Annotated in this window: 55 protein-coding genes and 1 other RNA gene (1 of these 56 running past the window's edge); 29 read left to right on the forward strand and 27 right to left on the reverse strand. The window is 65.6% G+C overall.

Annotated elements, in window-relative coordinates; all coding sequences use genetic code 11:
• Positions 1-14: 14 nt before the first annotated feature.
• The 3 genes from pip to WGH93_RS00585 all read left to right on the forward strand — a co-directional run bounded on the left by pip (position 15) and on the right by WGH93_RS00585 (position 3,684).
• On the forward strand, positions 15-998 hold the full coding sequence (pip, locus tag WGH93_RS00575; RefSeq protein WP_374762895.1) for a prolyl aminopeptidase: 984 nt from the start codon (positions 15-17) through the stop codon (positions 996-998).
• A 62-nt stretch (positions 999-1,060) separates the two neighbouring features.
• Complete coding sequence (locus tag WGH93_RS00580) at positions 1,061-3,187, forward strand: alpha/beta hydrolase domain-containing protein (protein WP_374762896.1); 2,127 nt, start codon at positions 1,061-1,063, stop codon at positions 3,185-3,187.
• A gap of 32 nt (positions 3,188-3,219) precedes the next feature.
• On the forward strand, positions 3,220-3,684 hold the full coding sequence (locus WGH93_RS00585; RefSeq protein ID WP_374762897.1) for a copper chaperone PCu(A)C: 465 nt from the start codon (positions 3,220-3,222) through the stop codon (positions 3,682-3,684).
• Between the two features lie 9 nt (positions 3,685-3,693).
• Here the strand turns inward: WGH93_RS00585 and WGH93_RS00590 are convergent, their stop codons facing one another.
• The 3 genes from WGH93_RS00590 to WGH93_RS00600 form a co-directional block, all read right to left on the reverse strand.
• Positions 3,694-4,041 (reverse strand): hypothetical protein, encoded by a 348-nt coding sequence (locus WGH93_RS00590; RefSeq protein WP_374762898.1) that lies wholly within the window; start codon positions 4,039-4,041, stop codon positions 3,694-3,696.
• Positions 4,042-4,101: 60 nt separating this feature from the next.
• The gene (gene hemH, locus WGH93_RS00595; RefSeq protein WP_374762899.1) at positions 4,102-5,166 is read right to left on the reverse strand and encodes a ferrochelatase; all 1,065 of its coding nucleotides are present in this window, start codon (positions 5,164-5,166) and stop codon (positions 4,102-4,104) included.
• Positions 5,167-5,283: 117 nt separating this feature from the next.
• Entirely contained in the window at positions 5,284-6,444 is a 1,161-nt protein-coding gene (locus WGH93_RS00600) for a succinylglutamate desuccinylase/aspartoacylase family protein (protein ID WP_374762900.1), read from the reverse strand.
• 123 nt (positions 6,445-6,567) lie between these two features.
• Here WGH93_RS00600 and WGH93_RS00605 point away from each other — a divergent pair, with 123 nt between their 5' ends.
• Genes WGH93_RS00605 through WGH93_RS00630 form a run of 6 tightly spaced genes read left to right on the forward strand, consistent with a single transcriptional unit; the run spans position 6,568 to position 12,714 of the window.
• Positions 6,568-7,224 carry a cation efflux transmembrane domain-containing protein gene (locus tag WGH93_RS00605; RefSeq protein WP_374762901.1) on the forward strand — a complete coding sequence of 219 codons (657 nt, stop codon included), beginning with the start codon at positions 6,568-6,570 and terminating at the stop codon, positions 7,222-7,224.
• Between the two features lie 22 nt (positions 7,225-7,246).
• Positions 7,247-8,554 (forward strand): MFS transporter, encoded by a 1,308-nt coding sequence (locus WGH93_RS00610; protein WP_374762902.1) that lies wholly within the window; start codon positions 7,247-7,249, stop codon positions 8,552-8,554.
• Between the two features lie 55 nt (positions 8,555-8,609).
• Complete coding sequence (locus WGH93_RS00615) at positions 8,610-10,019, forward strand: NAD(P)/FAD-dependent oxidoreductase (protein WP_374762903.1); 1,410 nt, start codon at positions 8,610-8,612, stop codon at positions 10,017-10,019.
• Positions 10,016-10,915 carry a DUF1365 domain-containing protein gene (locus tag WGH93_RS00620; protein WP_374762904.1) on the forward strand — a complete coding sequence of 300 codons (900 nt, stop codon included), beginning with the start codon at positions 10,016-10,018 and terminating at the stop codon, positions 10,913-10,915. The genes WGH93_RS00615 and WGH93_RS00620 overlap by 4 nt, the downstream gene beginning before the upstream one ends.
• Positions 10,912-12,150 carry a class I SAM-dependent methyltransferase gene (locus WGH93_RS00625; RefSeq protein ID WP_374762905.1) on the forward strand — a complete coding sequence of 413 codons (1,239 nt, stop codon included), beginning with the start codon at positions 10,912-10,914 and terminating at the stop codon, positions 12,148-12,150. Before WGH93_RS00620 ends, WGH93_RS00625 begins: the two co-directional genes overlap by 4 nt.
• A 12-nt stretch (positions 12,151-12,162) precedes the next feature.
• Positions 12,163-12,714: a DUF3833 domain-containing protein gene (locus WGH93_RS00630; protein ID WP_374762906.1), complete on the forward strand. Its 552-nt coding sequence runs from the start codon at positions 12,163-12,165 to the stop codon at positions 12,712-12,714.
• A gap of 325 nt (positions 12,715-13,039) precedes the next feature.
• Here WGH93_RS00630 and WGH93_RS00635 read toward each other — a convergent pair whose 3' ends face one another.
• Positions 13,040-13,801, reverse strand: coding sequence for an SDR family NAD(P)-dependent oxidoreductase (locus WGH93_RS00635; RefSeq protein ID WP_374762907.1), 762 nt, complete (start codon positions 13,799-13,801; stop codon positions 13,040-13,042).
• Positions 13,801-14,658, reverse strand: coding sequence for a DUF6134 family protein (locus WGH93_RS00640; RefSeq protein ID WP_374762908.1), 858 nt, complete (start codon positions 14,656-14,658; stop codon positions 13,801-13,803). Before WGH93_RS00640 ends, WGH93_RS00635 begins: the two co-directional genes overlap by 1 nt.
• A gap of 82 nt (positions 14,659-14,740) precedes the next feature.
• Here WGH93_RS00640 and WGH93_RS00645 point away from each other — a divergent pair, with 82 nt between their 5' ends.
• Both WGH93_RS00645 and argB read left to right on the forward strand, forming a co-directional pair.
• Positions 14,741-15,463, forward strand: a complete 723-nt coding sequence (locus tag WGH93_RS00645) for a lysoplasmalogenase family protein (RefSeq protein WP_374762909.1) — start codon at positions 14,741-14,743, stop codon at positions 15,461-15,463.
• Between the two features lie 92 nt (positions 15,464-15,555).
• A complete protein-coding gene (argB, locus tag WGH93_RS00650; RefSeq protein WP_374762910.1) occupies positions 15,556-16,458 on the forward strand; it encodes an acetylglutamate kinase in 903 nt (300 codons plus the stop codon).
• Between the two features lie 322 nt (positions 16,459-16,780).
• On the opposite strand, the gene WGH93_RS00655 is transcribed toward argB, so the two are convergent.
• Together WGH93_RS00655 and WGH93_RS00660 are read right to left on the reverse strand one after the other, a co-directional pair.
• The gene (locus tag WGH93_RS00655; RefSeq protein WP_374762911.1) at positions 16,781-18,097 is read right to left on the reverse strand and encodes a DUF2336 domain-containing protein; all 1,317 of its coding nucleotides are present in this window, start codon (positions 18,095-18,097) and stop codon (positions 16,781-16,783) included.
• 22 nt (positions 18,098-18,119) lie between these two features.
• Positions 18,120-19,961, reverse strand: a complete 1,842-nt coding sequence (locus tag WGH93_RS00660; protein WP_374762912.1) for a sensor domain-containing diguanylate cyclase — start codon at positions 19,959-19,961, stop codon at positions 18,120-18,122.
• A 329-nt stretch (positions 19,962-20,290) separates the two neighbouring features.
• Between WGH93_RS00660 and WGH93_RS00665 the strand changes: the two genes are divergently transcribed.
• From WGH93_RS00665 to dapE, 3 genes are all read left to right on the forward strand, one after another.
• Positions 20,291-20,983 (forward strand): pyrimidine 5'-nucleotidase, encoded by a 693-nt coding sequence (locus WGH93_RS00665; RefSeq protein WP_374762913.1) that lies wholly within the window; start codon positions 20,291-20,293, stop codon positions 20,981-20,983.
• A gap of 120 nt (positions 20,984-21,103) precedes the next feature.
• On the forward strand, positions 21,104-21,946 hold the full coding sequence (gene dapD, locus WGH93_RS00670) for a 2,3,4,5-tetrahydropyridine-2,6-dicarboxylate N-succinyltransferase (RefSeq protein ID WP_374762914.1): 843 nt from the start codon (positions 21,104-21,106) through the stop codon (positions 21,944-21,946).
• Positions 21,947-21,965: 19 nt separating this feature from the next.
• Positions 21,966-23,117: a succinyl-diaminopimelate desuccinylase gene (dapE, locus tag WGH93_RS00675; protein ID WP_374762915.1), complete on the forward strand. Its 1,152-nt coding sequence runs from the start codon at positions 21,966-21,968 to the stop codon at positions 23,115-23,117.
• Positions 23,118-23,143: 26 nt separating this feature from the next.
• On the opposite strand, the gene recR is transcribed toward dapE, so the two are convergent.
• From recR to ffs, 4 genes are all read right to left on the reverse strand, one after another.
• Entirely contained in the window at positions 23,144-23,758 is a 615-nt protein-coding gene (recR, locus tag WGH93_RS00680) for a recombination mediator RecR (protein WP_374762916.1), read from the reverse strand.
• Between the two features lie 10 nt (positions 23,759-23,768).
• Positions 23,769-24,092, reverse strand: coding sequence for a YbaB/EbfC family nucleoid-associated protein (locus WGH93_RS00685; RefSeq protein WP_374762917.1), 324 nt, complete (start codon positions 24,090-24,092; stop codon positions 23,769-23,771).
• A gap of 48 nt (positions 24,093-24,140) precedes the next feature.
• Positions 24,141-25,931, reverse strand: coding sequence for a DNA polymerase III subunit gamma/tau (locus tag WGH93_RS00690; protein ID WP_374762918.1), 1,791 nt, complete (start codon positions 25,929-25,931; stop codon positions 24,141-24,143).
• Between the two features lie 154 nt (positions 25,932-26,085).
• An RNA gene (gene ffs / locus WGH93_RS00695) (signal recognition particle sRNA small type) lies at positions 26,086-26,182 on the reverse strand.
• Positions 26,183-26,407: 225 nt separating this feature from the next.
• On the opposite strand from ffs, the gene WGH93_RS00700 reads away from it, so the two are divergent.
• Both WGH93_RS00700 and nudC read left to right on the forward strand, forming a co-directional pair.
• Complete coding sequence (locus WGH93_RS00700) at positions 26,408-28,810, forward strand: hybrid sensor histidine kinase/response regulator (protein WP_374762919.1); 2,403 nt, start codon at positions 26,408-26,410, stop codon at positions 28,808-28,810.
• Between the two features lie 108 nt (positions 28,811-28,918).
• Positions 28,919-29,965 (forward strand): NAD(+) diphosphatase, encoded by a 1,047-nt coding sequence (gene nudC, locus WGH93_RS00705; RefSeq protein WP_374762920.1) that lies wholly within the window; start codon positions 28,919-28,921, stop codon positions 29,963-29,965.
• 158 nt (positions 29,966-30,123) lie between these two features.
• Here nudC and WGH93_RS00710 read toward each other — a convergent pair whose 3' ends face one another.
• Entirely contained in the window at positions 30,124-30,426 is a 303-nt protein-coding gene (locus tag WGH93_RS00710; protein ID WP_374762921.1) for a 4a-hydroxytetrahydrobiopterin dehydratase, read from the reverse strand.
• 67 nt (positions 30,427-30,493) lie between these two features.
• Positions 30,494-31,204 carry an NAD-dependent deacylase gene (locus tag WGH93_RS00715; RefSeq protein WP_374762922.1) on the reverse strand — a complete coding sequence of 237 codons (711 nt, stop codon included), beginning with the start codon at positions 31,202-31,204 and terminating at the stop codon, positions 30,494-30,496.
• 162 nt (positions 31,205-31,366) lie between these two features.
• Between WGH93_RS00715 and WGH93_RS00720 the strand changes: the two genes are divergently transcribed.
• From WGH93_RS00720 to WGH93_RS00730, 3 genes are all read left to right on the forward strand, one after another.
• Positions 31,367-31,864, forward strand: coding sequence for a low molecular weight protein-tyrosine-phosphatase (locus WGH93_RS00720; RefSeq protein ID WP_374763211.1), 498 nt, complete (start codon positions 31,367-31,369; stop codon positions 31,862-31,864).
• Positions 31,861-32,847 carry an alpha/beta fold hydrolase gene (locus WGH93_RS00725; RefSeq protein WP_374762923.1) on the forward strand — a complete coding sequence of 329 codons (987 nt, stop codon included), beginning with the start codon at positions 31,861-31,863 and terminating at the stop codon, positions 32,845-32,847. Before WGH93_RS00720 ends, WGH93_RS00725 begins: the two co-directional genes overlap by 4 nt.
• A gap of 83 nt (positions 32,848-32,930) precedes the next feature.
• Positions 32,931-33,818: a fructosamine kinase family protein gene (locus tag WGH93_RS00730; protein ID WP_374762924.1), complete on the forward strand. Its 888-nt coding sequence runs from the start codon at positions 32,931-32,933 to the stop codon at positions 33,816-33,818.
• Positions 33,819-33,827: 9 nt separating this feature from the next.
• Here the strand turns inward: WGH93_RS00730 and thpR are convergent, their stop codons facing one another.
• Together thpR and WGH93_RS00740 are read right to left on the reverse strand one after the other, a co-directional pair.
• Entirely contained in the window at positions 33,828-34,433 is a 606-nt protein-coding gene (thpR, locus tag WGH93_RS00735; protein WP_374762925.1) for an RNA 2',3'-cyclic phosphodiesterase, read from the reverse strand.
• Between the two features lie 32 nt (positions 34,434-34,465).
• On the reverse strand, positions 34,466-35,101 hold the full coding sequence (locus WGH93_RS00740; protein WP_374762926.1) for an arylesterase: 636 nt from the start codon (positions 35,099-35,101) through the stop codon (positions 34,466-34,468).
• 199 nt (positions 35,102-35,300) lie between these two features.
• On the opposite strand from WGH93_RS00740, the gene WGH93_RS00745 reads away from it, so the two are divergent.
• From WGH93_RS00745 to WGH93_RS00765, 5 genes are all read left to right on the forward strand, one after another.
• The gene (locus WGH93_RS00745; protein WP_374762927.1) at positions 35,301-36,056 is read left to right on the forward strand and encodes an ABC transporter ATP-binding protein; all 756 of its coding nucleotides are present in this window, start codon (positions 35,301-35,303) and stop codon (positions 36,054-36,056) included.
• On the forward strand, positions 36,053-38,587 hold the full coding sequence (locus WGH93_RS00750) for an ABC transporter permease (protein WP_374762928.1): 2,535 nt from the start codon (positions 36,053-36,055) through the stop codon (positions 38,585-38,587). The genes WGH93_RS00745 and WGH93_RS00750 overlap by 4 nt, the downstream gene beginning before the upstream one ends.
• A gap of 100 nt (positions 38,588-38,687) precedes the next feature.
• Positions 38,688-39,419 (forward strand): Bax inhibitor-1/YccA family protein, encoded by a 732-nt coding sequence (locus WGH93_RS00755; protein WP_374762929.1) that lies wholly within the window; start codon positions 38,688-38,690, stop codon positions 39,417-39,419.
• Positions 39,420-39,575: 156 nt separating this feature from the next.
• The gene (locus WGH93_RS00760; protein ID WP_374762930.1) at positions 39,576-39,989 is read left to right on the forward strand and encodes a hypothetical protein; all 414 of its coding nucleotides are present in this window, start codon (positions 39,576-39,578) and stop codon (positions 39,987-39,989) included.
• Positions 39,990-40,011: 22 nt separating this feature from the next.
• Positions 40,012-40,752: a COG3650 family protein gene (locus WGH93_RS00765; RefSeq protein WP_374762931.1), complete on the forward strand. Its 741-nt coding sequence runs from the start codon at positions 40,012-40,014 to the stop codon at positions 40,750-40,752.
• A 12-nt stretch (positions 40,753-40,764) separates the two neighbouring features.
• On the opposite strand, the gene WGH93_RS00770 is transcribed toward WGH93_RS00765, so the two are convergent.
• Together WGH93_RS00770 and bioB are read right to left on the reverse strand one after the other, a co-directional pair.
• Positions 40,765-42,060: an adenosylmethionine--8-amino-7-oxononanoate transaminase gene (locus WGH93_RS00770; RefSeq protein WP_374762932.1), complete on the reverse strand. Its 1,296-nt coding sequence runs from the start codon at positions 42,058-42,060 to the stop codon at positions 40,765-40,767.
• A gap of 85 nt (positions 42,061-42,145) precedes the next feature.
• Entirely contained in the window at positions 42,146-43,156 is a 1,011-nt protein-coding gene (gene bioB, locus WGH93_RS00775) for a biotin synthase BioB (RefSeq protein ID WP_374762933.1), read from the reverse strand.
• A 144-nt stretch (positions 43,157-43,300) separates the two neighbouring features.
• On the opposite strand from bioB, the gene WGH93_RS00780 reads away from it, so the two are divergent.
• The 3 genes from WGH93_RS00780 (at position 43,301) to WGH93_RS00790 (ending at position 45,837) form a co-directional block, all read left to right on the forward strand.
• Positions 43,301-44,488 carry an aminotransferase class I/II-fold pyridoxal phosphate-dependent enzyme gene (locus WGH93_RS00780; RefSeq protein ID WP_374762934.1) on the forward strand — a complete coding sequence of 396 codons (1,188 nt, stop codon included), beginning with the start codon at positions 43,301-43,303 and terminating at the stop codon, positions 44,486-44,488.
• Entirely contained in the window at positions 44,485-45,147 is a 663-nt protein-coding gene (bioD, locus tag WGH93_RS00785; protein ID WP_374762935.1) for a dethiobiotin synthase, read from the forward strand. The genes WGH93_RS00780 and bioD overlap by 4 nt, the downstream gene beginning before the upstream one ends.
• A gap of 444 nt (positions 45,148-45,591) precedes the next feature.
• Positions 45,592-45,837 (forward strand): hypothetical protein, encoded by a 246-nt coding sequence (locus WGH93_RS00790; RefSeq protein WP_374762936.1) that lies wholly within the window; start codon positions 45,592-45,594, stop codon positions 45,835-45,837.
• Positions 45,838-46,015: 178 nt separating this feature from the next.
• Here WGH93_RS00790 and WGH93_RS00795 read toward each other — a convergent pair whose 3' ends face one another.
• Positions 46,016-46,891, reverse strand: a complete 876-nt coding sequence (locus tag WGH93_RS00795; protein WP_374762937.1) for an SDR family oxidoreductase — start codon at positions 46,889-46,891, stop codon at positions 46,016-46,018.
• Between the two features lie 198 nt (positions 46,892-47,089).
• On the opposite strand from WGH93_RS00795, the gene WGH93_RS00800 reads away from it, so the two are divergent.
• Positions 47,090-47,338 (forward strand): sulfurtransferase TusA family protein, encoded by a 249-nt coding sequence (locus WGH93_RS00800; RefSeq protein ID WP_374762938.1) that lies wholly within the window; start codon positions 47,090-47,092, stop codon positions 47,336-47,338.
• 21 nt (positions 47,339-47,359) lie between these two features.
• Here the strand turns inward: WGH93_RS00800 and WGH93_RS00805 are convergent, their stop codons facing one another.
• Positions 47,360-48,136, reverse strand: a complete 777-nt coding sequence (locus WGH93_RS00805) for a TIGR02186 family protein (protein ID WP_374762939.1) — start codon at positions 48,134-48,136, stop codon at positions 47,360-47,362.
• On the reverse strand, positions 48,136-49,089 hold the full coding sequence (locus WGH93_RS00810) for a sulfite exporter TauE/SafE family protein (protein WP_374762940.1): 954 nt from the start codon (positions 49,087-49,089) through the stop codon (positions 48,136-48,138). The genes WGH93_RS00805 and WGH93_RS00810 overlap by 1 nt, the downstream gene beginning before the upstream one ends.
• 270 nt (positions 49,090-49,359) lie before the next feature.
• On the opposite strand from WGH93_RS00810, the gene WGH93_RS00815 reads away from it, so the two are divergent.
• Positions 49,360-49,845: a hypothetical protein gene (locus WGH93_RS00815; RefSeq protein ID WP_374762941.1), complete on the forward strand. Its 486-nt coding sequence runs from the start codon at positions 49,360-49,362 to the stop codon at positions 49,843-49,845.
• 308 nt (positions 49,846-50,153) lie between these two features.
• Here WGH93_RS00815 and trhA read toward each other — a convergent pair whose 3' ends face one another.
• From trhA to WGH93_RS00850, 7 genes are all read right to left on the reverse strand, one after another.
• A complete protein-coding gene (gene trhA / locus WGH93_RS00820) occupies positions 50,154-50,864 on the reverse strand; it encodes a PAQR family membrane homeostasis protein TrhA (RefSeq protein ID WP_374762942.1) in 711 nt (236 codons plus the stop codon).
• A gap of 80 nt (positions 50,865-50,944) precedes the next feature.
• Complete coding sequence (locus WGH93_RS00825) at positions 50,945-51,349, reverse strand: energy transducer TonB (RefSeq protein ID WP_374762943.1); 405 nt, start codon at positions 51,347-51,349, stop codon at positions 50,945-50,947.
• Between the two features lie 119 nt (positions 51,350-51,468).
• The gene (locus WGH93_RS00830) at positions 51,469-51,792 is read right to left on the reverse strand and encodes a hypothetical protein (RefSeq protein WP_374762944.1); all 324 of its coding nucleotides are present in this window, start codon (positions 51,790-51,792) and stop codon (positions 51,469-51,471) included.
• A gap of 79 nt (positions 51,793-51,871) precedes the next feature.
• Positions 51,872-53,584 carry a tetratricopeptide repeat protein gene (locus WGH93_RS00835; RefSeq protein ID WP_374762945.1) on the reverse strand — a complete coding sequence of 571 codons (1,713 nt, stop codon included), beginning with the start codon at positions 53,582-53,584 and terminating at the stop codon, positions 51,872-51,874.
• 50 nt (positions 53,585-53,634) lie between these two features.
• A complete protein-coding gene (locus WGH93_RS00840) occupies positions 53,635-54,927 on the reverse strand; it encodes a M24 family metallopeptidase (protein ID WP_374762946.1) in 1,293 nt (430 codons plus the stop codon).
• Positions 54,920-55,492: a hypothetical protein gene (locus WGH93_RS00845; protein ID WP_374762947.1), complete on the reverse strand. Its 573-nt coding sequence runs from the start codon at positions 55,490-55,492 to the stop codon at positions 54,920-54,922. Before WGH93_RS00845 ends, WGH93_RS00840 begins: the two co-directional genes overlap by 8 nt.
• A gap of 16 nt (positions 55,493-55,508) precedes the next feature.
• Positions 55,509-55,709: the 3' portion of an OPT family oligopeptide transporter gene (locus WGH93_RS00850; protein ID WP_374762948.1), read on the reverse strand. 1,533 nt of this gene lie beyond the right edge of the window; only the last 201 of its 1,734 coding nucleotides appear in the window; its start codon lies off the right edge, out of view — the gene reads right to left on this strand; the stop codon is at positions 55,509-55,511.

A 55,709-nucleotide genomic window follows, 5' to 3' on the forward strand; every position in this document is an offset into this window, starting at 1 on the left:
GAGAAGGTATTTCCGTGCGCGCCGATACAGACCGTCAGGAGCAGGTTCTCTACCCACCCATTGAGCCTTTCGACAGCTTCCGGCTGCCGGTGGGGGATGGGCATGTGATCCATGTGGAACGCTGCGGCAACCCGGACGGCCTGCCGGTGCTGTTCGTCCATGGTGGGCCCGGCGGCGGCATCACGCCGATCCAGCGCCGCTTTTTCGACCCGGCGCGCTGCCACATCATCCTGTTCGACCAGCGGGGCTGCGGCCAGTCCCGCCCCTTTGCCGGGCTCGCCGCCAATACGAGCTGGGATCTGGTCGCCGACATGGAAGCCATCCGCCTTCATCTGGGCATTGACCGCTGGGTGCTGTTCGGCGGCAGTTGGGGGGTGGCACTGTCGCTGCTATACGCCCTGCACAACCGGGACCGGGTCGCCGGCATGGTGCTGAGGGGGATTTTCCTGATGAGCCAGCGGGAGCTGGACTGGTTCTATGGCGGCGGCACCGGCGCCCTGTTCCCGGAAGCCTATGAGCGTTTTCTCGCCCCCCTGACACCGGCGGAGCGCGCCGACCCCATATCGGCCTATCATCAGCGCCTGACAGACGACTCAAACCGCGAAGCAGCGCTGGATGCCGCCCGCCACTGGACATTGTGGGAAAGCAGCACGGTGACACTGGTGCCGGACCACGGCCAGCACGCCCGCAGCATCGATGCGGATTTCGCCCGCGCCTTCGCCCGGATCGAGGCGCACTATTTCCACCATCTCGGCTTTCTGGGGGAGGACGACTATCTGATCAGGCGGGCGCACCGGCTGAACCATATTCCCACCTTTCTGATACAGGGGCGCTATGACGCCATCTGTCCGCCGCGCTCCGCCTGGGCGCTGGCACGGGAAATGCCGTCAGCCACGCTGAAAATGCTGCCGGTGGCGGGCCATTCCGCGTTCGAGCCCCCGGTGACCGATGCCCTGATCTCGGCCATGAACAGCCTGATCACCAGCCTTGACAGATGACCCCCCAGCCCCTGAACCGGCCCCCGAACCAGCCCGTGCCCCCTGAAAATGAGAGATCGCCCATGACCGCGCCCCAGCCCCGCTTTTCGGCCATCCACGCCCGCCACGACAGCCGGCGCCGCCCGGCGCTGCGGCTTGTGATGCTGCTCCCCGTGCTTGTCCTGGCCGCGATGGCGGCAACCACGGGTGCGGCGCGGGGCGCTGTCACGGCGATGGAAATTCTGGAGCGCACCCCGTTCGCGGACGGCCATGCATTTGGCGCGGCGGGGCCCTATGACAAGATACGGGTCCGCCTGCATTTCGCGGTGAACCCGGCGGCGGCGCACAATGCGCCCATCGTGGATCTGGACAAGGCGGCCACCGGGCCGGACGGCAAGGTCAACTTTTCCGGCGAAGCGCTGATTTTCGCCCCGCGGGACCCGGCCAAAGGCAATGGCACCCTGATCTATGACGTGACCAACCGGGGGCGGCTGACCGCCATCGGCGCCTTCAATTCGGTGCGCAGCGGCAATGACCCCGAAAGCCTGGCGGATGCGGGCAATGGCTTTCTGTTCAAGCGGGGCTTTACCGTGATCGCGGGTGGCTGGAACTGGGATGTTCCCCTGGATGATGAAAGCCTGATCGGCATTGATCTGCCGGTGGCCACCGGGGCGAACGGGGAAACCCTGAAAGGCCGGATCGCCCATGAAATACAGGTGCGCACCCCGGCTGAAACCGCATCCTTGCTGGGCATTGCGGCGGAAGGCTATCCGCTGGTGCCGGACGACCCCACCGCCCATCTGACCGTGCGCGACCGCCCGGACGGAACACGCCGCCTGATCCCGCGTGATCGCTGGCATCTGGGCGGCACCGGGCCGGACGGCGAAAAGCTGGCGCCGAAAAAGGCCATCACGCTCCAGGGCGGCTTCCGCACCGATCGCATTTATGAACTGGTCATCACCGCGAAAGACCCCCGCGTGGTGGGGCTGGGCATGGCGGCGATCCGCGACACGCTGACCCATTTCCGGGATCGGGACCGCTGGGGCATTGGGCGCACGCTGGTCTATGGCCACAGCCAGTCGGGCCGCCTGATCGCCACCATGATCCATGACGGCCTGCACATCACGGCGGACGGCAACAGCGCCTTTGACGGCGCCTATATCCGCGTGGCGGGGGGCGGCAAGGGCAGCTTCAACCACCGCTTCGCCCAGACCACCCGGCATTTCAGCCAGTGGGAGGAACTGATCTATCCCACGGACTATTTCCCCTTCACCACCCGGCCCACCACGGACCCGCTGACCGGCGAGACCGCCAGCCTGCTGGACAGGGCGCGCGCGGCGGGGGCGGTGCCAAAAATCTTTTTCACCAATACCGCCACGGAATACTGGGCGCGGGCCGCCAGCCTGCTGCACACCGACCCCGCCGGGCAGGCGGACGTGGCCCCCGCCGACAATACCCGCCTTTATGCCCTGCTGGGCGCGCAGCATTTCCACGCCCGCTGGCCGCATCGCTGGGGGCTGCAAAGCTGCGTCAATCCGGCGGACAAGCGCCCGGTGAGCCGCGCCCTGCTGCTGGCACTGGATGACTGGGTGGCCGGGCGCGACACACCGCCGGACAGTGCTTATCCCACCCTGGAAGACGGCGAACTGGGCACGGCGGACGCCTACCGCGCCGGGTTCTCCGCCCCTGACGGCGTGGCCCTGCCGGGCGAGCCGCTGATGCCGCCACGGCTGACCCATGGCCCGCGCTGGGATCAGGGCATCGAGGATATTACGCCCCCGAAACAGGGCCCGGTATTTAGCGCTCGCGTGCCGCTGACGGATGCAAACGGCAACCCGCGCGGCGGCGTGCCGCTGGCCTGGCTGGCGGCACCGCTGGGCAGCCATCTGGGCTATAACCCCCGCACGCCGGAGCGCGGCGGGGCGGGGGCCCTGTCCCGCTGGCTGGGGGGCTTCGTACCCCTGGCCCGCACCGGCGCGGAAGCCGCCAACAAAGGTGACCCGCGCCCCACGCTTAAGGCCCTGTACGGCGACCGAAAGGGATATGAAGCGGCCATGAAACAGGCACTGGCGCGGCAAAAAGCCGCCGGTTTCCTGCTGGCGGAGGAAGAAAAGGCCGTGCTACAGGACTGGCTGAACCTGTATGACCGGGTGGTGAACCGGCAGCCCTTCGCCCCCGGTTGCGGCTATCTCAGCGCCGAAACGGAATAACGGCTTCACACCTGCCGGAAAGGATCACGCCCATGTGCCGCGCCTGGCTTCTGGCCCTCGGCCTTCTGATCGCCCTGCCCGCCACCGACCCCGCGCCCGCCGTGCGCGCCCACGGGGATCACCCGGCGCCGGAGTTGACCATCAACCAGCCCTGGGCCCGCACCACCGGTACCCGCACCCAGTCCGCAGCGGTCTATTTCACGCTGGAAAATGCGGGCGGCGCGGACAGGCTGATCGCCGCCAGCACGCCGCGCGCCGCCATGACCCAAATCCACCGCAGCTATGAGCGGGACGGCACCATGGTGATGGAACAACAGGACGGCGTGCCCGTACCCGAAGGCGACACGGTGACATTCGCGCCCGGCGGCCTGCACATCATGATGATGCGCCTGAGCAAACCCCTGACGGAAGGGGAGCACTTCCCCCTGACCCTGACATTCGAGCACAAGGGCGACGTGCAGATCATGGTCACCGTCACCGGCATGGCGGGTCTTTGAGGAAGTCTCTTATCGCCACCCAAGCAAAGAAATACACGCCGTCCCTATATCCGCTACGGTAAGATTGTTTGAATTTTGGTCCTCAGACGCTTCATCAATGCATATCTTTAATTGCGCTGCATATATTTTTAATGTGTTCATATCACCACTACTTTTAACTTTATTTTTTATTTCATTAACTACCATTGCAAAATCAGCGCTGGTCGCGAGCTTGTTTCTATCGGTAGAATTTTTCCACTCTGAAATTAAACTTGAGTGCAAAGTTCCCCCAGAATACCATTTATCATCCTGTGCACTTGCAAATGCAAAAGGCACCAATAAAGAAACCGAGATAATCCAAATAGCCAATTTCTTCATACTTAGCTTCCTAAAATTTGCCAACGATAAAAATATACCTAATTACAACCTTAAATGCAATCAAACCCACCCCTGCAATTCGCGGCGGACGGTGTGGTCCAGCACATCCAGGCCCGGTTCGCTGGCATTGAGGCAGGGGATATAGTGGAAGTGGGTGCCGCCCGCTTCCGCAAACGTTTCCCGAAGTTCCATATTCAGTTCTTCCAGCGTTTCCAGGCAGTCCCCGGTGAAGGCGGGCGCCAGCACGGCGATCTTTTTGACGCCCTCGGCCCCCAGTTGTTCCGCCGCCTTGTCCGTATAGGGGCTGACCCATTCCTTCGGCCCCACCCGGCTTTGATAGGTGGTCAGGAAATTATCCGGCGACCAGCCCAGCGCCTCCCGCAGCAGGCGGCTGGTCTTCTTGCACTGGCAGGGATAGGGGTCGCCCTTGTCCCAGTAATCCTTCGGAATGGAATGATAGGACGCGATGATCCGGTCGGGCGTCCAGTCCAGCCCGTCCAGTTCCGCCCGCACGCTTCGGGCCAGCGCATCGATATAGACCGGGTCGTCATGAAAGGCGGGCATGGTGCGGATGGCGGGCTGCCAGCGCATATGCCTGAGCGACAGGAACACCCGGTCCAGCGCGGCGGCGGTGGTGGTGGCGCTGTAATGGGGATAGAGCGGAAACAGCAAAAGCCGGTCACAACCCGCCTGACGCATGGCGCGCAGGCGCTCGTCGATGGACGGCGTGCCATAGGTGAAGGCCCAGTCCACCATCACATCATCGCCCAGGCGGCCCGCCAGCCCGTCGGCCTGATCGCGGGTAACGGTGCGTAGCGGGCTCTCATCGCGTTCATGATCCCAGATGCGGGCATAGGCGGCGGCTGATTTACGCGGGCGAAAGGTAAGGATCGGCCCATACAGGATGGGCAGCCACAGGGCGCGCGGCAGTTCCACCACGCGGGGGTCGCCCAGAAATTCCCGCAAATAGCGGCGCACGGCGGGCACGGTGGGCGCATCCGGCGTGCCCAGCGCGATCAGCAGCACACCGGTGCGGCCCTGGCGTATGGCGGGGTGCCCGTCCGGCGCGTGGGGCAGCGGATCACCGTTTGCGGCGGGGTCTGTGGCGTGGGTGGAGTCTGTCATGGCGCTGATCCATATGTTGAGGGCCTGATGTCACCCTTCCACACTATGCCGATACGGGCCTGAAGCAATCCCGGCGCAGGCGAAAATCCCGATCAGTCTGATCGCCCCCCTTCGGGATCAGTGCAGCAGCCGCACCAACATGGCGCCCGGCTCCCGCAGCGGATCGGTGGCGCGGGCCACCACATGGCCCGCCACCGGCGCGGAAAAGGTGCGAATTTCCTCGCCAAAGGGGTTGAACAGGCGGGCCAGCCGATCGCCCCGCGCCACTTTCTGGCCAAGCGCCACATCCACCACCACAATACCGCCCGTGGGCGTGGTCACATTGGTGAAACTGTCGCCGGTGACGGGGCGCTGTTCCGCCCGCGTGACCGGCCCGTCCAGCAGGCCCTGACCACGCATCACATTGCGGATGCCCTCAAGCGCCCGGCCCACCAGCCGGTCCTGAAAGCGCTTCGGAGCGCCGATTTCAAAAGTGACGGCGGGCACGCCCAGATCCATGAAGGCGGTTTCCACCGTGCCGTCCTGGCCGCCATCATTCTTGATCATGTCCGGCGCCAGTTGAAAGGCCATGTCCCGCACCGCCTGGCGCCGGAAATCGGCAAAGACGAACAGCGGGTATTCGGTGCCGCGCGTCTGGGTGTGCAGATCGATGGCAAGCGAGGTGTTGTCCGCCAGCACGCGGCGCCACAGGCGCGCCATGAACCGCTCCGCCGCGTCGCCGGACGTGATCCGGCCCGGCGCCAGCCGGTTCAGGTCCACATCATGGCCACCGCTGCTGGTGGACTGGAAATAGCGCGATCCCCGCGCCAGCCCGGATCGATTCACCCCGGCCACCATCAGCACGCTGCCCTTGAGGTGATCCGGGTCCAGAACGTCGGCCAGCCGATGCAGAACGCGCAGGCCGTTCAGTTCATCCCCGTGTACCCCGGCGGTCAGGGTCAGTCGCGGCCCGTCCGTCGCCCCCCGAACCACGATCAGGGGCACCAGAGACGCCATGCCCGTATTGTCCGCCCCGCCGGAAAAGGCGAAGTGGTGGCGCCCCGGCGGCAGGACCGACACATCCAGCCGGTCCACCAGCCGCACAGGCCGGTCGGCATCGCCGAACAGGCTGGCGGGCAGGGGCGTGCCCGGCAGGTCTGTCGCGCGCGCGGCAGGAGCGGCGAGCGCGGCGGGAGCGGAAACGGCCAGAACCGCCGCACCCAGCAGAAAACAGGGCACGATCAGGCCAGAGAAAAACACACCGCGACACCACCGAGGGAAGGACATCATCTTCATCATGCCGTTTCATTGGCACGCTTTCGCCGCGCAGGCAAGAGCGGCCAGATACCGCACCCACTGGTCGCCCGGCAGCGCCTGTGTTATCAGGAAATCAGTCGGACGGAATGACCTGGAAAGGGCGTCATGGGTGGCAACTGCCATTGTCAGAATACCCGCTTCGAAGGGCTGGACCCGCGCTATAGACGCGCGCTTTACCTGGTCATCGCCATCAATGCGGTGATGTTCCTGGTGGAAATGCCGCTGGGCTTCGTGGGCGACAGCCAGGCGATGAAGGCGGATGCGCTGGACTTTCTCGGCGACAGCCTGACCTATGGCCTGTCCCTGGCGGTTCTGGGGATGAGCCTGAGCCGCCGCGCCACCGCCGCCCTCGTCAAAGGAGTTTCGCTGGGCCTGATGGGCTTGTGGGTGATGGGCGGCACGCTGTATGCGGTGTTTGTTCAGGGCCAGCCGTCCGCCGGGCTGATGGGCGGCATCGGCGTGGCGGCGCTGGCGGCCAATCTGGCCAGCGTGGCCCTGCTGATCCGCTTCAAGGACGGCGACGCCAATGTGCGCTCCGTGTGGCTGTGCAGCCGCAATGACGCCATCAACAATCTGCTGCTGATCGGCGCCGCATCGGGTGTCTGGGCCAGCAAGACCCCCTGGCCCGACCTGATCGTGGCGGGCTTCATGGCGGGCCTGTTCCTGTGGGGCTCCGCCGCCATCATCCGCCAGGCCGGCATGGAACTGAAATTCGCCCGCCGCGCCGAGAGCGGCGCCCACCGCAATCAGGCCGCCGAGTAAGGCCCCACCGGACAAACCGCCCATGAAGCGATCCGCGCTGAGCCTGCTCACCACCCGTCGATTTGCACCCCTGTTCGGCGTGCAGTTTCTGGGTGCCATGAACGACAATCTGTTCCGCGCCTCGGTGATCATGCTGATCACCTACCGGCTGGCCGAGGGCATCGGCATCCCCGCGGGCGTATTGAACAATGCCGCGCTGGCGCTGTTCATCCTGCCATATCTGCTGTTTTCCGCGCTGGCCGGGCAACTGGCCGACAAATATGACAAGGCGCCGCAAGTGCGCTGGATCAAGCTGTGGGAAGTGCTGCTGATGCTGACCGGCGCGCTGGCCCTGCATCTGGAAAACATCGTGCTGATGCTGGCGGTACTGTTCGGGCTGGGCCTGCAAAGCACCTTTTTCGGGCCGATCAAATATGCCGTCATGCCGGAACAGCTCGATCGGCGGGAACTGCTGGCGGGCAACGCCCTGATCGAGGCGGGGACGTTTCTCGCCATCCTGCTCGGCACCATCATTGGCGGGCTTCTGGTCCTGCGCACCGGCGGCGGCATGATGGTCTCCGCCCTGACCATCGGCGCGGCGGTGGCGGGGCTGGGGCTGGCGGGGCTGATGCCGCGCCATCACGGTGCCGCGCCGGGGCTGCGGGTGCGGCGCAATGTGGTGGCCTCCACCCGCGATCAGCTTGTCGCCGCCTTCACCCACCCCATCGCCCGGCCCGCCATACTGGGCATAAGCTGGATCTGGCTGTTCGGTTCGCTGTATCTGACCCAGATTCCGGTGGTGACCAAGGACCATCTGGGCGGCAATGAACAGGTGGTCACGCTGATCCTGTCGGTGTTTTCCATCGGCATCGGGGCGGGCGCGCTGGCCAGCAACCGGCTTCTGAAGGGGGCTATTTCCGCGCGGCTGGTGGCCCCCGGCCTGCTGGTGCTGCTGGCCGCCAGCGGTGCGCTTTATGTCAGCGTGCCACCGCCACGGGCCAGCGCCGACCTGATGGGGCTGGTGGCCTTTCTGGCCGAGCCGCTGGGCTGGGGCTATCTGGCGCTGTTTCTGCTGATCGCCGCGGCGGGCGGCAGCGTGATCGTACCGCTATACGCCATCTTGCAGGACCGCAGCGACGACACCGCCCGCTCCCGCATGATCGCCGCCAACAATGTGGTCAACAGCCTGTTCATGGCCGGCGGCTCCCTGGTCGCGGCCTGGGCGGTGGGAATGGGCGCCGCCGCGCTGGACGTACTCGCCGCCGCCGGGCTGGTCAATCTGCTGATGCTGTATCCCGCGCTCAGGCTGGATGGCCGCCTGTCTCTGGAACGGGCAACCGGGCGCCCCTGATCCATCCGGCACCGGGGGTCGTATTCTCCTGTCGAACGACAAGGAGAAAAAGCAGGTGTCGAGCACGCACGTCATTTCCATCGGGGGGGAAGCCTTTCCCGGCAGCGGCCCCCGGCGCATCGCCGTGGTGGGCAGCGGCATATCCGGCCTGTCCGCCGCCTGGCTGCTGGGGCAGGACAACCGGGTCAGCCTGTTCGAGGCGGAAAGCCGCCTGGGCGGCCATGCCAACACGGTTCGCGTCACCATGCCCGAAGGCCCCGTGGATGTGGATACCGGCTTCATCGTTCTCAATGATCGCAACTATCCCAATCTGACCCGGCTTTTCGACGCGCTGGGCGTGGCCACCGTGCGCACGGACATGTCCTTTGGCGTGTCGGTGGGCAACGGGCGGCGCCGCTTCGAATATGCGGGCGGCAATCTGAAGGGCCTTCTAGCACAGAAACGCAATCTGTTGCGGCCCCGCTTCTGGTCCATGCTGCATGATCTGATGCGCTTCTACAAATACGCCCCGGCGGACGGCGCGGCGGCGGACCCCGGCATGACACTGGGCGCCTATCTGGCCGCGAACGGCTATGGCCCCGCCTTTATCAACGATCATCTGCTGCCCATGGCGGCGGCCATCTGGTCCACCCCGCAGGCGCAGGTGGATGCCTTTCCCATGCGCAGCTTCACCCGCTTCTGCGACCATCACGGCCTGATGCAGCTTACCGACCGCCCCACCTGGCGCACCGTTGTGGGCGGCGCCCGCGCCTATGTGGACGAAATCGCCCGCAACCTGACCCATCCCGCCACGCCGGACAGGATCAAGGGCACCATTCACACCGGCACCCCCATACGGCGCATCGCCCGCTATGCCGATGGTGTGGTGCTGCATGACGCGCACGGCGAACGCCATGTGTTCGACGATGTGGTGATCGCCACCCATGCCGACACCGCGCTCAGCCTGCTGGCGGAACCCAGCGATGACGAGCGCGTCCTGCTGGGAGCCTTTTCCTACAGCCGCAACCGGGCGGTCCTGCACGGCGATCCCCGGCTGATGCCCGATCGGCGGGAAGCCTGGTCCGCCTGGAATTTCCTGTCCCGATCGGATGGGGACGGGTCCGCGCTGTGCGTCAGCTACTGGATGAACCGGCTGCAACCGCTGGCCACCCGCAGCAATCTGTTCGTCACGCTCAATCCCGTAGTGGAGCCGCAGGAGCCGCTATATGAGGTGGATTACACCCACCCCATTTTCGACCCCGGCGCGCTGCGGGCGCAAAAGCAGCTCTGGTCCCTTCAGGGGCAGCGGCATACATGGTATTGTGGGGCGCACTTCGGTTTTGGTTTTCACGAGGATGGCGCCCAGAGCGGCCTGCGTGTGGCGGAAGAACTGGGCAATCTGAGCCGTCCCTGGCACGCGCCGGAACAGGATGGCCGCATTCTGGCGTTGAGCCTGGACACACCCAAGGCGGAGGCAGTGGCATGACGGCGCCGCGGCCCCAACACAGCTTCCCCCGCGAAGGGCTGTATGAAGGACTGGTCAGCCATCACCGCGCCAGCCCGGTGCAGCACAGCCTGTCGCACCGGGTCTTTGCGCTGCTGGTGGATGTGGCCCGGCTGGACCGGCCCAGCCCCTTCAGGCTGCTGTCCACCCGCCGGACCTGGTGGCCCATGGCGCTGCTGGCGCGGGACCATCTGGACGGCAGCGGCACCAGCCTGCTCACCCAGTCACGCGCCCTGTTCGCCCGCTTCGGCCTGGCGGACTGCGGCGCCCATGTGATGCTGAAAGCCTATCCCCGGCTGTTCGGATACGGCTTCAACCCCATCAGCCTGTTCTATGGCTTTCGCGCGGATGGGCGGCTGGGTGCCATGATCTATCAGGTCACCAACACCTTCCGGGAGCGGCACTGCTATGTGCTGCCGGTCCATGAGGGCGCGGACGGACCAGCCCCCCATGGCACGGCGAAGGATCTTTATGTCTCGCCCTTTCAGGCAACGGGCGGGGATTACCGGTTCCGGCTCAACCGCCCCGGCGACCGGCTGAGCCTGTCCATCGCCGCCGATGACGGCGCGGGGGGCCACCTGACCGCCCATTTCGAAGGCCGCCATGCCCCGCTTGGCGACGCGGCACTGATGGGCGCCATGGCCCGCCATCCGCTGATGACCTTCGCCATCATGGCCGATATTCATCGCCACGCCTTCCGGCTGTGGCGCAAGGGGCTGCGGGTTCATCGCCACAGCCCGGCGCCGCGCTTCACGGTGGGGCCGACCGGCATCGATGCGCCGTCGCCCGCCCCAACGCCACCCCACAAGCCATCACCCGCGCGGCCCGACGGCGCGGCGCACGGCTTCACCCCCGAAACAGGAAGAACGCTGCCATGACCCAGACTTCCGTGTCGTCAGAAAAGCGCGGCCTGCTGCCGCTGGCCCGGTCTGTCATCGCCCCGCGCGGCCTGTGCGAGCGGGTCTTTGCCACCCTGCTGGACAGGGCGCGACACGGCGCGCTGAGCGTCGATCTGCCGGATGGCCGCGTGCTCTATCAGCCGGTACGCACAAAGGGGCCGGAAGCGCGCCTGACGATCCGCCATCCGCGTGCCGCCCGGCGGCTGATCCTGTCCGGGCAACTGGGCTTTGCCGAAGCCTATGTGAACGGCGATCTTGGGATCGACGATCCCACCAGCCTGTTTCACTGGTTCATCCAGAATGAAGCCGCCCTGGATGCGCCCACCCGTGGCAGTTGGCTGATGGCGCGGCTGGCCCGGCTGGGGCATCTGCTCAGGGACAATGACCGCCGCGGCGCCCGGCGCAACATCGCCTATCACTATGACCTGGGAAACAGCTTCTATGAGGCATGGCTGGATCGCAGCATGACCTATTCCAGCGCCCTGTTTCAGCATTTGGACGAGCCGCTGAAAGTGGCGCAGGCGCGCAAATACGCCACCATCACCGACTGGCTGGACCCGCGCCCCGGCGACCATCTGCTGGAAATCGGCTGCGGCTGGGGCGGCTTTGCCGAACATCTGAGCCGCTCCAAGGGCACGGCGCTGACAGCGCTGACCATTTCCGAAGCCCAGCACGCCTATGCCCGCACCCGATTGGCGCCACTGGGCCGCGAGAACAGCATCCGTCTTCAGGATTACCGGGATGTGACGGGCCGCTATAACGGCATTGCCAGCATCGAAATGTTTGAAGCGGTGGGCGAAGCGCACTGGCCCACCTATTTCGAGCGCGTCAAAAGCCTGCTGGCGGATGGGGGCCGGGCCGTCATTCAGGTGATCACCATAGAAGACGCCCGCTTCGAGACCTATCGCAAAAGCGCCGATTTCATCCAGCGATACATCTTTCCCGGCGGCATGTTGCCCTCGCCCACGGTGTTCCGCGAACACGCCGCCCGCGCCGGGCTGACCGTAACACGGGACATGACCTTTGGCCGTTCATACGGGGAAACGCTGCGCCGGTGGCGCGCGGCCTTTGAAACAGCCTGGCCCCGTTTGGAATCCATGGGCTTCGACGCCCAGTTCCGCCGCCTGTGGCGCTATTATCTGGCCTATTGCGAGGCGGGCTTCGACAGCGGCGCCATCGATGTGGGTCTCTATCAACTCGAACACACCGATTGAAGGACAACCGCCATGACCCGTCTTCTGCCGCGCTGGGGCCTTGCCCTGCTCGCCCTGATCACCCTGACCGGATGCGCCGATATGAAAATAGAGGATTTCCGCGGCACCAAGCCCAAGCTGACGCTGGAAGACTATTTCCTGGGCGAAAGCCGCGCCTATGGCCTGTTCACCAACCGGGCGGGAGACGTGAAAGCCCAGTTCACTGTGGACATCACCGGCACTATGGACGGCGAAACACTGGTGCTGGATGAGCGCTTCCGCTATCAAAGCGGCCGCACGGACAAGCGGGTCTGGCGGATCAAGCGCACCGGCAAGCGCACCTATGAAGGCACGGCGGGCGACATTGTGGGCGTCGCCAATGGTGAAATCGCGGGCAATGCGTTGAACTGGTCCTACGTCATGGATCTGGCGGTGGACGACACCACCTACCGGGTCAAATTCGATGACTGGATGTTCCTGCAGGAAGACGGCGTGCTGCTGAACCGCGCCGTGGTCACCAAATGGGGCTTCCATGTGGGCACCGTCACCCTGTCTTTCCGCAAGCTGGGCACGCCGGGGGCGTGACGTTTTTCGTCTCACGGCAGATGGGCTTCGCCCATGCCTCCGACCGGGCGGCGAACGATCGCCGGGCCGCGGTCGCGACCTGGAATAGAGGATGCGTCCGAGCATGGCGGCATCGTCTCACGCCGGATGGTCTCCCCCATGCCTGTGACCGGGCGGCGAACGATCGCCGGGCCGCGGTCGCGACCTGGAATAGAGGATGCGTCCGAGCATGGCGGCATCGTCTCACGTCGGATGGTCTCCCCCATGCCTGTGACCGGGCGGCGAACGATCGCCGGGCCGCGGTCGCGGCCTGGAATGGAAGCCGGAGCGTGGTGCGGGGGGCCGGTCAGACCATACGGCGCATCAGGGCGAAATACAGGCCGTAAGGCAGGCAGCGCAGGCGGCGCAGGAACCACAGGAACGGATTGGGGAAAGCCACTTCAAAGCGGCCTTTCGCCAGTCCGGCCAGCATGGCGCGGGCGGCATCTTCCGGTTCCATCAATTGCGGCATGGGAAAGCGGTTCTTCGCTGTCAACTGGGTGCGCACAAAGCCCGGATTGACCAGCGAGAGCCAGGTATCGAACGGCTCCATCTCCGGCTTCAGGCTTTCCACCAGATTGATCACCGCCGCCTTGGTGGGGCCATAGCCCGCCCCGCCCACAAGGCCGCGATAACCGCTGGGGCTGGCGATCACGGCGATCCGGCAGGGCTTGCCGCGCCCGCTCTCATGGTCTTTCGCCGCGCGGGCCATCAGGGGGGACAGGCAATTGGCCACACCGTCAAAATTCACCCGCATCATGGCGCTGGCCGTTTCGGCGTCGTAACTGGCGCGGTCCATGGGTTCATAGATGGCCGCCGCCTGTATGATCAGGTCGGGCAGGGCCTCGAACCCCGCCACCGCATCGGCCACGGCGGCGCGATCCGTTACGTCCAGCGGCAGGGCGGTCACATTGTCCTGCTCGGCCAGATCGGTCAGAACCTCGGCCCGGCGGGCGGATACGGTTACCCGCACCCCCGCCCGCGCCAGTTGATTGACCGCTTCCGCGCCGATACCGCTGCTGCCGCCAATGATCCAGGCGGTGCGCCAGGGCATGTTTCCTGCTGTCATCACTCTGCCTTCTTCAGGTCGCGTATGGCGTCCGCCAGGTCCAGATCGGGTTCCACACCCTGATCGCTGCCGCACTGCTGGCACACATAGCGAATGGTGGAACCGTCCCTGCCTTCAAAACGCAGCCCCACCCAGCGGCCTTCCCGATCATACCATGCCTCGGTGTTCAATTCGCCGGAATAGACCACGCGCAGCGCCTCCCGCTGCCCGGTGCCGGTGGCGACGGTCTCCACCCCGGCGGGGGTGATCGTCACGTCATTGGCCTGGCCGGTGATGGTGTTCAGCACCATGGCCTGGCGCAACACAGCCGGGTTCCAGTGATTGGTGGGATAGGGCATCCCGCCCTCGGCCAGAAAGGCTTCGCCATCGGAACTGCGCCAGCGGAACCCGTCGCTTTCCCGCGCGCCGGACATGGCCAGCGTATCGCCCCCGTCGCGGGTTCGCGCGCGCAGCTCTTTCATGCCCCGACCGTCCCAGACGGCGCGGGATGTATATTGAAACTTGTAGGCGGTGATGAACAGGAACTTCACCTTCAGGGCCATGACGGACGACACCGCCATCCCGCCCTCCTGCCCCTCGAAGCGGGTCACATGCTGGCCAACCCGGTTGCCGTCCCGCTGCACCTCGAAGATGATATCCCCGCCATAGCGGGCGGCGATGGCGGCGGGGTCATCGGACAGGGGCTGGCGGATAAAGCTGGCGGGCGACGGCACAGCCGCGCCTTGCGCCGCATCCTGGGCGGCACTGTCCCGTGCAGCTTCCGTCGCGGCCAGCGCGGGCGCCGCGTTCAGCCCGGCGAGCATGACCGCAACGGCGGATGCCCCCCGCAAAGCGCGACTCGCCACCTGAAATGCCATTGTTTTGCCTCCTTCAAGCATGGGTTTTGCTATAGTGTACGGTTCACGGCACAGTGATGGATCAACCACGGGAGCAGGCCCCATGCCGTCATACCCGCTACCCGCCTGGCGCCGCTGGCCCGCCGCGCTTCTCGTCGCCCTGTCGCTGGGCGCGGCATTGGCCCATGGGCTTGGCATCGCCCTCACCGGCGGGCCATCCCATCTGCTGGTCAAGGGGGGCGCGATGGGCGCGCTGGCGCTCGCCACCCTTCTGGCCGCCCGGCGCCCGGCGCATCTGGTGGTGGCGCTGGCGCTTGCCTTTGCCGCCGTGGGGGACATGCTGATCACCCTGCCCGGCAGGCGCGCCTTCCTTCACGCCCTTGGCGCCTTTGGGGCAACGCATGTGCTGCTGACCCTGCTCTTCATCCAGAACCGCGCGCCGCTTACCCGGATGTCCGTTCGCGCACAGGGGCTGGCCGGGGCCGTGGTGGCCGGGGCCATGTTGGCATCGGTGGTGCTGTGGCCGGTGCTGGACGGGCTGCGCCTGCCGGTGCTGGCCTATCTGGCGGTTCTGGCCATCATGGCCATCACCGCCCTGTGGAGCCGTTTCCCCCAGCCATTGGCCGGGTTCGGGGCGCTGGCCTTTCTGCTGTCCGATGCCGCCCTGGCGGCGGATCGCTTTCTTGCGCTGCCCGCGCCGGTGCAGGGGGTCATCCCGCTTTTCATCTGGCCGCTCTATGTGGGCGGGCTTTATGCCATCGCGCTGGCGGTGTGGCTGGATGATGGCGGGCGGCGCGCATTTGACAGCGCCCCCGGCGGCCAATAAGAGAGGATCGGAATGTGACCGGCCCGGTCGGGCCTCGGTGAAGACGGCCCCGCTGAAAAGGCGAGCGCCAGGGCCAGGGGGCAGAGCGCGGGATGATAACGGTGAGCCAGGACAAGAAGAAATTCCAGAAAAAAGCCGCCACACTGGTGGAGGCCCTGCCCTATCTGAAGAAATATGCGGGCGCGATCTTCGTGATCAAATATGGCGGCCATGCCATGGGGGACCCGGCGCTCGCCCGCCAGTTCGCCGAGGATGTGGCCCTGCTGAAACAGGTGGGCATCCACCCTGTCATCGTCCATGGGGGCGGGCCGCAGATCGGCGCCATGCTCAAGCGCCTGTCCATCGAAAGCGCCTTTGTGGACGGCTTGCGCGTGACCTGCGAAAGCACCGTGCAAGTGGCGGAAATGGTGCTGTCCGGCAGCATCAACAAGGAAATCGTCGCCAATATCAATGCGGCGGGCGCACGGGCTATCGGCCTGTCCGGCAAGGACGGGCAGATGGTGCGCGCCACCAAGCTGAAACGCACCCGGCGCGACCCGGAAAGCAATATTGAACAAGCGGTGGATCTGGGCTTTGTGGGCGAACCGGCGGAGGTGGACCCCACCCTGCTTCAGAACAGTGTCGCTTCCGGCATCATTCCCGTCATCTCCCCCATTGCGCTGGGCATGGCGGGAGAAACCTTCAACATCAATGCGGATACCATGGCCGGGGCCATCGCCTCCGCGCTGGACGCCCGGCGCTTCTTCCTGCTGACCGATGTGGCCGGGGTGTTGAACGGGGACGGCGAGCTGCTGACCGAATTGAACCGCGCCGATGTGGAAGCCCTGATCGCGGATGGCACCATCAGCGGCGGTATGCTGCCCAAGGTGGCCACATGCCTGGATGCGGTGGACAAGGGGGTCAAGGGCGCCGTGATCATGGATGGCCGTTTCACCCACGCCCTGCTGCTGGAAATCTTCACCGAACGCGGCGCGGGGACTCTCATCCGGGGATAAGGGTTTGTTTGCGCTCACGCAAGCGCGCTATCGCGAGGGCGCCGCAGGGGCGGCGGGGCGCGGTCGCGCGCATGGTTTCCGCTCACGCCTGAGCGCTGGCGCTCACCGCTCCGCGAGGGCGCCGCAGGGGCGGCGGGGCGCGGTCGCGCGCATGGTTTCCGCTCACGCCTGAGCGCTGGCGCTCACCGCTCCGCGAGGGCGCCGCAGGGGCGGCGGGGCGCGGTCGCGCCCGTCGGATAGGTCTGTGCCCGCGCGGGCGGGGCATGTTTGCGCTCACGCCTGAGCGCTGCGCGCTGCGCGCTGCGGCGAAAGGGGGCTGGCGTCAGTCCTCGTCGAGGAAATAGCTCAAGTGCCAATCCAGCTCGTTTTCATCCACCGGGAAATCGGTGCCATTCTTCGCGGGCAGCAATTGTGATGGCGGCACCAGTGCCAGTTCGGTCTGCATGACAAAGGCCGTCTTCATGGTCAGTTCACAGCGCCAGGCCAACGCGGTCACCGCCCGCCCGCTCTTGGACAGAACGATCTTGCGCACCACGTCCGGCGGTACGTCCCCCATCACGGCAAGACACTGGATCAGCAGTTCACGGCGATTTTCGTTCACCTGCTCCACCACAAAGGCATCATCCAGCAAATTGCGGCGGTAATAATCCATGGCCGTCTGGGCAAGGCGGGCTTCCTCCTCCTCCCCCACCTTTTCGCTGGACAGGCGCTCCCGCACCCGTTCCAGGAGATTTTCCGCCTGATCTTCGCTCAGATCGGATCGGGCCACCATCTGATGCACCAGCGACGAGGCGACAAAGGTGGCAATCCGCTTCATGGCGCGGATGGAAAGCTGCGGGCGCAAGGTCAATGGCTTGTGCAGGTCCTCGGTGCTTTCCGCCTGCTCGATGATCTGATCCAGCGTATCCTCTCGGATCTGGGCATTTTCGTTGGTCAGCAGCGATGCAATGGCGGGCACATCCAGCGTGGCCGCGATATCGTCCGAGACCACCTCCGACACCTCGGATCGGCGGGCAATGGCCTGAAGCGCCCTGGAACTGGCCCCGGCGGCGATGATCTCGCGCAGGTCGTCATCCCCAAGCAGCGGCGAATATTCCAGAATGGGCCCGCAGACAATGTCTTCCACATCGCGGGCGAGGCGGTCCACGATCCGCTTGGGAACCGTTTCGGAGCACTTGATTTCCTCGGCGATGATGGCGCGCACCTTGGGCAACTGGTCCTGCGCCAGGCTTTCCAGCACCTCGATCGCCTTATCCCGAAGCACGCGCTTCTCGCTGGGGGGCAGGTCCGGCACGATACGACCGATCTTGCGCGCCAGTTCGCTGCGCACCTCGTCATCCTCGTCCGACATCAAGAGCGCATCCGCCTGCACCGGCGTGGCCTCGTTCCCGGCGATCAGCTTGCGAATGGCGCTGGAGTCATCCTCGGCCAGATAATAGAGCACTTCGGGCCGCACATCGTCACGCCCCGCCAGCGCCAGGCGGTCTTCATGGCCGCCGGTCTCCAGAATCCGGCGCTGATCGGCCAGGCTGAGCTGCCCGCCGCCAGCCGCAGGGCTGGTGCCCTTGCCCGACCCTTTCGCCTTGCTGCCCTCGGCGGCGTCTTCGCCTGTCAGCATCTGTTTGATCTTGGACCACATTGCCGTTCCTGCCTTTTCACACTCAAGCGTGCCCGCTTTCGCTGGTTGCGGGCGGGGTATCGCCGCCCGCCGTTCCCGCATCCTGCGACCGGTCGCCATTGCCATCCCCGTCGGCGTGCCTGCGCCGACCCAGCCCGCCGGTGCGCCGCCCCCTGAGGGTGATCCCGTCAACGCGGGCATAGGCGAAATCGCTCCGGCCCCGGTCCTTCACCGCATACAGGGCGCGATCCGCCCGTTCCGCAAGCGTATCGAAATCGCCTTCCTCGTCAGCGCTGGATTGGCAAATGCCGATGCTGGCCGACAGTTTCAATCCCGCCCGGCCCAGCTTTTCGCGAATGCGCGGCATGTCCGCGATCAGGCCACGGGCTTTCTGGGCCGCTTCCGCCTCGCCCGCATCCTCCAGCCACACAACAAATTCATCGCCGCCATACCGGCCAGCGAAATCGCAGCTTCTGATATCGTCCGACAGGCTGCGGGCCACCATTTCCAATGCCCGATCCCCGGCCCTGTGGCCAAGCGTATCGTTCACTTCCTTGAAATGGTCCAGATCGATGAAGATCAGCGTGCCCAGCGTGCCGGTTTTCTTTTGATGGCTCAGGCGCCGGTTCACCTGCTCCTTGATGGCGCGACGATTGAGCAGCCCGGTCAACTCATCGCGGGAGGCCAGCCGGTGCAACTCGTCCGTCAGCGTAGCCTTTCCGAGCGCCGCGGTCAGGGTGTCCGCGATCGCCGCCATCAGGTCTTCTTCCTGCTCGGACCAGGGCGAGATGGCGGTGTTGCGCCCCAGAATCGCCACGCCAGCAAGCTGTTCCTCGCTGCCCAGCCGCACGGCCAGAAACCCGGTATCGGAGGCCGCCGCCTCCCCCGCGCTGGAAACCGGCTGCACCATGTGTTCCGCGGCGCCGGGCAGGGTATCGGGGATCTCGAACGGGCCCTGCTCGCGCCCGGCGAAATCGCTGCTGCGATGGCCCAGCTTGAACAGGGTCTGGCCCGGCGCGCCATTCACCTGACGCCACAGGCTTTTCACGTCCAGCGTGATCGGGCCGCCTTCCACCGCGGCGGGCACCAGGCCCCGGCCATAGCTGACCAGTATCCAGGCACTATCGGCCCGCAACAGATCCCGCATGGCGGAGGCGGCTTCATCCAGCAGGTCTTCCGAGGAGGCCGCCGAATTGATGATGTGGGTGATGCGCTGCTGAACGGTCAGGCGCAGATTGGTCTGTCGCATTTCCCGTTCCCGCTTGATGCTGTCGGACACGTCCCGGCAGGTGCCGCGCACCCCCATGAACACGCCGCCGTCGCTGAGAATGGGGCTCACATGGAAATGCAGCCAGCGGGTCTTTTCGCCGTGAAAGCGCACCGGTATGGCATCAAAGGATTCTTCCGTGCGGCTCATGAACGGGTTGCGGCTGGGCGCATTGCCGCGGGGCCAGAACACATCAATGGCGTGGGCGCCGAGCCAATCCTCGGTGTGGTAGGAAAACGCGATGGGCGGGGTGAGAAAGGTGAAATTCTGCCGTTCGTCCACCTCAAAGGCGAGATCCACGCTCTGATCCAGCAACTGCTTGAGCAGGGTACGGCTGGTCATCAGGGCTTCGGTCACATTGTCCATCAGGGTGGTATCCCGCGCCATCACGGTGCAGGCTTCGCCTTCCGGCACGGCACACAACCACAGCTTGGTCACTTCCGACACGCGGTAGCGGTCATCCACGGGGCTGCCGCTCTCAAGCGCGCGGTTCACCAGCGTTTTCAGGGTTTCATCCCCGGCGCCCCAAAGGTCGGCCAACAGACGGCCCGGCTCGCTGACGGCGAGCAGATCACCATATGCGCTGACGCGGATGGCAAGACTTTCAGAAGCGGTCACGCGCTCATTACGGCGCGCTTCGGCGTTTTTGAACAATGCCAACATACAATCCCTGCCTATCCGCCACCCGGACGACACCGGCGAGAACACCGGCCCGGCCCTGTTCCACCGCCCAGGGAGCGATCCACACCTCGGCACCCGTTTCAGACTAGCGAAGGCACTGGCCGGGTGCCACACTTTTCCAGCCCCTTCAATTCAGGCATCTGTCACACTATTGTGACAGTCCATGGCGCCAAATAGTATCATGTGGGGACTTGAAGCCCCCACCGGTCAGGCGCACCCGTTACACCCGATTGACAGCCCGCAAGAACCCGCTTTCAGGAGTTTCCATGCCCCACACCGCCCCCCGCCCGGCCACGGAACTGGATCGGGATGTCTGGGTTTTCGACCTGGACAACACGCTCTACAGCGCCGACACGGACCTGTTCTCCCAGGTGGACCGCAATATCGGCGATTATGTGGCGGACCTGACCGGCTTGCCCGCCGGGGACGCCCGGCGCCTTCAGAAAGACTATCTGATGCGGTACGGCACCACGCTGAAAGGACTGATGGCGGAACATGGCGTGGACCCGGAAGGCTATCTGGAACGGGTTCACGCCATAGACTTCTCCCCCCTGTTCCCGGACCCGGCGCTGGATCGCGCCCTGTCCCGGCTGTCGGCGCGCAAGCTGGTCTTCACCAATGCCGACGCCCAATATGCCGACCGGGTGCTGGACCGGCTGGGGATCAGTCACCATTTCGACGGCATCTTCGACATCAAGGGCGCCGATTACGAACCCAAGCCCAAGGATCATGCCTATGACCGCTTTCTGGACCGGTTCGGGGTGGACCCGGCCAAAGCCCTGATGGTGGAGGACATGGCCCGCAATCTGAAACCCGCCTTTGAGCGCGGCATGGCCACGGTCTGGGTCAATACCGGCTCCGTGTGGGGGGAGGCGGACCACAGCCCCGACTATATCATGCAGGAAGTACCCGCCCTGACGGACTGGCTTCTGGACCATGTGGGGGCGCCCGCCGAATAGAGGGCACAGCCCGCAGTCCCGGCATTGACATGTCCCGGCATTGACAGGGGCGGGCCGGTCTTTATGCTCCGGCGCGCTTCAAGACATATCCTCGCCCCGTTCAACAAGGACCGCACCGCCATGACCGACGACGCCCTGATCAGCACCATCGAGCAAGCCTTTGACGACCGGGACACCATCGGCCCGGAAACCGGCGGCGCCGTCCGCGAGGCGGTGGAGACCGCGCTGGACCTGCTGGACCGGGGCGAAGCCCGCGTCGCCAGCCCCGGCCCGGACGGCTGGACGGTAAACCAGTGGCTGAAAAAGGCGGTTCTTCTGTCCTTCCGCCTGAACCACATGACCACCATGAGCGGCGGCCCCGGCGGCGCCCCCTGGTGGGACAAGGTGCCCAGCAAATTCGATGGCTGGGGCGCCGGGGACTTCCGCAATGCCGGCTTCCGCGCCGTGCCGGGGGCGCTGGTGCGCCGCTCGGCCCACATCGGCAAGGGCGTGGTACTGATGCCCAGTTTCGTCAATCTGGGCGCCCATGTGGATGACGGCGCCATGATCGACACCTGGGCCACGGTGGGAAGCTGTGCCCAGATCGGCAGGAATGTGCACCTGTCCGGTGGCGCCGGGATTGGCGGCGTGCTGGAACCCTTGCAGGCGGACCCGGTGATCATCGAGGATAATTGTTTCATCGGCGCCCGCAGCGAAGTGGCCGAGGGCGTGCGCGTGGAGGAAGGCTCGGTGCTGTCCATGGGCGTTTATATCGGCGCCTCCACCAAGATCATCCACCGCGAGACGGGCGAGGTGTTCCGGGGCCGGGTGCCCAGCTATTCCGTGGTGGTGCCGGGCAGCCTGCCGGGCAAGCCGCTGGCGGACGGCGCGCCGGGCCCGAACCTGTACTGCGCGGTGATCGTCAAGCAGGTGGATGCCCAGACCCGCGCCAAAACATCCGTCAATGACCTGCTGCGCGGCTGATAAAGGCGTGAGCACAGACATGAGCACCCCGATCGATCCGATCCGGCTGGCCAGCGGCCTGATAGAGCGCAAGAGCGTGACCCCCGACAGCGGGGACGCGCTGGACCTGCTGGAAGAAACGCTGACCGGCCTGGGCTTTCGCTGCCACCGCCTGCTGTTCGAGGAACCGGGCACGGACCCGGTGCCCAATCTTTATGCCCGGCTGGGGGATACGGCACCCAACATCTGCTTTGCCGGGCACACCGATGTGGTGCCCGCGGGCGCCGAGCATCACTGGCAGGTGGACCCCTTCAAGGCCACCATCAGGGACGGCCAGCTTTATGGCCGCGGCGCCAGCGACATGAAATCCGCCATCGCCGCCTTCGTGGCCGCCGCCGAGCGGGCACGGACCCGGCTTGACGGGCGCGGCTCCCTGTCCCTGCTGATCACGGGCGACGAGGAAGGCCCCGCCGTCAACGGCACCCGCAAGGTGCTGGACTGGCTGGCGGAACAGGGGGAACAACTGGATTATTGCGTGGTGGGGGAGCCCACCAACCCCATGGAAATGGGGGAAATGATCAAGGTGGGCCGCCGGGGCAGCCTGCACGGCACCATCACAGTACGCGGCATTCAGGGCCATGTGGCCTATCCCCACAAGGCGCACAATCCGATCCCCGATCTGGTGCGTGTGCTGGCCGAACTGGACAGGGAGCCACTGGATGCGGGCAACGATCTTTTCCAGCCCAGCAATCTGGAAATCGTCGATATCCATGTGGGCAATGACAGCCACAATGTGATCCCGGCGGAAGCCACGGCCCGTTTCAATGTGCGCTTCAACAATGAATACACGCCGGACAGCCTGCGCGAGGAACTGACCCGCCGCATGAACCGCGCGGGCGTGCGCCATGATGTGGACTGGTGGGTGTCGGGGGACAGCTTCCTGACCCCGCCGGGGCCGCTGGCCAATGCGGTGCGCGATGCGGTAACGGCCCGTCTGGGGCGGGAGCCGGTATTCTCCACCACCGGCGGCACGTCGGACGCCCGCTTCATCCACCGCTTCTGCCCGGTGGTGGAATTCGGCCTTGTGGGCGCCACCATGCACAAGGTGGACGAACATGTGGCCACCGCCGATATCGAGGCCCTGACCGACATTTATGAAGATGTGATCACCCGGCTGCTGAAGGCGGGCTGATACCCCGGCGCGCGGCGACCGGGGTGTCAGTCGCCGTCGCCCACGGCGCGGCGGGCATTGAGGGCGGCGGTGAGCGTGCCGTCATCCATATAGTCCAGTTCCCCGCCCACCGGCACACCGTGGGCCAGCGCCGTCACCCGCACGCCGCTGTCCGCCAGCCGGTCGGCCAGATAATGGCTGGTGGTCTGGCCGTCCACCGTGGCGGCCAGCGCCAGAATCACTTCCCGCACGCCGCCATCCGCCACCCGATCCATCAGGGGCGCCATGTTCAGGTCTTCCGGCCCCAGCCCGTCCAGCGCCGACAGCGTGCCGCCCAGCACATGATAAACGCCGCGATAGGTTTCCGACCGATCCAGCGCCCACAGGTCGGCCACGTCCTCCACCACGCAGACAAGGCCGTGATCCCGCTTCGGGTCCCGGCATACCTGACAGGGGCTTTGGGTATCCAGATTGCCGCACCGGTCGCACAGCACCACGCGGGCCGCCACATCGTGCAAGGCATCGGCCAGCGGGGTCATCACGCTGTCCCGCTTTTTCAGCAGATGCAGCACCGATCGCCGGGCGGAGCGCGGCCCCAGCCCAGGCAGACGGGCCAGCAACTGGATCAGGCGGTCAATATCCGTAGCATGACTGCGGGGCATGACAGGCGGCCTAGAACGGCATCTTGAAGCCTTCCGGCAGGTCCAGCCCGCCGGTCAGTTCCTGCATTTTTTCCTGCGCCTTTTCCTGCGCCTTGTCCTTGGCCTGATTGTGGGCGGCGACGATAAGATCCTCCACCACGTCTTTTTCCTCGGCTGAAAACAGGCTGTCATCCAGCGATACGGCTTTCATCACGCCCTTGGCGGTCATGGTCACGCGCACCATGCCGCCGCCCGCGCTGCCTTCCACCTCGATCTCGTCCAGCCCGTCCTGCATTTCGCCCATTTTGGTCTGCATTTCCTGGGCTTTCTTCAACATCTCGGACAAATTCTTCATGGGGGCTCTCTCCTCAACGGGTTTCGGGCACCGGTTGCCCGGCCTGGATCATATATCCAACAATTGGGGCAGGTCCGCTTCCGCGTCCACCGCCTCTTCGGCGTCCGGGTCGAAGGGCACGGGCTCGGCGGCCTCCTCAAGGGTGGTATCGCGCACCGGCCCGGCCAGCCGCGCGCCGGGAAAGGTTTCCATGAACGCTTTCACCATGGGATCGCGCATCACTTCGGCGCGCAGGGCTTCCTGCCGGGCATCGCGCTTGTCCTGCAACGTCTCGCCGCCACCACCGCGAACCACGCTGACCGCCCAGCGCCGATCGGTCCAGGCATTGAGACAGTCCCGCACGCGCCCGGCCAGGGTGGGCGGCACATCCGTGGTGGGTGTGAAATCCAGCCGGCCCGGTTCATATCGGGCCACCGTCACATTGTGGGAAAGATAATAGGCAAGCTGGGCTTCGCGCTTGTGCTCGAACAGCGCCACCAGCGCCTCGAAGTCGGCGGGCACCGGGTCGCCCGGCTGGCTCTGTGCCTGCGTGTCGGGATCAAAGGCCAGCACCCGCGCCGTTGCGGTGGCGCCGCCGCCCCCACCGGTGGCGGGCGCCCGGCCACCGCCGGCCTGTGCCTGACCGCCCGCCTGCGAACCGGCCCCGCCACCAGGCGCGGACGGCCCGCCAGCGGGGGCGCCAGCCTGAAGCTTTTTCACCAGATCGGCGGGGGGCTCCATCGGGGCCAGATGGCACAGCCGGATCATCACCATTTCCGCCGCCGCCATGGGGCTGGGCGCCGTGCGCGCCTCCCCCACGCCTTTCAACAACACCTGCCAGGCCCGCGCCAGTTGCGGAATGGAAAGCCGGGCCGCCATGTCTTTGCCCATGCTGCGCTCGGTTTCGGTGGCGAGGGCGTCATCGCTCACCTCCGGCGCGGCCTTGGTGCGGGTGATCCAGTGGGTCACTTCCAGAAGGTCGTTCAGGATCACCACCGGCTCGGCGCCCAGATCGAACTGCTGGCGCAACTGGGCCAGCGCCCCGGCGGCATCACCCTTCATTACGGTTTCAAAAAGATCAAGCACCTGTGCGCGATCCGCCAATCCCAGCATGGCGCGCATCTGGTCTTCATCCACGGTGCCATTGCCATGGGCCATGGCCTGATCCAACAGCGACAGCGCATCCCGCACCGAGCCTTCCGCCGCCCGCGCGATCAGTTTCAGCGCGCCGTCCGTCAGGCTGGCGCCTTCCTTTTCGGCAATGCCGCCCAGATGGGCCACAAGGGTCTCGGCGGGCACACGCTTCAGGTCGAAGCGCTGACACCGGGACAGCACGGTCACCGGCAGTTTGCGGATTTCCGTGGTGGCGAACAGGAATTTCACATGGCTCGGCGGCTCTTCCAGCGTCTTCAACAGGGCGTTGAAGGCGTGCTTGGACAGCATGTGGATTTCATCGATGATATAAATTTTATAACGCGCCGCCGTGGGCGCATAGCGCACCCCTTCCAGCAGCTCCCGGATATCGTCAATGCCGGTACGGCTGGCGGCATCCATCTCCATCACGTCCACATGGCGGGATTCGCCAATGGCCACACAGCTTTCACAGCGCCCGCAGGGATTAACGCTGTCCTGCGCGCGATCGGTGCAGTTCAGCGCCTTGGCGATGATGCGGGCCGTGGTGGTCTTGCCCACGCCGCGCACGCCGGTCAGCACGAAGGCATGGGCCAGCCGCCCCGCCGAAATGGCATTGGACAGGGTGCGCACCATGGCTTCCTGCCCGATCAGGGTGGCAAAATCGCTGGGCCGGTATTTGCGTGCCAGCACACGGTATTCTGCTGCCTCGGCGTGGGACTCGGTCATGCGTGCTCTCAAGCTTGGGACGGCGGGATGGCGACCGACACCCCCTTGGGGGCGGGCGCCTGCCTATCCCTAGCACCTCCCCGGCGGCAAAAAAAGGCCATGCATGATCAGCGGGCAGCAAAGGAACCGCGGCGACAGATACGGGAAAGGGGAAAAGGGTGGGAGGCCAGACGACCCGCACCGGACCCGTTACGGCTGCTCCCTTTCGGGCCTGACCGGATTGGCGGGCGGCACGTCCGCTGGCACTCCCGGGTCGGCTTATGGGACGCAAAAACAGCTTTTTCAAGCCCTGTTTTGCCCCGCAGCCCGCCCACCCCCGCAAAAACGGCGCAAATCCGGGCTGTGTTGGGGTTTTATTAACCTCATGCACGCATGATGAGGGGTGGGGCCATTGTGCCCATGGGGCCGTGAACAGGGGCTGTCGATCCGGGCATCCCTACCCGAATGGCAGCCGGGAACGCAGATCGGGAGACCATGTGTCACGCCGGGATCACATAACGCGCAACCGCCGCGAAGGGCAGCGGCAGTTGACGATCATGATGCTGATTTTCACGCTGGGAATCGTGATCAGCGGCGCCGTGGCGCTGTGGGTGGTGTACCGCGCCAATCTGAACAGCCAACGCAGCCACATGACCGCCTTCGTGCACAATCAGGCGCGGCTGATTTCCTCCGTCGCCCAATCCAACCTGGCTCGCGAGTCGGCCATGGGGGCGCCGGCCTCGCAGCAGGCGGCCCACCAGGCTACCATTCGCCAGGTGCTGGCCGCCCGGTCGGACAAGTGGATTTTCGGCGATACCGGTGAATTCACACTGGGGGAGCGGGAAAACGGCATGATTCGCTTCATGCTGCCGTCCCGCTTCACCGGGAAAACCATTGCGCCCATACCCATGGACGGCACCCGCGCCGAGCCCATGCGCCGCGCGCTGAGCGGCGAGACCGGCACCACCCGCGCTTTGGACTATCGCGGCAATGAGGTTCTGGCGGCCTATGAATACATTCCCGATGCCCAGCTTGGCATCGTGGCCAAGATCGACATTTCGGAACTTTATGCCCCGCTGATTCAGGCGGGGATGATGCTGGGCGGTACCCTGCTCGCCGCGCTGCTGGGGTCGATCGTGCTGGTGCGACGCATTGGCGGGCGGCTGGTGGCCGGGCTGGATGAGGTCACCAGCCAGCAGGATGTGCTGTTCGACAATATCCCCGTGGGCCTTTATCTGCGGGATGAAACGGGCCGCATCATCCGGGCCAATCTGCGATTCAAGCGGATTTTCGACCTGTCCGAAAACGAGTTGACCACCCTGGGGGAGGAAAAAGGCTTCCTGTTGAATGCCACATTCAAGAAATTGTGGTCGGAAGACATCCAGACCATCAAGACCGGCATTGGCGGGCGGCTGGAGACCGAGCGGGATATCAAGGACGGAACACAATATCTGCAAGCCACCCGCGTTCCCGTTCTGGACAAGAATGGCGAGGTGGTCAGCGTCTGCGGCATCGTGGAGGATGTGACCGACCGCCGCAAAAGCGAGGAACGCCTGATCAACGCCATGGAAGCGGCGGAAAACGCCAACCGGGCCAAATCGCGCTTTCTCGCCAATATGAGCCACGAACTGCGCACGCCGATGAATTCCATACTGGGCATGGGGGACCTTCTCAGCCGCACGAGGCTGAGCGAGCCGCAGCACAAATATGTGGATTCCATTCTCTCTTCGGGGCGGTTGCTCACCACCATTCTCAATGACCTGCTGGACCTGTCCAAGATCGAAGCGGGCCGGGTGGAACTGGAAACCATCGGCTTCCGGCTTTCGGATGTGTGCCAGCATGTGGTGGATCAATCGATCCCCGCGGCGGATCGCAAGGGCGTTTCCCTTACCTTCGAACATGACGGCCATGTGCCGGATTATGTGCTGGGCGACCCCACCCGGCTGCAACAGGTGCTGCTCAATCTGGTGAACAATGCGGTGAAATTCACCTATGAAGGGGAAGTCACCCTGGCCGTGACCGGCACCGAAAAACCGGTACCCACCGGCACACCCGCCACCATCCATATCGAAGTGCAGGATACCGGCATCGGCATCGCCCCCGAAACCATGGAACGGCTGTTCGAGCCCTTCGCACAGGCGGATGCGGGCACCACGCGGCGCTTTGGCGGCACCGGGCTGGGGCTGGCCATTTCCAGCCAGCTTGTGGACATGATGGGCGGCAGCCTCACGGTGCGCAGCACGGTGGGGGTGGGGTCCGTTTTCGCTCTGGATCTGAACCTGCCCGCGGCGGACCCGGATCAGGTGGACGTGCTGGACAACCCCCCGGCCCATCTGTACGGCCAGAACAGCGGCGCCCGGCTCAGCGGCGTGCGCACCATCAGGAACACGCCGCACCCGTCGCTGACCACAGGCACGGATGAAGACCACACAACCGGCCAGGCGGACAGCACGGACGCCACCACCGCGCCCGAAGGCACGGATGAAGCGCATCTGTCCGGCGTGGAAAAGGGCCCCGGCGGCCATGTGCTGATCGCGGAAGACAATGAAAACAACACCCGCCTGCTGGAAATCTATCTGGACGCGGCGGGATACAGCCATGACACCGTGGATAATGGCCGCGAAGCCGTGCGGGCGGCGGAAAGCGGCCATTATGACCTGATCCTGATGGACGTGCAGATGCCCGTGATGGACGGCATGACCGCCACGCGCGCCATCCGCCGGAAGGACGGCAGGCACAGCCGCATCCCCATCATCGGCCTGTCCGCCAACGCCATGGCCCATCACCGGCAGGAAGGGCTCGATGCCGGCATGAACGCCTATCTGTCAAAGCCGCTCAAGATGGATGATCTGCTGGTCACGCTTGAACAACATCTGGCCGCCGCAGAAGCGGGCAACTGACCGCCCCAGGAACATCGCGCCCGACAGGGGATGCTTGCCAGTGCGATGATTGCACGGCACCATCCGGCTGAAAACCCGCAGTCAGAATCAGTCAGAAAAGGGCCTGCCATGGCGACCCGGACCCCCACATCCCTCTTTGACCCCGCTGAGCGGCAAAACACCACCCCGCCGGATGGACCCGCCTATATGCCCGATCTTCTGGGGCATGTGCCCCGACCCTTTTTTTCCGGCAATCCGCTGGATCGGGGGGATGATCCCCGGCGCCATCCCGAAGCGCTGGGCACCTGGCTTTCCCGGCCAGAATCCCATGCTCTGCTGTTGCTGGACGGCAAGCCCGTCACCCACCCGACGGGGGAGCCGTTCTGGTTTCCGCAAACCGCCGCGCTGGCGGATGCCGCCACGGCACAAGGGGCCACCACCAACGGCCCGGTGCTGCTGGGGCTGGATGGCACCGCGCCGCGCTATGCCATGGGGCTGACAGCGGACAGCACCCTGCCCCCGCCAGTGGCCCACATGCTGTCGGACAGCATCAAGCCACGGGAACTGCGCGGCCTGGCCGCGAAGCGGGGCGCCCCGGTGCCGGACCTGGGCGTCATGGCGCAGGCCCGCGCCATGCTGCATTTTCATACCGTGCATCGCCAGTGCGGCAATTGCGGCGCGCCGACGCGAAGCCGTCTTGCGGGGTATGAACGGGCCTGCACCGCCTGCGACCGGCCCTTTTACCCGCGCACCGACCCGGTGGCCATCATGCTGGCCGTTCATGGCCGCGGCGCGGACGAAAAGGTGCTGGTGGGCCGGGGGCACGGCTGGCCGGAAGATCTGTATTCAGCGCTGGCGGGCTTTGTGGAGCCGGGCGAATCGCTGGAAGAGGCAACCGCACGGGAACTGCATGAAGAAGCGGGGGTGCAGGTAACCTCGGTGCGCTATGTGGTCAGCCAGCCCTGGCCCTGGCCGTCTTCGCTGATGCTGGCATCCCTGGCCCGCGTGGAAGGCGACACCATAGCTCTGGACGAAACCGAACTGGCGGATGCCTTCTGGATCGACCGGGCCGAGGCGGAAGCGGCCCTGGCGGGCACGGCATCCTTCAGCCTGCCACCCACGCTGGCCGTGGCGGGCACGCTGATCCGCGCCTGGTGCAATGGCATGACCGTGTAAATCGCACACGCCCTATTCACCGGCGAATGCATTCATGGCACTCATTATGAGGCCGGGGCCGGTGCGGGCTGACGGGCACGCACCCCTATTCACCGGCGAATGCATTCATGGCACTCATTATGAGGCCGGGGCCGGTGCGGGCTGACGGGCACGCACCCCTATTCACCGGCGAATGCATTCATGGCACGGGCCATATCCACATCCAGGCGGGTGAGGCCGCCCACATCATGGGTGCTGAGCTTGACCGCCACCCGGTTGAACACATTGAACCATTCAGGGTGGTGATCGATCTTTTCCGCCAGCAGGGCGGATCGGCTCATAAAGGCCCAGGCTTGCGAGAAATTGGCGAATTCAAAGGTCCGCTTGATCGCCCTGTTATTGTCCTCGAAATCCCAGCCGGTCAGTTCCTGCACCGCATGATCCCGCTCGTCTGCACTCAGCAGGGTTGGCTTGTCGCTCATGATCGTCTCTCCCCCTTCAGCAATATCGGGCACCGGCACGGGGCCGATGATGACCGATGATCCGTTCCTATTCGGCCCGATCCAGCAATTCCTCCACCAGCGCGGGCAGCAGCGTGCCCGCCGGGCCATGGCGGCATTCCCGGAACAGGCTGGCGCCGTCGCTCGGCTCCATATTGATCTCGATACTGTGGGCCCGGCCAAGGCGCGCCACCTCTGACACGAAGCCCGCCGCCGGATAGACCGTGCCACTTGTCCCCACGGACAGGAACAGGTCCGCCGCGCGCAGGGCATCGAAAATCCGGTCCATCTGGAACGGCATTTCCCCGAACCAGACAATATTGGGCCTTATCGTACCGGCCATCTTGCAGGACGGGCAGATGGTATCGCGGCCCGTGGGGCCGGTCCAGTCATGTACGCGGTCACAGGCGATACAGCGCACTTCACGGAGTGCGCCGTGCATGTGGATGGGCTCCACCACGCCGCCGCGCTCGTGCAGGTCGTCCACATTCTGGGTAATCACCGTGACCGTGGCGGGATGCGCCCGCTGAAGGCGGGCCAGCGCCTGATGGGCCGGGTTGGGGTCCACCTGATCAAGCTGGGCCCGTCGGTCGTTATAAAAACGGTGCACCAGGTCCGGGTCGCGGGCAAAGCCTTCGGGCGTGGCCACGTCCTCTATGGCGTGCTTTTCCCACAGCCCGCCGGAATCGCGAAAGGTGGCCACCCCGGATTCGGCGGAAATGCCCGCCCCCGTCAGCACGACAATATGATCCGGCGTCACGCACACCTCCCCATCTCTCGTTTTGCCGTTCGATGCCATCGGGCCCGCCGTTCGCCTGCCCGCCATATGGTGGCCATTTCACATGGCTTGACAGCCGCTGACAAGGGGAGGAAGGCTCACACACGCACCACACAACAGGAGAACCGCCCCATGCCCATGCCCATGCCCGAAACCGCCGTCCTGCTGGTCTGCCTTGGCAATATCTGCCGTTCCCCCACCGCCGAGGGGGTTCTGCGCCATCGGGCGGCGCAGCGCGGCATGGCGCCCCTGCTGCGGGTGGACAGCGCGGGCACCACGGGCTTCCACGCGGGCAGCCCGCCCGATCGACGGGCGGAAGCCGCCTGCCGGGAACGGGGCATCCAAATCAGCGGCCAGCGCGCCCGACAGGTTGAACTGGCGGATTTCGAGCGCTTCGATCTGCTACTGGCCATGGACAGCAACAATCTGGCCGATCTGCGCCGCATGGCGCCGCCCGATCGCACCGACCGGGTGCGCCTGTTTCTGGATTTCGCGCCCGATCTGGCCGGCACCGACATGCCGGACCCCTATTATGGCGGGGCGGACGGCTTCACCTATTGCCTGAATGCCGCCTTTCAGGCAGCGGACGGCCTGCTGGACGCGCTGGAAGCGGGCCAACACAGGCCGGTCAAAAGCGCGTGAGCGGATGGAAACGCCGCTGGCCCCCAAGCGGCACCGCACCCTATACTCGCGCCATGAAAGCGACCATTTCCCTGCCGAAAATGAAGCGCCGCTGGCGTCGTCTGCTCCTGCTGGCCTTGCCCGTGGCCCTGATGGCCTGCGCGCCCGCCTTTCTGGACTTTGAAAGCGACTTCATCGCCAATAAGCAGATCAGCCGACACAGCGTAACCGCCCAAATTGACGGCAAACCGGTGGAGATCAGCTATCTCCGCGCCGGGGACCCCGCCAGGCGACGGGTCATTCTGGTGCATGGCACGCCGGGCAATGGCGCCAATTTCCGCGCCCTGATGGAACGGGTACCAAAGGGGCTGGAATTCGTCGCGCCCGACCGGCCCGGCTTCGGCCACACGCGCCCGAAAAAGGCCATGACCGCCCTGGCCGGTCAGGCAGCCGCGCTGGCGCCCCTGCTGGTGGTGCGCGATGGCCGGGCGCCCATCCTGCTGGGGCATTCGCTGGGCGGCTCCGTGGTGACCCAGACCGCGCTGGACTATCCGAACCGGGTGGACGGCCTGATCCAGCTTGCCGCGGCGCTGGACCCGGCGCTGGAAGAACGCTGGTTGATCCAGTATCTGGGGCGCATCCCGCCCTTTCGCTGGCTGCTGCCCGCCGCCGCGAACCACGCCAACCGGGAATTGCTAGCCCTGGAAGGGGAATTACGGCGCCTGACCCCGCGCCTTGCCCAGATTCACCAGCCGGTGCACATCGTCCATGGCACGGCGGACGAACTGGTGCCCTATGACAATGTGCCCTTCATGCAGGCCCGTTTCACCAAGGCCCGCAGCCTGACCCTGACCCGGCTGGAATCGGCCAATCATTTCCTGCCCTGGAACCGCACCGATGCCGTGCTGGACGCCATCATGACCATGGTGGACACCCTGGAGGATACCCCCCACCCCGACACCCGGCAGGCCTGCCGCATGGACCGCGCAGTACAGACCTGCTAGCCTTTCGGCATTGTCGGCGCCCGCCCCGTCCCGTGGGTGGCGGGCGTTTTCGCCGCCCGAAAGCGCAGGTTTGCATGGAACCAATGCCCCACGACACGAATCCCGCCCCCCTCGCGGCACGGCTGAAAGCCATCACCGGGCAGGCGGTCGCCCAACTGGCACCCCTGCATGGCGGGGATGTGGCCGATGTGCGCCTGGCCACCCTGTCGGACGGCAGCAGGTGCGTGGTCAAGCTGGCAAGGCCGGGCGACCGCGCCACCCTGGCGGTGGAAGGGGCCATGCTGCGGGATCTGGCGGCCACGCAGACGGTTCCCGTGCCAAGGGTGATCCATGCCGAAGCCGATCTGCTGCTGATGACCCATATCCCCCATCGGGGCGGCGCCAGCGCCGACGCGGCAGCCGATATGGGCCACAAGCTGGCCACGCTGCACAGGGTCGGGCCGCCGGATGGATCGGTGCACTATGGCTATGCCTATGACACGGTGATCGGCCCGCTGCCCCAGCCCAATGGCTGGCTGGAAAACTGGCCCGGCTTCTTTCGCGCCCGGCGCCTGATGCCGGTCATGCGCGATGCCCGCGCTGAGGGCCGCCTGAGCGACGGGCTGACAGAGCGGCTGGAGACCCTGATGGCGGATCTGGACCGCCTGCTGCCGAAACGCCCCGCCCCCGGCCTGGTGCACGGCGACCTGTGGGCCGGAAACATGCTGCTGAACGGGGATCGGCTCGCTGGCCTGATCGATCCGGCGCTGTTCTTCGGCCACCGGGAAATGGACCTGGCCATGATCGACCTGATGGGCGGCCTTGGGGACCCCTTTTTCGAAGAATATGACGCCGCCTATCCGATCAGGGCGGGCTTTTTCCGCACCCGGCGACTGGTGTATCAGCTATGGCCGCTTCTGGTGCATGTGCGGCTGTTCGGCGGCATGTACAAGCAGCAATTGTCCAGCACGCTGGACCGGCTGGGCTATTGACCGCGCCCGCTACCGGTTGAAGGCCGCCGCCATCGCCTCCCCCGCCGCTTCCAGCGTCTCATCCTCGGCGTCCAGCCCCGGCGCGCGCCCGAACCGTGCCTGAGTGTGATACACGCTGCCCTCATCCGTCAGGGTGCTGGAAAACAACGTAAAATGCTGCACCGTTTCCACCGGCGAGGCAAGCTGTTCATTGGCATTCAGCCAGTTGCCGATGCGCGCCCCGGCGCCGCGCCTGAAACGGGCAAGCGTCACATGCGGCTTGAACTTGCGTTTCTCATATGGGGCACCGGCCCGGTCCAGCGCACGACAGACCTTTTCATGCAGCCGGGTCAGACCGCCATCGTCCGACACCCCGGCCCACAGCGCCTTGGGCTGGCCGGGCTTGCCGAAAAAACCCACGCCGGTCAGGCGCATTTCAAAGGGCGCCACCGGAATGCGGCTCAGTTCGCCCACGATTTCCGCATGGGCGTGGCTGTCCACCATGCCGATGAAGGCCAGCGTCAGATGCAGTTGATCATCCCGCTGCCAGCGCGCGCCCTCCACGCCCGCGCGGGGCGCCAGAAGGGCCTGGCGCACGGGATCGGACAGTTCAAGGCCCACAAACAAGCGCTGCATGGTTACCTTCCTCCATCCGCCACAAGGCGCCGTCAGTCGCCGCCCCCGGCCTGATCGGCCACCCCGCTCAGGGCATCCAGCACATGGGGGCCGATATTGTCCACGATCACCGCCACGCCTTTTGCCGTGGGGTGGATGCCGTCGTCCTGGTTCAGGTCCGGGTCCGCCGCCACCCCTTCAAGGAAAAAGGGGTAAAAGGCCACGTCGTGCTTTTCGGCCAGCGCCTTGAACAAGGGATCGAAGGCGGCGGCATAATCCGGCCCCAGATTGGGCGGTGCCCGCATACCGGCCAGCAGCACCGGAATATCCCGCGCCGTCAGGTCTTGCAGAATGGCATCCAGCTTGCGGCGGGTGACCCTGGGATCAACACCGCGCAGGCCGTCATTGGCGCCCAGTTCCACGATCACCAGATCCGGTTTGCCCTCGACGGAGCCGAGCGCCCAGTCCAGCCGCGAATATCCGCCGGAGGAGGTATCCCCCGACACGCCGGCATTGATCACTCTGACCGGGCGCGCCATCCGCTCGGCCAGCCAGCGCTGAAGCTGATCGGTAAAGCCCTTGCCCGGCGCCAGACCGTATCCGGCGGTCAGGCTGTCGCCCAGCGCCAGCACCCGCGCCGGGCCGCTCTCAGGCGATGTGGCGCCGCCCGCAGCCGCGGTTTCATCCACGGCGTGAAGCCCGCCCCCAAGGGCCAGCAGGCACAGCAGAACCCCCGCTTTGACCCAAAGCGCGACCGGGTGCGTAAATGAAGGCGTGAAAGAACGTGAACGGAGGTGTGCATTGACCGGCATAGCCGTCGCTCCTAGCCTCATGGCGGCAAGACCCGCCGCTTGATTTCAACAGTGACAGTCAGGGACCGAAAAAACAATGGCCGAGACCCCGATCATAGACTTGCAGCATGTATCCCTGACGCTGGAATCCGGCGCGGGGCCCGTTAATATATTGAAAGACGTCAGTTTTTCCATCTCTCGCGGTGAAAGCGTCGGCATTGTGGGGCCAAGCGGCTCTGGCAAGTCATCGCTGATGAGCCTGATGACCGGGCTGGAGCAGGCCACCAACGGCCATATTCTGGTGGATGGCATGGCGCTTGAAACCGCCGACGAGGATACGCTGGCCCGCCACCGTCTGTCCCGCGTGGGCATCGTGATGCAGGCCTTTCACCTGATACCCACCATGACCGCGCTGGAAAATGTGGCCGTGCCGCTGGAACTGGCGCGGGTGAACGATGCCTTTGACCGCGCCGCGCGGGAGCTGGACGCGGTGGGCCTGTCCCATCGCATGGACCATTACCCCGCCCAGCTTTCCGGCGGCGAGCAACAGCGCGTGGCGCTGGCCCGCGCGCTGGTGCCGGAACCGCCCCTGTTGTTCGGGGACGAACCCACCGGCAATCTGGACACCCGCACCGGGCGGGCCATTGTGGACCTGCTGTTTGATCTGTCCGCCCGGCGCGGGTCCACGCTGGTTCTGGTCACGCACGACCCGGCCCTGGCCGACCGGTGCGACCGGGTGATTTCCATGGCCGACGGCACCATTGTGGACGACACCGGCAACACCCGCGCCATCAATGGCAGCGACCCCGCCCGCCCGGCGGTTTCCCGCAATCGCGGGGAGGGGCGCACATGATCACCCGCCATGCCAGCCTGCCCCCGGCGCTGCGCTTCGCCCTGCGCGAATTGCGCGGCGGGCTGAAGGGATTTCGCATTTTCATCGCCTGCCTGGTGCTGGGCGTGGCGGCCATTGCCGCCGTGGGCACCCTGACCCGCGCCATAGAGGCAGGGTTGAAGGACCAGGGCCGCGCCATTCTGGGCGGCGATCTGGAAGTGCGCCTGTTCCAGCAGCGCGCACCCAAGGATTTCATCGCCTGGGCGCGCAGCGTCGGCGAGCTGTCCACCTCCACCCGCTTTCGCACCATGGCCCGCATCGAGGACGGCAGCGGCGCCACGCTGGTGGAATTGCGGGGAGTGGATGACCTGTATCCGCTTTACGGCGACTTTCGCACCCGGCCCGCCATGGATCATGAAAGCCTGCTCGCCCCGCGCAAGGGCGCGTGGGGGCTGGCGGTGGACCCGCTTCTGGCCGACCGGCTGGACGTGGCGCTGGGCGACCGGCTTGTCTTTGGCGGAATAACGGCGGAAATCCGCGCCTTTATCGAAAACGAACCGGACAAGGCCAATCTGGGCTTCCAGCTTGGCCCCAGCGTGATGATCCGCCAGGACGCGGTGGCCAAAACAGGGCTTGAGACCACGGGCAGCCTGATCAATCACTATTACAAGCTGAAGCTGGGCCCCGACACCACGCTGAAAGCCGCCCGCGAAACCCTGAAAGAGCGCTGGCCCGACGCGGGCTGGCGGGTGCGGGATTTCCAGAACGCCGCCCCCGGCCTGCGCCGCTTCATTGACCGCATGGGCACCTTTCTGACCCTGGTGGGGCTGGCCGCGCTGGTGGTGGGCGGCGTCGGCGTGGGCAATGCCGTGCGCGGCTATATGGATCGCAAGACCCGCACCATCGCCACGTTGAAAATTCTCGGCGCCAGCGGCGGCACGGTGTTCACCACCTATTTCTCGCAAGTGCTGCTGATCGCCGTGGGGGCCATTGCGGTGGGGCTGGCGCTGGGCGCGGCCCTGCCCTTTTTCCTGGGCGACCTGTTGCCCGCCTCCATCCCGGTCACGCCCAAGGCCAGCCTGTATCCCGGCGTGATGGCGCTGGCCGCCATTTATGGCCTCCTGATCACCGTGGCCTTTACCGCCTGGCCGCTGGGCAAGGCGCGCGACCTGCCCCCGGTGCGCCTGTTCCGGGCCATTGTGGCGCCGGAGACCAAAGCACCCAGACCGCTCTATCTGGCGCTGATCGGCGGGGCGGCGGCTGTTGTCACCGCGCTGGCCATAGGGTTGGCGGACAACTGGAAACTGGCGGGCGGCTTCATGCTCGGCGCCGCCGGGGCGCTGATGCTGTTGCGGCTGACAAGCTGGCTGATCGAGCGGGGCGCCGCCCATGCCCCACGGCCCAAAGGGGCGCTGACCCGGCTGGCGGTGGCCAATCTGCACCGCCCCGGCGCGGCCACCGGCGCGGTGGTCATTTCGCTTGGTCTGGGGCTGACCCTGTTCGCCGCCCTGGCCCTGATCGAGGGCAATCTGCGCGGCCAGCTTTCAGAGCAGGTACCGAGCGAGGCGCCCGCCTTCTTCATTCTGGACATTCAGCCCGAAGAGAAAACCCCCTTCGAGGAAACGGCGCGGGACATTCGCGGCGTGGAGGATGTGGTCACGGTGCCCAGCCTGCGGGCCCGCGTTGTGGCGGTGAACGGGGTGCCCGCCGAGGATGCGGAAGTGGCCGACAGTCACAAATGGGTGCTGCGCGGCGACCGGGGCATCAGCTATCAGGCCGAACTGGGGGCCGGCAGCCGGGTGGTCGAGGGGGAGTGGTGGCCACAAGGCTATGACGGGCCGCCCCAGATCAGCATGGACACGGAAGCCGCCGAGGCCATGGGACTGACGATCGGGGACACCATCACCCTGTCCGTTCTGGGCCGGGAGATCACGGCGGAAATACGCTCGTTCAGGCAGATCGACTGGGGCAGCTTCGGCTTCAACTTCGTCTTTCTGTTCGACCCGCACACACTGAAGGCGGCGCCCCATACCTATATGGCCACGCTGAAGGCGGACGGCCCGGCGGAACAGCGCGCCCACCGCATTCTCACCAGCCGCTTCGATTCGATCACGGCCATCCGCATGAAGGAGGTGCTGTCCACGGTGAACGGCCTGCTGACCCAGATCGGGGCCGCCGTGCGCGCCACCGCGCTGGTGGCGATCGTGGCGGGCGTGCTGGTGCTGGCGGGCGCCATTGCGGCCGGATTCCGCCAGCGGGTCTATGAAAGCGTCATCATGAAGGTGGTGGGGGCCGTGCGCCGCCAGATTCTGCAAGCCTATCTGCTGGAATATGCCCTGATCGGCCTGATCACGGCCCTGATCGCGCTGAGCCTGGGCGGTCTGGCGGGCTATGTGGTCGTCACCGCGGTCTGGGACATGGATTTCGCCTTTCTGCCCGTGCCCATGGCGATCACGGTGGGCGTCTCGCTGCTGGTCACGGTGGGCTTCGGCCTGCTCAGCAGTTGGCAGGCGCTGTCCGTGAAACCGGGCCGGGTGCTGCGGGATGAATGATCGCCTTCACGCAGCACCCGGAATCCCTTGCACCCGTGCCCGTGTAACCCCATATTACGAATGATCTGAACGCACGTCAGACGGTGAGGAGAGACACATAATGAGACGTAATTTCGGCGGGATGCAGCAGGGCCTTGGTGCCCGCACCGCGCCCGGCGCCCAGTCCGCGGCCTATGATGAGGGGCTGCGCGCCTACATGCTGAAGGTGTATAACTACATGGCCTCCGGTGTGCTGTTGACCGGCATCGTGGCCATGTTCGCCAGCCAGTCGGATGCCCTGATGGGGGCGATCTTCGGCACCGGGCTGAAATGGATCGTCATGCTGGCGCCGCTGGCCTTCGTGATGGTGCTCAGCTTCGGCGTGAACAAGATGTCGTCCAGCACATTGCAGATGATCTTCTGGGCCTTTTCGGCAACCATGGGGCTGTCGCTGGCGTCCATTTTCCTGGTCTATACCGGGGAAAGCATTGCGCGGACCTTCTTCATCACGGCGGCCTCCTTCGGGGCGCTCAGCCTGTATGGCTACACCACCAAGCGCGATCTGTCCGGCTTCGGCACATTCCTGTTCATGGGGCTGATCGGCATCATTCTGGCCTCAATCGTGAACCTGTTCCTGCAATCCAGCATGTTGCAGTTCATCGTTTCGGTGGCCGGTGTGCTGATCTTCGCCGGGCTGACCGCCTTTGACACCCAGCGCATCAAGCAGAGCTATTACATGATGTCCAGCGGGGAAGCGGTGGCCAAGGGCGCGATCATGGGCGCCGTGGCCCTGTATCTGGACTTTATCAACCTGTTCATGTTCCTGCTCCAGTTCCTCGGCAATCGAGAATAGGCGCCAGGAACCAGGACAGGGACCACGAACCGGACCCTTTGGCCCGGCTGGTACGCCAGCCGGGCCTGTTTTTGTTCAGGATGCCGCCCCATGGCTTTGCCGGGGCGGGGCATTTTGTGATTTCAGCAAACGCAGAAGTGCTTTAGGCTCCACACCATGATGCGCTTGCCACTGATCGCCGCTGTCTGGGTTCTGGCCGGGCTGTCCGCCGCCCATGGCTGTAGCTGCGTGGCGGAAAGCAATCCCGCGGCCGCGCTGCGAAAACTGGACCTGGTGGCCCATGTCACCGTCGCGGCCAGCGTTTATGCGCCGGGACAGAACCTGCCCTGGCAGAACCAGTCGGTCATACTGACCGTCCGCCCCACCGGCAGGCCGCTCAAAGGCACATTCGATGGCCCGTGGGACATCCGCACCATCAAGGGAAACGGCGCCAATTGCGGTCTCCCCAAACGCCATCTGGCGCCGGGCAGCACCTTTCTGCTGGGGGCCGTGAAGCGGGATGGCACCCTGCATACCAATCTCTGTCTGCACGGGCTTGCGGGCACCGCTGCCAGGGGGCTCGAACACTGAGACGCACACGAAGGGGGTACTCTTGACCTTACGGACCATCACAGGCACCGCTCTCCTGCTCACCACGGCCATTTTGGCCGCTTGCGGCGGGCCGCAGGGCGGGAAAACCCCCTCACGGCTTGAGAATACGGCCAAGACCGACCCCACGGCCCCCAGTTTCAATGCGCGGACGGATGCCCCCCCGCAGGTATTGCGCACAGTGCGCTATTTCTGCGGGCCGGAGCCGGTGGATGTCACCTATAACGGCGACGCCCTGAGCCTGACCGCGCCCCGGCCCGATGCCATGGCGCCGCTGACCCTTCATCGCCAGCCCAGCGAGGATGGAAAACGCTATGTGACGAACGAGGGCAGCACGCCGGAAGCCATGGTGTGGTCCAAGGGTGTGCGCGCCCGGATCACCCGCGACGGCGTATCCCTTTCCCCCTGCCGGGAAGAGGCGCGCACGGCCATATGGCAGGCGCGGGGGCAGGAACCGGGATGGGCGTTGACGGTTTCCACGGACAAACTGACCCTGATCCGCGACCATGGCGCGGACCCCCTGACCCTGCCCAAGCCACCGGTGGAGCGGGCGGATGGGGCCTGGCATTACGAAACGGCCAGCGACGGCATCCGGCTGACGGCCACCATCACGCCGGAATCCTGCACCGATCCGATGGACGGCACGCACCATGACCACCGGGTGACGGTCACACTCAATGAAAACGGGGCCAACAGCGCGCTCACCGGCTGCGGCGGTGTCACCACCCCGCTCAATGAGCCCTGATCCGCGCGGCGGTCAGCCGTCTTCCCGGATCACCGCGGCGATGGCACCGGTCAGCCGGGTCAGGTCGTCTTCACCGATGATGAGCGGCGGGGCCAGATAGAGCACATTGCGGAACGGCCTGATCCACACGCCGCGCGCCACGAATTTGGGGCGCATGGCCTCCATGCCGCTGGTGTTCTTCAGTTGCACCGCCGCGATGGCACCCTTGACCCGCACATCCGAGACATTGGAATGGTCCCTGAGCGGCGACAGTTCCGCTTCCATCTGCGCGCCGATGCGGCGGGCGTCCGCCGGGCGGTCCTCCTCCCGGCACAGGTCCAGCGCCGCCAGCGCCGCCGCGCACCCCACCGGATGGGCCATATAGGTGGGGCCGTGCATCAGCGCCTTGCTGCTGTCCTCGCCCAGGAAGGTTTCGAACACTTCGGTGCGCGCCACCGCCGCCGACAGGGGCGTGGTGCCGCCCGTCAGCCCCTTGGACAGGGTGATCACGTCCGGCACGATGCCTGCCTGCTCCACCGCGAACAGGCTACCCGTGCGCCCGAAGCCGGTGAAAATCTCGTCCACGATCAACAGCACGCCCGCCGCGTCGCACGCCTGACGCAGCCAGCGCAGGGTTTGCGGATCGTGGAACAGCATCCCGCCCGCGCCCTGCACCAGGGGCTCGGTGATCACGGCGCACACCTCGCCCGCGCGGGCTTTCAGCATCTCGGCAAAGCGGTCGGCGTCTTCCTGCGTGCGCGGCAGGTCGGCCAGAATGTTTTCCGCCACGACCCCGGCAAACAGGCTGTGCATCCCCTCTTCCGGGTCGCATACCGCCATGGTGCCCAGCGTATCCCCGTGATAGCTGCCCCGGAAGTGAACGAATTTGGTGCGCCGCTCCCCCCGATTGAAAAAGGATTGCAACGCGATCTTCATGGCCACTTCCACGGAAACGGAGCCGCTTTCCGCGAAAAAGGCGTGGTTCAGGTCGCCGGGCAGCATGTCCGCCAGGCTGGTCGCCAGCCGCATGGCCGGTTCGTGCACAAGGCCCGCAAACATCACATGGGGCATGGTGGCCACCTGATCCTGCATGGCCTGAATGATGCGAGGATGGTTATAGCCATGGGTGGCGGCCCACCAACTGCTGACCCCGTCGATCAGTTCCCGCCCGTCGCTCAGCGTGATGCGCACGCCTTCCGTGCTGGCCACGGGAAAAGGCGGCGTGGCGGTTTTCATCTGGCTATAGGGCAGCCAGATGTGATTCATGCCGGATTCGTACCAGTCCGGCAGGGTCATTGTGTGGGCGCGTGCAAAGGTCTGGCCGACCATGGGTCATGCCTCCATCAGAATCGAAACAGGGTATGAGCGGCGGCGACGGGCCGCACCCGCCGCGCCTGTGTGACAAGAGCGGCTGTCAGGCCGGGTGCATCCCCAGCCTGTCCAGAAGCTGCATGTCCCGATTGCCTTCGGGATTGGGCGTGGTGAGCAGCTTTTCACCATAGAAAATGCTGTTGGCCCCCGCCAGGAAACAGAGCGCCTGCATCTCCTCGCTCATGTCCTCCCGGCCTGCTGACAGGCGCACGGCGGCTTTCGGCATCAGAATGCGGGCCACGGCGATGGTCCGCACGAATTCGAAGGGGTCGATTTCCTCCGTACCATAAAGCGGCGTGCCCGGCACCTGCACCAGGCGGTTGATGGGCACCGATCCCGGATGCTCCGGCTGTGTGGCCAGTGTTTCCAGCATGGCCGCACGGTCTTCGCGGCTTTCACCCATGCCCACAATGCCGCCGGAGCACACATGGATGCCGTTCTTGCGCACCTCGTCCAGCGTTTCCAGCCGCTCGGCATAGGACCGGGTGGAAATGATCTTTTCGTAATAGTCTTCCGAGGTATCCACATTGTGGTTGTAATAGTCGAGCCCGGCTTCGGCCAGCCGCTCGGCCTGATGGGGTTCGAGCATACCCAGCGTGACACAGGCTTCCAGACCCTCGGCCTTGACGCCCTTGATCATGTGGATGATGGCATCCAGATCGCGGTCCTTGGGCCGGGTCCAGGCGGCGCCCATGCAATAGCGGCTGGCCCCGGCGGCTTTGGCGCGGCGGGCATCTTCCAGCACGCGCTCCACCTCCATCAGCTTGGTGGCCTTCAGCCCCGTTTCCTTGGCGAACTTGGCCGACTGCGGGCAATAGGCGCAGTCTTCCGCGCAACCGCCCGTCTTGATGGACATAAGCTGGCTGAGCTGCACGCTGTTGGGATCGTGAAAAGCGCGATGCACGGACTGCGCCCGGTGCACCAGGTCCATGAACGGCAGGTCGAACAGGGACAGAATCTCCGCGCGCGTCCAGTCCGTCCGCACGGGTGCCGGGTGGTCCGTCGGCTCGGATGATTGCCGGGGGGCGGGTTCCGGGGTCACGGGTGCGTTCATGAGATGCAACGCTCCTTCTCAGCCAGGAAAAAACGGGATTAACCGGGGCGAGACTTGCCGTCACACCGCTTGAAGTCAAGGGAAAACGGCGCCGCGCCCGGATGCCCTTGACCCCGCGCCGCGCCCGGCCTAGACCCATCGATCATGAGCCATGATCCCCACCATAGCCTGACCGCCTTTGCCAATGCCAAGCTGGCCGCGCTTGAAGCACGCCACCAGCGCCGCGCCCTCAGGGAAACGGCGCGCGGCCCGGCCATGACAAGCCGGGTATCCGGCGCGCGGCGGGTCAGCTTCACGGACAATGACTATCTGGGCCTGAGCACGGACCCGGAAACCGTCGCCGCCAGCGTGGCCGCCACGCAGCGCTATGGGGCGGGCAGCGGCGCCAGTCGGCTGGTCACCGGCAATCACCCGCTTTATACGGCGGTGGAAGAGCGCCTGGCCCGGCTGAAAGGGGCCCAGGCCGCGATCGTCTTCGGCTCCGGCTATCTGGCCAATAGCGGCATCATCCCGGCGCTGGCCGGGCGGGGTGACCTGATCCTGGCGGATGAAAAGGTCCATGCCTGCATCCATGCGGGCATCCGGTTGAGCCCGGCGGAGGCGACCTTCTTCCGCCACAACGATACGGACCATCTGGCCCGGCTTCTGGCGGAAAAACGCGGCGCGGCGCGCCATGTGCTGATTGTGGTGGACGGCATCTATTCCATGGACGGCGACATGGCCCCGCTGGCCGCCCTGGCCGATCTGGCGGACCAGTATGATGCCTGGCTGATGAGCGACGACGCCCACGGCCTCGGCACGGTGGGGGACGGGCGCGGCGCCGCCCATGCCTGCGGCGTGGCCGATCGGGTGCCGTTGAAAATGGGTACCCTGTCCAAGGCGGCGGGCGCCTATGGCGGCTATCTGGCGGCACCGGCGCCGGTGATCGAGCTAATGAAAAGCCGCGCCCGATCGCTGATCTACACCACCGGCCTGCCGCCCGGCGTGCTGGGGGCAGCGGACAAGGCGCTGGAGATTATCGAAACGGACAAGGCCCGCATAGCCCGCCCCATGGCGCTGGCCCGCCATTTTTGCACCGCCCTGGGCCTGCCCGCGCCGGAAAGCCCCATCGTGCCGCTGATCCTGGGCAGCGAACAGCGGGCGCTGGACGGCGCCGCCGCCCTGAGGGAGCGGGGCTTTGACGTGATCGCCTTCCGGCCGCCCACCGTGGCGCCGGGCACGGCGCGGCTGCGTTTCAGCTTTTCCGCCACCCACCGGGACGCGGACGTGGACGGCCTGATCGCGGCACTGAATGAGCTGAACCTGTCCCCGCTTGCGCAGGAGACCGCATGACCGGCCTTTTCATCACCAGCACCGGCACCGATATCGGCAAGACCCTGATCACCGCCGCCCTGATCCGGCAGCGCCGGGCGCGCGGCCTGCCCGTCACCGCCCTGAAGCCGGTGATCAGCGGGCTGGACCCGCACACCCCCGGCGGCAGCGATACGGACGTGCTGATGCAGGCGTTGGGCGAAAGCGGCAAGGCGGCCTTTGATCGCATCAGCCCGCTTCAGTTCCGCGCCCCGCTGGCGCCGGAAATGGCCGCCCGCCGGGAAGGGCGCACGCTCAGCCCGGAACAGGTTCTGGCCCCCTGCCGGGCCGCGCTCGCCGACCACCCCTTCACGCTGATCGAAGGCGTGGGCGGTGCCCTTGTGCCCGTGGTGGGCCGCTGGCTGGTGGCGGACTGGATCAAGGCCCTGAACCTGCCGAGCCTGCTGGTCACCGGCAGCTATCTGGGCACGCTCAGCCATACCCTCGCCACGCTGGAGGCCATGCACCATCGTGGCCTGCCGGTGCGCGCCATTGTGGTAAGCGAAAGCGCCGGGCCGGATCACCCGGATCTGGAAAAAACAGCGGCCACGCTCAGGGGCCTGACCGACACGCCCGTGATCACCCAGCCCCGTTTGCCAGACGGCACCGGCGAAGGGGCGGTGGATTTGCTGGATATTTGATCGGGGTTAAGATTTTTGCCGCTCACGCCGGGCGGCTTGCGCCCGGCTTTGTTTTCGCTCACGCAAGCGTGCTGCGCACGCGCTCCGCGAGGGCGCGGCACTTGCCGCGGGCCACGGTCGTGGCCTCCGCTCATCCAGCAAATGCTGGATGGCGGTAAGATTTTTGCCGCTCACGCCTGAGCGCTTCGCGCTACGGCTCCGCGAGGGCGCCGCACGGGCGGCGGGCCACGGTCGTGGCCGTCGGATAGGTCCGTATGGGCGGGATGGGCGGCAAGGGTTTCCCCCTGGGAGTGAACCTGCCCGGCAGAAAATGAACCCCCTGTCGCGGGGCGCCGCGCCGGGCGCCGGGGCCACCCGCCAAAAGGGCGGATTTCCGCCGAAAACACATTTGGCACAACGATTGCTTCTTTCCGGGCAAGAGTTCATCGCACCCGGAGAAGCGCCATGCATTACAGCCCCCGCCTGCATCAAGCCGCCCAGGACTTCGACCCGGATTTCTATTTCGATCTGGTGGCGGAAAACCTGCTGAGCAATCTGGGCACCAGAGCGCTCGGCTATGCGGATGAAGCGCTGAAGAAAATGAAGCGGCTGGGCGACGACGAAGGCTTCTCCCTCTGGCTCGAAATCCACGCCCACCTGACCACCAAGGCGGCGGACGCGCTCCGGCCCAAAGGGGTCACCCTGCACTAACGAAATTCAGGAATCGGACGGGGTCATCACTCAGCACCCGGCACCCAACCCCGTCCGTTGACCGGGCCTCACCCAGCCCGGTCGAATGGCCCGCCTCCTCTCACCCAGGGGGCGGGCCATCAGCCGTTTCGGGCCCGTAACATATGCCGCGCTTGCCCGGCTGACGATCGGCCCGCCTTCACCCCTGACCGCGCTCAGCCCGGCTGGCCTGATTGGCGGCCTTCACCTGATCGCGCATGGCATCCCACTGTTCGCGGGAAAGCTCTTCCAGCATGGAAAAGGTGCCGCCACCGGTAAACATCTGGCCGCCATCAATGGCGATTACCTGGCCGTTCACATAGTCGGCCCCCGGCGCCATCAGGAATGTGGCCAGATTGCCCAGTTCGTCATACTCCCCGGCACGTTTCATCGGCACGGTTTCCAGATAATCCTTGCCGCCGCCACCGGGCATCAGGCGGTCCCACGCGCCCTTGGTGGGGAACGGGCCGGGCGCAATGGCATTGAAGCGGATGCCCCTGCCACCCCATTCCACCGCCAGGGATTGGGTCATGGCCGCCACGCCGGACTTGCACATGGCGGATGGCACCACATAGGCCGAGCCGGTCCACACCCAGGTCACCACGATGGACAGCACGCTGGCCTTTGCGCTCTCCTCCAGCCAGCGACGGCCACAGGCGGTGGTCACATTGAAGGTGCCGTGCAGTACGATGCTGGCAATGGCGTTGAAGGCGCGGGGCGACAGGTCCTCCGTCGGTGAGACGAAATTGCCCGCCGCATTGTTCACAAGCCCCGTGGGGCGCCCTTTTTCCCACATATGGGCCACGCCCGCCTCGATGGAATCCGGGTCCCGGATATCAACGGATTCCGTGTGGCAGGTGCCGCCGGTCTTTTCCATCAGTTCGGCGGCGGTTTCCTCCAGCGTGGCGGCCCGGCGGCCCCAGATCACCGTTTCGGCACCCAGTTCCATGAAGCGCCGTGTCATTTCCTTGCCCAGCCCGCTGCCGCCGCCGGTAACAAGGATTTTCTGGCCTTTCATCAGGTCTTTCTGAAACATGCTTTTCCTCCCGTCCCTGTTTGACAATACCCGATTGACAGTGGGGCGGCGCGGCGCTTCCGACAAGATCAAAACACCGGACGCCGTCTTAACGGCTTGGTAAATATTGCCCTTCTATAGTGGCCCGCATTGGCATCCAGAAGGCAGGGACATCATTATCATGTCGCATATCAACCATACCTTGCCGGAAAAGCATATATGACGGGAAAACCCATCATCCATCACCTGGATGCAACGGGCCTTGAAGGGCCGCAACCCATTCTGGAAGTCCGTCGGGCGCTGAAAACCATTTCACCGGAAATGGAGCTGGAAGTGACAACCACCGACCCCGAAAGCGTTCCCACCATGGAAGCCTTCTGTCGCATGGCGGGCCACCGTCTGATGATGGCGGAGCGACGGAAGAGCCTGTTCATCTTTCGCATCCGGCCCGGTAACAGCGGCACCTGATTTGCCCGGCGCGCACCACGCCTAGCGGCGGCGCCGTACCGCGCTGGCGAGCCAGCCGGCGAACAGGGCGATGATCACCGCCGTCACCCCGTACAGGAATGGACGATCATGCGCGAACGCGAACACCGCGCGCTCGAACCCTTCCTTATAGACGGTCAGTTCAATGCCGTGGCGTGCCTTCATGGTGCCCTGCTCGAAAATGAAGGCTTCCACCTGAAAGCGGCCCACGGGCACATTGCTGGGCAGGGTCACGCTGGTGCGAAACAACCCTTCCCCCAACAGGTGCACACGGTCCCGGCCCTGACGATACAGCCCATCCCGCGTGCCAAGGCGATAGAGCGCATCGCGGAAGGCGGGCTTTTGCGCCTCCGTGCCGGGGCCGCCCCTGATGGCGAGCCGCAGATTGTGAAAACCGATACCCGCCTGGCGAAACACGTCCGGCGCGGCGATTTCTTCCAGCGGGCGCGTGGATGCCACCGCATAATATCCCGGCGCGGCGGGGAAGTGGATCTCGTCCTGATTGATCCAGATGCCGCCCACCTCACCCTTTCGGCGCACCGTTGTGGGCAATTCCGGCCCGCGCACCACCACCACCACATCCCCGGTCTGGGGGTCGTCCAGCCGGGTATCGCCAAAGGCCCCGAACAGGATCAGGTCGGCCCCGCGAAAGCTGTAGCGTATCTCGATGCGGTCATTGGACAGGTCCGTGATCACGGCGCGGGCGGCCCCCCGGTCCAACGCCATGGCCCCCGCCAGCGCCATCAGCGCCACCACCACCGAGCGCGCCCACCAGCGCATCAGCGGGCCTCCGGCGCGCCATTCAGGCGCTCCTGGCTTTCCACCGACCGGGAATAGAGGTCATCCGGCTTCACCAGCAGCCCACTGGCCATTTCGGCGCAGACCAGCAGCACGATAAAGGCCAGCAGGGCGCGCAACTGCTCCCCTTTCAGTTTCAACCCCACCACGGCGCCCACCTGCGCCCCGACCACGGCGCCCAATAACAGCATCAGCGCCAGCAGGATATCCACCGTCTGGGTGTTGACGCTGTGCAAAACCGTGGTCAGCGCGGTAACGAAAATGATCTGGAACAGGCTGGTGCCCACCACCACATTGGTCGGCATTCCCAACAGATAGATCATGGCGGGCACCATGACAAAGCCACCGCCCACACCCATGATCGCGGCCAAAACGCCCACCAGCATCCCCACCGCCAGCGGCAGCAGAACGCTGATATACAGGCGGGATTTGCGGAACCGCATTTTCCACGGCAGGGCATGAAGCCAGCTTCGGTGCCGGGCGCTTCGCCGCGGCTGCCCGGCGGGGGCGTGGCGACTGCGCCAGATGGCGCGCACGCTTTCCCACAGCATCAGGCCACCCACCGAGCCAAGGAACAGCACATACATCAGGGAGATCATCAGATCCACATGGCCCTGTGCCTTGAGATAGGTGAAGATCACCGCCCCCAGCACCGCCCCCATCGCCCCACCGGCGATCAGCACCCAGCCCATCTTGAGATCCACCCCGCCGCGCCGCCAATGGGCCAGCGCGCCGGAAACGCTGGCAGCGGTGATCTGGTTGGCTTCCGTCGCCACGGCAACGGCGGGCGGCACCCCGGCGAAGATCAGAAGCGGGGTCATCAGAAAGCCGCCACCCACGCCGAACATGCCGGAAAGAAACCCCACCATCGCACCCATGCCGATCACGAGAAACACGTTCATCGACATTTCTGCAATGGGCAGGTAAAGCGGCATGAAACCCTCAAGTGGCTGATGCGGACCATGGGCAGCGCCATGGGCCGGGCCATTGACCGGGCCCGCCACGCCGGACGGCGCGCAAGCCCTTGGTCAAAATCGTAAACCCTTGCCCGGAATATTGCAATTGGGCAGCGACCTTGCAAAAGCCGAAACGCACCGGATTTCATCTATCCACTGGCATTCCCGCGCGGTGGCGCTATAATCACCTTCAAGGCCCACCGATGGCCGATTTCATGGTCTGATCATGTGAACCCGATGAGTGTTGTCATGTCCATGATGGAAGCACGCAAACTGCTTGAATCCCTGATCCAGAAACACCCCGAACTGGGGCTTCACGGCTATGGCAATGCCCGGCACTGCCACCGCCCCTATCGCCCGCAGGACCTGAACAGCAAGGAATGGCAATGGGAGCGGGACGCCCTGTTGAAAGACCTGTATCTGGAGCAGTTTTTCACCTGCTGCCGCTTTCTGCGCAAGCTGGACCAGACCCCGACGGTGGAGCCCGCGGCCCTGTCCACCGCATCGCTGGCCAGTTATGTGTTTCGCTGGTCCCGCGAAAAGGTGGCGGTGGGCCCGCTGATCGCCGCGGCGCACGGCATGGGCTTTCAGGTGGAGCGGGTGCCGGGCAGCAACCATGCCCGTTTCAACTATGATGCCCAGTCACTGGAACGGCTGTGCCCGCTGGGCGGCGGATCGGATTTTGCCAGCCGCATCCAGGCCGGCCTGAAGGCCGCCACCGCGGCAGCCAGCTAACCCCGAACGCACCCACGCCGCCTCTACCGCCATCCCGCACACGCGGGATGAGCGGAGGCCACGACCGTGGCCCGCCGCCCCTGCGGCGCCCTAGCGGAGCGCGTGCGCCAGCGCGCTTGCGTGAGCGGTAAAAAAACAGCTTCCCGCTCGCACCCACGCCGCCTCTACCGCCATCCCGCACACGCGGGATGAGCGGAGGCCACGACCGTGGCCCGCCGCCAGTGCGGCGCCCTCGCGGAGCCGCAGCGCGCAGCGCTCAGGCGTGAGCGATAAAAATCAGCGAACAAGCGTGAGCGGTCAATAAACCGTCACACAATCCCATAGATCGCCACGAAATGGCTGGCGCTGCCCGCCAGCACGAACAGGTGCCAGATGGCATGGGCATAGGGAACCCGTTTCAGGGCATAGAAGATCGCCCCGATGGTATAAAAGGCGCCGCCCAGCACCAGCCACATGAAGCCGGAGGCGCTGAGCCGCACATAAAGTTCATCGATCACGAAAACCGCCGCCCAGCCCATCACCAGATAGAGCGCCAGCGAAACCGGGCTGAACCGGCGGGGGCGTGTGCTGCCGCGCCGGTCGCTGAGAAAACGACGGACCTTGAAGGCAAGCCCCGTAAAGGCCGCCCCCCACACACCCCCCATAATGGCCAGGCCCGGCCCCAATGGCAGGGTGATCAGCGCGAAAGGCGTATAGGTTCCGGCGATCTTGAAATAGATCGCCACATGATCCAGCAGCTTGAAAAAGGCATGATGGCGGGTGAAGGCCAGGCTGTGATACAGGGTGGAGGCCGCGAACATGGCCACCATGCAGATGGCATAGATGCTCACCGCCGCAATGGGCAGCACACCACCCCCCTGACCGGCACCCTGACTGGCCTGCACCACCAGCGCGATACCGCCCACAAGGGCCGCCAGCGCGCCAACGCCGTGGGTCACGGCATGGGTCACTTCCTCGGCCAGGCTGTATTCAGGTGTCAGCCCGGTATCGCCACCGGGCTGACGGTCAACCGTGCTCATGGGTTGCGGGCTCCATCATCAGCAGAGGCGAACCACGCCCCTACAAGGGATGTGGAGCGCAATCCGCCCAGGCCAAGAGCCTACATGGTCCAGTCAAGCGGTGCCAGTATCCGAATGGCATCCCCTTTTACCGCCTGCGGCGGGGCGGGCAGGGTTTCCACCATGTTCTGCATCATGCGAATGGCTTTTTTCAGGGCCGGATGCTCAGGCTCTTCAATGATTTCGGTGGCTGTCACCGTGCCGTCCCGGCTGACGGTCAGGGCCAGCTTGCCCTTGCCGGTCACACCCTTGCTCCACACGCTGGGCGGGAAATACAGGTCGTTTTGAACCTGTTGGGCGGCCTTGGACCGCCATTCCTGCTCCGGCGACAGGGCCGCATCTTCCGCCCCGGCGGGCGCGGCGGCCAACAGGGCCATGGATACAGCCAGGGACGCAATGCGGGCCGCCACACCGAACGAACCACGCTTAACAGAAGAAAAGATCATAACTCAGCACCTCCCCAGAACAAACTTACCCGACGAGGTGATTTTTAATCATATTTTATCTATTTTTTACACCTCAAACGGGAACACAATCCCGTTATCGCGGCATGATCATCCGTGCTTCAGCCTGTGCGGGGGGCCTCAGCCTCTCCGCGATCATTGAGCGGAATCACCACATGCTGCCAGCCTTCCTCCAGCATGAAAACGGTGGCCACCAGCGCGATCTTGCCCATTTCCTCGGTCAGTTCCGCGGCTTCCCGCGCGTGCATATAGCCGGATAGAATACCGGCGGCCTGTTCGGCGGTCATGTCGATCTCGCCGAGCAGCATCTTCACCGCCGGGTAATCCTGCGGCGTCACATCGAACCGGCCTTCGAGAAACGGGGTGTCGTCGCGCAATACCTCCACCTGAAGGCTGTGCAAGGCGGCTGTGTCCGTCGAGGTCATGAGAGCTCCAGTTCGAAATGGCCAGGAGGGGCCGACAAGGGGCCTGCCCGATGGCCCCGAATGGATGGACCCCCCATGCCTAACCGCCACGGCCCTCCGGCTCAAGCCCGGCGATGGGGCCGTCCGGCACCATCGGACAGGCCGCCGGGTCCGGCAGGCCGTCGATCAGGCGGCGCACCAGGGCGCGGCCCACCTCCGTCGCGGCGCGAAAGGCCACCGGGCGCAGCACCCGGCAGGCCGCGTCATAATCCCCCTCGCTGATCAGAACCTGGCCCATCAGCACCTGTATATCCGGGTCCACCGGATTGGCGCGATAGGCCCGGCGCACCAGTGGCGCCGCATCGGCCAGCTTGCGCGGCGGCTGAATGGCACGGGCAAAAGCGGCGTGAAACTGGTGCCGGGGGCCGGGTTCCGATTCAAGCACCCGGTCCAGATCGCGGATGGCACGGCGCAGACGGGCGCTATCCACGCCGTCCGCCCCCTCGTTCGCCCAGCGATCCCGCTGACGGCGCACGGTGAGCAGCGCCGATTCCCGGACCAGCGGCAGCTTGTCACCCAGCTTGTCGCGGGCGCCTTCGATCAGCGTGGCCGCCTCGTCCAGCGCCCCGGCGCGGGCCAGCAGCCGGGTCAGCATGGCAAGCGGAAACGGATTGCGCGGATCGGCGGTGGCCGCCGCCGACAGGGCGCGCGCCAGACGGCCCAGATGGGTGCTGCCGGGCCGGGCGAACAGCACGGCCACCTTGACCAGCATTTCCTGCGCGGCCCCGTCCTTCAGGGTGCGCACGCTCAGATCCGGCGGGGTGATCCGCGCTTCCACGCCGATGCTGTGCCGGCTCTCCCGGCCCCGGCGGAAATCCGCCCGGACCCGGCTGTCCAGCGTGGCGATCCCGAAACCATAGCTGGCCTGCATCGCCGCCTGCGGTGTCTCCCCCTTTTGCAGGCGGTCCAGCAGCGCCCGCCAGCGGGGGTCGTCCCAGCCGTTCCCCATCAGATGGTGCACCAGTGCCCAGCTCTGTGCATAGAAAAGCGCCCGACCCATGCGCGGGCGAAACCCGTCCAGTTCACGGGTCCGCGCCGTCATCAGGGCATCGAAAGAGGCCCAGCGCGGGGCGGCACGGGGCATGGCCACATTCACCGTGGTCACCGGCTGGCTGGAAACCACGCCTTCCCGCAGGACCGCCCAGAAGGGGCGGTTCATGCCGCCAAAGCGGGCCGAGCCGTCAAAATCCCGGAAACCGGCGAGAAACTCCGCCAGCCCTTCCTCGAACCACAGGGGAAAGGTGCGCTGATAGCGGTGATGCAGGAAATGATGCACATATTCATGCCGCAACACCTGCTCGCCGCTGCGGCTGAACATGGAATCCCGCCGCTCGGCGCTGACCACGGCAAAGGTACCATCCAGCGCCGTGCGATACACGCCGCGCGTGGCGGTGATCCCGGTCAGGTCGGCGAAGCGGGCGTCATCATCCACCACCACCACCGTTACCGGGGATAGCGGCACGCTCAACTCACCGGGAAACAGGGCCTGAAGATACTGGCGAAAGGCATCCAGCGAGCGGGCCATCCGCCGGGTGCGATCGGCACCCACCTGGCTGATGATGCGCACATGGGGCGTTTCCACCTGAACCCAGCGGCTGTCATCGCTTCGGGAAAAGGGAAACAGGGAAAGCGGGTCCCCTTCGCGGGCCGCCACCGGCAAAGCGGCCACAGACAGCGCCAGCAACAGGCAAAACCATCCCCGCCCCGCCAGTGGCAGGGCAAAGGCGGTCAGCCATGCCCGAACCGGTTTCATGGCGCCCATTATAACGCACCAGACCGGTTTGGGCGAGCCTGAACACGGGATCAGGCAGGCATGGGCGCCAGCGTCCCCACCGGGTCCGACAGACTTTCAGGCGGCTGGGTGAACCAGCGCGGGCCGTCCGCGGTCATGGTCCAGCAATCCTCGATCCTGACCCCGAAACGGTCGAAATCATACAAGCCCGGTTCGTTGGAAAAGCACATGCCGGGCGCCAGTTCCCGGCGCTCGTTCTTCACCAGATGGATGCCCTCATGGGTTTCCAGCCCGATGCCATGGCCGGTGCGGTGGCTGAGGCCCGGCGTCTCATATCCGGGGCCATAGCCCAGCCCCTCATAAAAGCCGCGCACCGCCGAATCCAGATCACCCGCTGGCAGGCCGGGCCGGGCGGTTTCCATCACCAGTTGCTGAGCCTGACGCACCGTGCGCCACATGGCCTGCTGTGCCTCGTCGGGGGCGCCCACCACAATGGTGCGGCTGATGTCCGAGCGATAATCATGCACCTGGCAGCCCACATCCATCAGCACCACGTCCCCTTCGGCCACGGGCTTGTCTTCATTTGTGCCGTGGGGATAGGCACTGGCCCGGCCCACCAGCGCCATGGCCCAGGGCGCGGACCCGCCCAGCGCGGTCTGCGCCCGGTTCAGCGCCGCCTTGATGGTGCCGCCGGTCATGCCGGGCGCGATACGCGGGATCACATGGCCATACGCCTTCAGCGTAACTGCATTTGCCGTGTGCATCAGCGCCAGTTCCGCCGGTGTCTTGAACAGGCGGCAGCCCTGCACCACCGGCCAGGCGCTGATCTGCTGCATGGCCGGGGCTTCCCGGCGCAGGCCGTCCACGATGAAATAGCGGGTGGACTCCTCGATCCCCAGCACGCCGGTGCTCACCCCCGCCCCGGCCAGCAGGCGGCCGATCAGGGCAAAGGGATCTTCATGCTCCTGCCACACATGGATGTCCGCCGCCACATCCAGGCTTTCCGCCACGCTGGGCTTTTCAAAGGCGGGCGTGACCACATGAATGCCCCCGTCCCGCAGGATCAGCGCCGCGGTGACACGCTCGCTGCGCCACCAGTGAATGCCGGTGAAATAGATCAGGCTGGCGCCCGGCTCGATCAGCAGCGCATCCTGACCGTGGCGGTCCATCAGATCCCGCGCCTTTTCCAGACGGGCATGTCGTTCCGCCTGTGTAACGGGTTGCGCCGCGCCGGTCATGGGGGACAGGCCATCCACCGGTATGTCATCCTCTGCGGCGCGGGCCCTGCCGCCCCACACGCCGAAGCCGGTGGCGGCCAGAACCCCGCCGGAAGCCACGCCCGCCAGAAAATGCCGCCTATTCATGGGCCATCTCCCCCCTGCTGTTTCCCGTGCCGGTGGCCATGACAGCCCGTAACTGGTCGCGGGCATGGCCGAACTGGTCCCGCGCCTTGTCCACCACGGCGCGAACCTCGTCCACATAGCCATCGGCGGATGCGGACCAGACCCGGTTCACATAGCGTTCCCCGGCGGCAAAGCTGGAGACGATATCCGCATAGGCTTCCAGCCCGTAAAGATGCTTCAGGCTGTCCCGCGCATCGGCGAATCGGCGCAGATCGTCCCGCAGGCGGGCATCGATCTCGAAGCGCATATCGTGGGTGGGAATGCTGTCCTTGCGGGTCACCAGATCATCCAGCGCGGCGATCAGCCGGTCCAGGCTGTCATGCAGCGCGGCGCGATCCCGGTCCAGCACATGGCTTTCCCGCGCCGCCGTGGCCTTGCCCCGATGCAGCACCCACACGGCCAACGCCCCGACGGCGATTACCGGCAGAAAAACCGGCCAGTCCACCCGCTCCGGGTCCAACGATGTGAGAAAAGCGGCGGCAATGAAAGAAAACGCCACCACCAGTCTGGCTGTCAGCACGGTCATGTCACGTCTCCTTCCATCAGGCGCCGAGAATGATGGTAACGGCACCGCCCACGCCCACCAGCGCTTCGCCCACGATCAGCCCGGCGGCGATAGGGATGCCCCGGTTGTCGGACCAGTCCGTGCCCTTGCGCCGATCCGCCAGTTCCCTGAGCGCCGTGCCGATGGCATAGGTGAGCACGATATTGAACGGCAGGTAGAAGCCAAGTCCCACCGTGAT

The organism is Yunchengibacter salinarum (assembly GCF_037658235.1).
In the GTDB taxonomy this organism is placed as follows: Bacteria; Pseudomonadota; Alphaproteobacteria; order Sphingomonadales; family Kordiimonadaceae; genus Yunchengibacter; species Yunchengibacter salinarum.

Excerpts from the sequence above, each read along its gene's own strand:
- WGH93_RS00640 (WP_374762908.1), bottom strand. The coding sequence starts at position 14,658 with ATGGCATTTCAGGTGGCGAGTCGCGCTTTGCGGGGGGCATCCGCCGTT.
- WGH93_RS00730 (WP_374762924.1), top strand. The coding sequence starts at position 32,931 with ATGCCCCACGACACGAATCCCGCCCCCCTCGCGGCACGGCTGAAAGCC.
- WGH93_RS00810 (WP_374762940.1), bottom strand. The coding sequence starts at position 49,089 with ATGCCGCTTTACCTGCCCATTGCAGAAATGTCGATGAACGTGTTTCTC.
- dapE (WP_374762915.1), top strand. The coding sequence starts at position 21,966 with ATGAGCACCCCGATCGATCCGATCCGGCTGGCCAGCGGCCTGATAGAG.
- WGH93_RS00835 (WP_374762945.1), bottom strand. The coding sequence starts at position 53,584 with ATGAAACCGGTTCGGGCATGGCTGACCGCCTTTGCCCTGCCACTGGCG.
- nudC (WP_374762920.1), top strand. The coding sequence starts at position 28,919 with ATGGCGACCCGGACCCCCACATCCCTCTTTGACCCCGCTGAGCGGCAA.
- WGH93_RS00710 (WP_374762921.1), bottom strand. The coding sequence starts at position 30,426 with ATGAGCGACAAGCCAACCCTGCTGAGTGCAGACGAGCGGGATCATGCG.
- WGH93_RS00645 (WP_374762909.1), top strand. The coding sequence starts at position 14,741 with ATGCCGTCATACCCGCTACCCGCCTGGCGCCGCTGGCCCGCCGCGCTT.
- trhA (WP_374762942.1), bottom strand. The coding sequence starts at position 50,864 with ATGAGCACGGTTGACCGTCAGCCCGGTGGCGATACCGGGCTGACACCT.
- WGH93_RS00610 (WP_374762902.1), top strand. The coding sequence starts at position 7,247 with ATGAAGCGATCCGCGCTGAGCCTGCTCACCACCCGTCGATTTGCACCC.
- WGH93_RS00625 (WP_374762905.1), top strand. The coding sequence starts at position 10,912 with ATGACCCAGACTTCCGTGTCGTCAGAAAAGCGCGGCCTGCTGCCGCTG.
- WGH93_RS00805 (WP_374762939.1), bottom strand. The coding sequence starts at position 48,136 with ATGCGCTGGTGGGCGCGCTCGGTGGTGGTGGCGCTGATGGCGCTGGCG.
- WGH93_RS00655 (WP_374762911.1), bottom strand. The coding sequence starts at position 18,097 with ATGTGGTCCAAGATCAAACAGATGCTGACAGGCGAAGACGCCGCCGAG.
- WGH93_RS00665 (WP_374762913.1), top strand. The coding sequence starts at position 20,291 with ATGCCCCACACCGCCCCCCGCCCGGCCACGGAACTGGATCGGGATGTC.
- recR (WP_374762916.1), bottom strand. The coding sequence starts at position 23,758 with ATGCCCCGCAGTCATGCTACGGATATTGACCGCCTGATCCAGTTGCTG.
- WGH93_RS00770 (WP_374762932.1), bottom strand. The coding sequence starts at position 42,060 with ATGGTCGGCCAGACCTTTGCACGCGCCCACACAATGACCCTGCCGGAC.
- WGH93_RS00830 (WP_374762944.1), bottom strand. The coding sequence starts at position 51,792 with ATGACCTCGACGGACACAGCCGCCTTGCACAGCCTTCAGGTGGAGGTA.
- WGH93_RS00840 (WP_374762946.1), bottom strand. The coding sequence starts at position 54,927 with ATGAATAGGCGGCATTTTCTGGCGGGCGTGGCTTCCGGCGGGGTTCTG.
- WGH93_RS00590 (WP_374762898.1), bottom strand. The coding sequence starts at position 4,041 with ATGAAGAAATTGGCTATTTGGATTATCTCGGTTTCTTTATTGGTGCCT.
- bioB (WP_374762933.1), bottom strand. The coding sequence starts at position 43,156 with ATGAACGCACCCGTGACCCCGGAACCCGCCCCCCGGCAATCATCCGAG.
- WGH93_RS00605 (WP_374762901.1), top strand. The coding sequence starts at position 6,568 with ATGGGTGGCAACTGCCATTGTCAGAATACCCGCTTCGAAGGGCTGGAC.
- WGH93_RS00790 (WP_374762936.1), top strand. The coding sequence starts at position 45,592 with ATGCATTACAGCCCCCGCCTGCATCAAGCCGCCCAGGACTTCGACCCG.
- WGH93_RS00685 (WP_374762917.1), bottom strand. The coding sequence starts at position 24,092 with ATGAAGAATTTGTCCGAGATGTTGAAGAAAGCCCAGGAAATGCAGACC.
- WGH93_RS00635 (WP_374762907.1), bottom strand. The coding sequence starts at position 13,801 with ATGACAGCAGGAAACATGCCCTGGCGCACCGCCTGGATCATTGGCGGC.
- WGH93_RS00845 (WP_374762947.1), bottom strand. The coding sequence starts at position 55,492 with ATGACCGTGCTGACAGCCAGACTGGTGGTGGCGTTTTCTTTCATTGCC.
- WGH93_RS00815 (WP_374762941.1), top strand. The coding sequence starts at position 49,360 with ATGTCCATGATGGAAGCACGCAAACTGCTTGAATCCCTGATCCAGAAA.
- WGH93_RS00585 (WP_374762897.1), top strand. The coding sequence starts at position 3,220 with ATGTGCCGCGCCTGGCTTCTGGCCCTCGGCCTTCTGATCGCCCTGCCC.
- WGH93_RS00800 (WP_374762938.1), top strand. The coding sequence starts at position 47,090 with ATGACGGGAAAACCCATCATCCATCACCTGGATGCAACGGGCCTTGAA.
- bioD (WP_374762935.1), top strand. The coding sequence starts at position 44,485 with ATGACCGGCCTTTTCATCACCAGCACCGGCACCGATATCGGCAAGACC.
- WGH93_RS00690 (WP_374762918.1), bottom strand. The coding sequence starts at position 25,931 with ATGACCGAGTCCCACGCCGAGGCAGCAGAATACCGTGTGCTGGCACGC.
- WGH93_RS00795 (WP_374762937.1), bottom strand. The coding sequence starts at position 46,891 with ATGTTTCAGAAAGACCTGATGAAAGGCCAGAAAATCCTTGTTACCGGC.
- hemH (WP_374762899.1), bottom strand. The coding sequence starts at position 5,166 with ATGACAGACTCCACCCACGCCACAGACCCCGCCGCAAACGGTGATCCG.
- thpR (WP_374762925.1), bottom strand. The coding sequence starts at position 34,433 with ATGCAGCGCTTGTTTGTGGGCCTTGAACTGTCCGATCCCGTGCGCCAG.
- WGH93_RS00750 (WP_374762928.1), top strand. The coding sequence starts at position 36,053 with ATGATCACCCGCCATGCCAGCCTGCCCCCGGCGCTGCGCTTCGCCCTG.
- WGH93_RS00620 (WP_374762904.1), top strand. The coding sequence starts at position 10,016 with ATGACGGCGCCGCGGCCCCAACACAGCTTCCCCCGCGAAGGGCTGTAT.
- WGH93_RS00780 (WP_374762934.1), top strand. The coding sequence starts at position 43,301 with ATGAGCCATGATCCCCACCATAGCCTGACCGCCTTTGCCAATGCCAAG.
- argB (WP_374762910.1), top strand. The coding sequence starts at position 15,556 with ATGATAACGGTGAGCCAGGACAAGAAGAAATTCCAGAAAAAAGCCGCC.
- WGH93_RS00825 (WP_374762943.1), bottom strand. The coding sequence starts at position 51,349 with ATGATCTTTTCTTCTGTTAAGCGTGGTTCGTTCGGTGTGGCGGCCCGC.
- WGH93_RS00580 (WP_374762896.1), top strand. The coding sequence starts at position 1,061 with ATGACCGCGCCCCAGCCCCGCTTTTCGGCCATCCACGCCCGCCACGAC.
- WGH93_RS00755 (WP_374762929.1), top strand. The coding sequence starts at position 38,688 with ATGAGACGTAATTTCGGCGGGATGCAGCAGGGCCTTGGTGCCCGCACC.
- WGH93_RS00630 (WP_374762906.1), top strand. The coding sequence starts at position 12,163 with ATGACCCGTCTTCTGCCGCGCTGGGGCCTTGCCCTGCTCGCCCTGATC.
- WGH93_RS00600 (WP_374762900.1), bottom strand. The coding sequence starts at position 6,444 with ATGATGAAGATGATGTCCTTCCCTCGGTGGTGTCGCGGTGTGTTTTTC.
- WGH93_RS00745 (WP_374762927.1), top strand. The coding sequence starts at position 35,301 with ATGGCCGAGACCCCGATCATAGACTTGCAGCATGTATCCCTGACGCTG.
- WGH93_RS00720 (WP_374763211.1), top strand. The coding sequence starts at position 31,367 with ATGCCCGAAACCGCCGTCCTGCTGGTCTGCCTTGGCAATATCTGCCGT.
- WGH93_RS00760 (WP_374762930.1), top strand. The coding sequence starts at position 39,576 with ATGATGCGCTTGCCACTGATCGCCGCTGTCTGGGTTCTGGCCGGGCTG.
- dapD (WP_374762914.1), top strand. The coding sequence starts at position 21,104 with ATGACCGACGACGCCCTGATCAGCACCATCGAGCAAGCCTTTGACGAC.